The sequence below is a fragment of the Burkholderia mycopellens genome (genome assembly GCF_964265025.1).
Lineage (GTDB): Bacteria > Pseudomonadota > Gammaproteobacteria > Burkholderiales > Burkholderiaceae > Burkholderia.
This window is the reverse complement of sequence record NZ_OZ183804.1, coordinates 346,030-403,700: the sequence shown is the minus strand read 5'-3', so window position 1 is coordinate 403,700 and position 57,671 is coordinate 346,030. Positions and strand designations below refer to the sequence as shown.

Annotated in this window: 47 protein-coding genes and 4 pseudogenes; 18 read left to right on the top strand and 33 right to left on the bottom strand. The window is 63.8% G+C overall.

Annotated elements, in window-relative coordinates; translation table 11 throughout:
- Positions 1 to 386: 386 nt before the first annotated feature.
- Positions 387 to 524, top strand: a pseudogene (locus ACPTTC_RS35625) (IS30 family transposase); the annotation flags it as partial.
- On the opposite strand, the gene ACPTTC_RS35620 reads toward ACPTTC_RS35625, so the two are convergent.
- The gene (locus ACPTTC_RS35620) at positions 478 to 825 is read right to left on the bottom strand and encodes an MFS transporter (protein WP_423396567.1); all 348 of its coding nucleotides are present in this window, start codon (positions 823 to 825) and stop codon (positions 478 to 480) included. The pseudogene ACPTTC_RS35625 and the gene ACPTTC_RS35620 sit on opposite strands and share 47 nt — an antisense overlap.
- Before the next feature lie 781 nt (positions 826 to 1,606).
- Here ACPTTC_RS35620 and ACPTTC_RS35615 point away from each other — a divergent pair.
- The 4 genes from ACPTTC_RS35615 (at position 1,607) to ACPTTC_RS35600 (ending at position 7,433) form a co-directional block, all read left to right on the top strand.
- Entirely contained in the window at positions 1,607 to 4,504 is a 2,898-nt protein-coding gene (locus ACPTTC_RS35615; RefSeq protein ID WP_423396010.1) for a type VI secretion system Vgr family protein, read from the top strand.
- 42 nt (positions 4,505 to 4,546) lie between these two features.
- Positions 4,547 to 6,073, top strand: a complete 1,527-nt coding sequence (locus ACPTTC_RS35610) for an N-acetylmuramidase family protein (RefSeq protein ID WP_423396009.1) — start codon at positions 4,547 to 4,549, stop codon at positions 6,071 to 6,073.
- Positions 6,074 to 6,101: 28 nt separating this feature from the next.
- Entirely contained in the window at positions 6,102 to 6,785 is a 684-nt protein-coding gene (locus ACPTTC_RS35605) for a hypothetical protein (protein ID WP_423396008.1), read from the top strand.
- A 339-nt stretch (positions 6,786 to 7,124) separates the two neighbouring features.
- Positions 7,125 to 7,433: a hypothetical protein gene (locus ACPTTC_RS35600; protein ID WP_423396593.1), complete on the top strand. Its 309-nt coding sequence runs from the start codon at positions 7,125 to 7,127 to the stop codon at positions 7,431 to 7,433.
- Positions 7,434 to 7,498: 65 nt separating this feature from the next.
- Here ACPTTC_RS35600 and ACPTTC_RS35595 read toward each other — a convergent pair.
- Positions 7,499 to 7,868, bottom strand: a pseudogene (locus ACPTTC_RS35595) (transposase family protein); the annotation flags it as partial.
- A 656-nt stretch (positions 7,869 to 8,524) separates the two neighbouring features.
- Here ACPTTC_RS35595 and ACPTTC_RS35590 point away from each other — a divergent pair.
- Entirely contained in the window at positions 8,525 to 8,710 is a 186-nt protein-coding gene (locus tag ACPTTC_RS35590; protein ID WP_423396007.1) for a hypothetical protein, read from the top strand.
- Between the two features lie 70 nt (positions 8,711 to 8,780).
- Here ACPTTC_RS35590 and ACPTTC_RS35585 read toward each other — a convergent pair whose 3' ends face one another.
- On the bottom strand, positions 8,781 to 9,704 hold the full coding sequence (locus ACPTTC_RS35585) for a LysR family transcriptional regulator (RefSeq protein ID WP_423396006.1): 924 nt from the start codon (positions 9,702 to 9,704) through the stop codon (positions 8,781 to 8,783).
- Between the two features lie 106 nt (positions 9,705 to 9,810).
- Between ACPTTC_RS35585 and ACPTTC_RS35580 the strand changes: the two genes are divergently transcribed.
- The 3 genes from ACPTTC_RS35580 to ACPTTC_RS35570 are packed head-to-tail and all read left to right on the top strand — an operon-like array spanning position 9,811 to position 11,950.
- The gene (locus tag ACPTTC_RS35580; RefSeq protein ID WP_423396005.1) at positions 9,811 to 10,545 is read left to right on the top strand and encodes an SDR family NAD(P)-dependent oxidoreductase; all 735 of its coding nucleotides are present in this window, start codon (positions 9,811 to 9,813) and stop codon (positions 10,543 to 10,545) included.
- Between the two features lie 13 nt (positions 10,546 to 10,558).
- Positions 10,559 to 11,326: an SDR family NAD(P)-dependent oxidoreductase gene (locus tag ACPTTC_RS35575; RefSeq protein WP_423396004.1), complete on the top strand. Its 768-nt coding sequence runs from the start codon at positions 10,559 to 10,561 to the stop codon at positions 11,324 to 11,326.
- 27 nt (positions 11,327 to 11,353) lie between these two features.
- Complete coding sequence (locus ACPTTC_RS35570; protein ID WP_423396003.1) at positions 11,354 to 11,950, top strand: NADPH-dependent F420 reductase; 597 nt, start codon at positions 11,354 to 11,356, stop codon at positions 11,948 to 11,950.
- A gap of 396 nt (positions 11,951 to 12,346) precedes the next feature.
- On the opposite strand, the gene ACPTTC_RS35565 is transcribed toward ACPTTC_RS35570, so the two are convergent.
- The 12 genes from ACPTTC_RS35565 to ACPTTC_RS35510 form a co-directional block, all read right to left on the bottom strand.
- Entirely contained in the window at positions 12,347 to 12,757 is a 411-nt protein-coding gene (locus ACPTTC_RS35565) for a hypothetical protein (protein ID WP_423396002.1), read from the bottom strand.
- A 249-nt stretch (positions 12,758 to 13,006) separates the two neighbouring features.
- Complete coding sequence (locus ACPTTC_RS35560) at positions 13,007 to 13,444, bottom strand: hypothetical protein (protein ID WP_423396001.1); 438 nt, start codon at positions 13,442 to 13,444, stop codon at positions 13,007 to 13,009.
- A 151-nt stretch (positions 13,445 to 13,595) separates the two neighbouring features.
- Positions 13,596 to 15,002 carry an AAA family ATPase gene (locus tag ACPTTC_RS35555; RefSeq protein ID WP_423396000.1) on the bottom strand — a complete coding sequence of 469 codons (1,407 nt, stop codon included), beginning with the start codon at positions 15,000 to 15,002 and terminating at the stop codon, positions 13,596 to 13,598.
- 510 nt (positions 15,003 to 15,512) lie between these two features.
- A complete protein-coding gene (locus tag ACPTTC_RS35550) occupies positions 15,513 to 15,833 on the bottom strand; it encodes a high-potential iron-sulfur protein (protein WP_423395999.1) in 321 nt (106 codons plus the stop codon).
- Between the two features lie 116 nt (positions 15,834 to 15,949).
- Positions 15,950 to 16,291, bottom strand: a complete 342-nt coding sequence (locus ACPTTC_RS35545) for a cytochrome C oxidase subunit IV family protein (RefSeq protein ID WP_423395998.1) — start codon at positions 16,289 to 16,291, stop codon at positions 15,950 to 15,952.
- 8 nt (positions 16,292 to 16,299) lie between these two features.
- Positions 16,300 to 17,019 (bottom strand): heme-copper oxidase subunit III family protein, encoded by a 720-nt coding sequence (locus ACPTTC_RS35540; RefSeq protein ID WP_423395997.1) that lies wholly within the window; start codon positions 17,017 to 17,019, stop codon positions 16,300 to 16,302.
- Positions 17,016 to 17,627, bottom strand: coding sequence for a cytochrome c oxidase subunit 3 (locus ACPTTC_RS35535; protein ID WP_423395996.1), 612 nt, complete (start codon positions 17,625 to 17,627; stop codon positions 17,016 to 17,018). Before ACPTTC_RS35535 ends, ACPTTC_RS35540 begins: the two co-directional genes overlap by 4 nt.
- Positions 17,624 to 19,384 carry a cytochrome c oxidase subunit I gene (ctaD, locus tag ACPTTC_RS35530; RefSeq protein WP_423395995.1) on the bottom strand — a complete coding sequence of 587 codons (1,761 nt, stop codon included), beginning with the start codon at positions 19,382 to 19,384 and terminating at the stop codon, positions 17,624 to 17,626. Before ctaD ends, ACPTTC_RS35535 begins: the two co-directional genes overlap by 4 nt.
- Positions 19,385 to 19,415: 31 nt before the next feature.
- Positions 19,416 to 20,564 carry a c-type cytochrome gene (locus tag ACPTTC_RS35525; RefSeq protein ID WP_423395994.1) on the bottom strand — a complete coding sequence of 383 codons (1,149 nt, stop codon included), beginning with the start codon at positions 20,562 to 20,564 and terminating at the stop codon, positions 19,416 to 19,418.
- 104 nt (positions 20,565 to 20,668) lie between these two features.
- Positions 20,669 to 21,184 carry a hypothetical protein gene (locus ACPTTC_RS35520; RefSeq protein WP_175952375.1) on the bottom strand — a complete coding sequence of 172 codons (516 nt, stop codon included), beginning with the start codon at positions 21,182 to 21,184 and terminating at the stop codon, positions 20,669 to 20,671.
- A 288-nt stretch (positions 21,185 to 21,472) separates the two neighbouring features.
- The gene (locus ACPTTC_RS35515) at positions 21,473 to 21,982 is read right to left on the bottom strand and encodes a hypothetical protein (RefSeq protein WP_043184322.1); all 510 of its coding nucleotides are present in this window, start codon (positions 21,980 to 21,982) and stop codon (positions 21,473 to 21,475) included.
- A gap of 134 nt (positions 21,983 to 22,116) precedes the next feature.
- Entirely contained in the window at positions 22,117 to 22,332 is a 216-nt protein-coding gene (locus ACPTTC_RS35510) for a DUF3820 family protein (protein WP_085040099.1), read from the bottom strand.
- A 125-nt stretch (positions 22,333 to 22,457) separates the two neighbouring features.
- On the opposite strand from ACPTTC_RS35510, the gene ACPTTC_RS35505 reads away from it, so the two are divergent.
- A complete protein-coding gene (locus ACPTTC_RS35505; protein ID WP_175952373.1) occupies positions 22,458 to 22,646 on the top strand; it encodes a hypothetical protein in 189 nt (62 codons plus the stop codon).
- Between the two features lie 282 nt (positions 22,647 to 22,928).
- On the opposite strand, the gene ACPTTC_RS35500 is transcribed toward ACPTTC_RS35505, so the two are convergent.
- From ACPTTC_RS35500 to ACPTTC_RS35470, 7 genes and pseudogenes are all read right to left on the bottom strand, one after another.
- Positions 22,929 to 23,246: a hypothetical protein gene (locus ACPTTC_RS35500; RefSeq protein ID WP_423395993.1), complete on the bottom strand. Its 318-nt coding sequence runs from the start codon at positions 23,244 to 23,246 to the stop codon at positions 22,929 to 22,931.
- A 319-nt stretch (positions 23,247 to 23,565) separates the two neighbouring features.
- On the bottom strand, positions 23,566 to 24,075 hold the full coding sequence (locus ACPTTC_RS35495; RefSeq protein WP_423395992.1) for a flavin reductase family protein: 510 nt from the start codon (positions 24,073 to 24,075) through the stop codon (positions 23,566 to 23,568).
- Positions 24,076 to 24,537: 462 nt separating this feature from the next.
- A complete protein-coding gene (locus ACPTTC_RS35490; RefSeq protein WP_423395991.1) occupies positions 24,538 to 25,572 on the bottom strand; it encodes a methionine synthase in 1,035 nt (344 codons plus the stop codon).
- Positions 25,573 to 25,599: 27 nt separating this feature from the next.
- On the bottom strand, positions 25,600 to 26,583 hold the full coding sequence (locus ACPTTC_RS35485; protein ID WP_423395990.1) for a DUF1852 domain-containing protein: 984 nt from the start codon (positions 26,581 to 26,583) through the stop codon (positions 25,600 to 25,602).
- A 743-nt stretch (positions 26,584 to 27,326) separates the two neighbouring features.
- A pseudogene (locus tag ACPTTC_RS35480) lies at positions 27,327 to 27,662 on the bottom strand (epoxyqueuosine reductase QueH); the annotation flags it as partial.
- A gap of 77 nt (positions 27,663 to 27,739) precedes the next feature.
- The gene (locus ACPTTC_RS35475) at positions 27,740 to 28,135 is read right to left on the bottom strand and encodes an outer membrane protein assembly factor BamE (protein WP_423395989.1); all 396 of its coding nucleotides are present in this window, start codon (positions 28,133 to 28,135) and stop codon (positions 27,740 to 27,742) included.
- Between the two features lie 44 nt (positions 28,136 to 28,179).
- Positions 28,180 to 32,901 carry a YadA-like family protein gene (locus ACPTTC_RS35470; protein WP_423395988.1) on the bottom strand — a complete coding sequence of 1,574 codons (4,722 nt, stop codon included), beginning with the start codon at positions 32,899 to 32,901 and terminating at the stop codon, positions 28,180 to 28,182.
- Between the two features lie 1,437 nt (positions 32,902 to 34,338).
- Between ACPTTC_RS35470 and ACPTTC_RS35465 the strand changes: the two genes are divergently transcribed.
- On the top strand, positions 34,339 to 35,175 hold the full coding sequence (locus ACPTTC_RS35465) for a response regulator transcription factor (protein ID WP_226198341.1): 837 nt from the start codon (positions 34,339 to 34,341) through the stop codon (positions 35,173 to 35,175).
- A complete protein-coding gene (locus ACPTTC_RS35460) occupies positions 35,168 to 37,510 on the top strand; it encodes a sensor histidine kinase (protein WP_423395987.1) in 2,343 nt (780 codons plus the stop codon). The genes ACPTTC_RS35465 and ACPTTC_RS35460 overlap by 8 nt, the downstream gene beginning before the upstream one ends.
- Positions 37,511 to 37,647: 137 nt before the next feature.
- On the opposite strand, the gene yjfF is transcribed toward ACPTTC_RS35460, so the two are convergent.
- The 7 genes from yjfF to ACPTTC_RS35425 all read right to left on the bottom strand — a co-directional run bounded on the left by yjfF (position 37,648) and on the right by ACPTTC_RS35425 (position 44,700).
- Positions 37,648 to 38,736 carry a galactofuranose ABC transporter, permease protein YjfF gene (yjfF, locus tag ACPTTC_RS35455; RefSeq protein WP_423395986.1) on the bottom strand — a complete coding sequence of 363 codons (1,089 nt, stop codon included), beginning with the start codon at positions 38,734 to 38,736 and terminating at the stop codon, positions 37,648 to 37,650.
- The gene (locus ACPTTC_RS35450; RefSeq protein WP_226198344.1) at positions 38,733 to 39,773 is read right to left on the bottom strand and encodes an ABC transporter permease; all 1,041 of its coding nucleotides are present in this window, start codon (positions 39,771 to 39,773) and stop codon (positions 38,733 to 38,735) included. The genes yjfF and ACPTTC_RS35450 overlap by 4 nt, the downstream gene beginning before the upstream one ends.
- The gene (locus ACPTTC_RS35445; RefSeq protein WP_423395985.1) at positions 39,770 to 41,209 is read right to left on the bottom strand and encodes a sugar ABC transporter ATP-binding protein; all 1,440 of its coding nucleotides are present in this window, start codon (positions 41,207 to 41,209) and stop codon (positions 39,770 to 39,772) included. Before ACPTTC_RS35445 ends, ACPTTC_RS35450 begins: the two co-directional genes overlap by 4 nt.
- A 74-nt stretch (positions 41,210 to 41,283) precedes the next feature.
- Positions 41,284 to 42,246 carry an ABC transporter substrate-binding protein gene (locus ACPTTC_RS35440; RefSeq protein ID WP_423395984.1) on the bottom strand — a complete coding sequence of 321 codons (963 nt, stop codon included), beginning with the start codon at positions 42,244 to 42,246 and terminating at the stop codon, positions 41,284 to 41,286.
- Between the two features lie 366 nt (positions 42,247 to 42,612).
- Positions 42,613 to 43,458 (bottom strand): pirin family protein, encoded by an 846-nt coding sequence (locus tag ACPTTC_RS35435; RefSeq protein WP_423395983.1) that lies wholly within the window; start codon positions 43,456 to 43,458, stop codon positions 42,613 to 42,615.
- A 36-nt stretch (positions 43,459 to 43,494) separates the two neighbouring features.
- Positions 43,495 to 44,100 (bottom strand): FMN-dependent NADH-azoreductase, encoded by a 606-nt coding sequence (locus tag ACPTTC_RS35430; RefSeq protein WP_423395982.1) that lies wholly within the window; start codon positions 44,098 to 44,100, stop codon positions 43,495 to 43,497.
- A gap of 21 nt (positions 44,101 to 44,121) precedes the next feature.
- Positions 44,122 to 44,700, bottom strand: a complete 579-nt coding sequence (locus ACPTTC_RS35425; protein WP_423395981.1) for a YceI family protein — start codon at positions 44,698 to 44,700, stop codon at positions 44,122 to 44,124.
- A gap of 118 nt (positions 44,701 to 44,818) precedes the next feature.
- On the opposite strand from ACPTTC_RS35425, the gene ACPTTC_RS35420 reads away from it, so the two are divergent.
- Complete coding sequence (locus ACPTTC_RS35420) at positions 44,819 to 45,742, top strand: LysR family transcriptional regulator (RefSeq protein WP_226198350.1); 924 nt, start codon at positions 44,819 to 44,821, stop codon at positions 45,740 to 45,742.
- A 222-nt stretch (positions 45,743 to 45,964) separates the two neighbouring features.
- Positions 45,965 to 46,117 (top strand): annotated as a pseudogene (locus tag ACPTTC_RS35415) (aromatic acid/H+ symport family MFS transporter); the annotation flags it as partial.
- Positions 46,118 to 46,320: 203 nt separating this feature from the next.
- Here the strand turns inward: ACPTTC_RS35415 and ACPTTC_RS35410 are convergent.
- Entirely contained in the window at positions 46,321 to 46,605 is a 285-nt protein-coding gene (locus tag ACPTTC_RS35410) for a DUF4148 domain-containing protein (protein ID WP_423395980.1), read from the bottom strand.
- A gap of 269 nt (positions 46,606 to 46,874) precedes the next feature.
- Here ACPTTC_RS35410 and ACPTTC_RS35405 point away from each other — a divergent pair, with 269 nt between their 5' ends.
- From ACPTTC_RS35405 to ACPTTC_RS35395, 3 genes are read left to right on the top strand one after another with little or no spacing between them, the layout of a single operon-like run.
- On the top strand, positions 46,875 to 50,102 hold the full coding sequence (locus ACPTTC_RS35405) for an efflux RND transporter permease subunit (RefSeq protein ID WP_423395979.1): 3,228 nt from the start codon (positions 46,875 to 46,877) through the stop codon (positions 50,100 to 50,102).
- A gap of 49 nt (positions 50,103 to 50,151) precedes the next feature.
- The gene (locus ACPTTC_RS35400; RefSeq protein WP_423395978.1) at positions 50,152 to 51,546 is read left to right on the top strand and encodes an efflux RND transporter periplasmic adaptor subunit; all 1,395 of its coding nucleotides are present in this window, start codon (positions 50,152 to 50,154) and stop codon (positions 51,544 to 51,546) included.
- Positions 51,547 to 51,576: 30 nt separating this feature from the next.
- A complete protein-coding gene (locus ACPTTC_RS35395) occupies positions 51,577 to 53,082 on the top strand; it encodes an efflux transporter outer membrane subunit (protein WP_423395977.1) in 1,506 nt (501 codons plus the stop codon).
- On the opposite strand, the gene ACPTTC_RS35390 is transcribed toward ACPTTC_RS35395, so the two are convergent.
- Positions 53,063 to 54,535, bottom strand: coding sequence for a heavy metal sensor histidine kinase (locus ACPTTC_RS35390; RefSeq protein WP_423395976.1), 1,473 nt, complete (start codon positions 54,533 to 54,535; stop codon positions 53,063 to 53,065). The two genes, ACPTTC_RS35395 and ACPTTC_RS35390, sit on opposite strands and share 20 nt — an antisense overlap.
- The gene (locus ACPTTC_RS35385) at positions 54,532 to 55,209 is read right to left on the bottom strand and encodes a heavy metal response regulator transcription factor (protein WP_021160488.1); all 678 of its coding nucleotides are present in this window, start codon (positions 55,207 to 55,209) and stop codon (positions 54,532 to 54,534) included. The genes ACPTTC_RS35390 and ACPTTC_RS35385 overlap by 4 nt, the downstream gene beginning before the upstream one ends.
- A 200-nt stretch (positions 55,210 to 55,409) precedes the next feature.
- On the opposite strand from ACPTTC_RS35385, the gene ACPTTC_RS35380 reads away from it, so the two are divergent.
- Positions 55,410 to 55,667, top strand: a complete 258-nt coding sequence (locus tag ACPTTC_RS35380) for a DUF4148 domain-containing protein (RefSeq protein ID WP_423395975.1) — start codon at positions 55,410 to 55,412, stop codon at positions 55,665 to 55,667.
- Between the two features lie 447 nt (positions 55,668 to 56,114).
- On the opposite strand, the gene ACPTTC_RS35375 is transcribed toward ACPTTC_RS35380, so the two are convergent.
- Positions 56,115 to 57,107 carry a LysR substrate-binding domain-containing protein gene (locus tag ACPTTC_RS35375; RefSeq protein WP_423395974.1) on the bottom strand — a complete coding sequence of 331 codons (993 nt, stop codon included), beginning with the start codon at positions 57,105 to 57,107 and terminating at the stop codon, positions 56,115 to 56,117.
- Positions 57,108 to 57,671: the final 564 nt, after the last annotated feature.

Below are 57,671 nucleotides of genomic sequence, written 5' to 3'. Positions count from 1 at the left end.
AGCTTGACGGATAGCAATGATAGACCGCCGCTGGAATGAATCGCGGCACTCCGCGAGTGCTGTTGACGAGAGCACTTCTCGTGATTGGGTGCGGGATCAATTAGTCAACGTGGAAAGCTAGACCGCGCGCCCCGCGCTTGCAGCCGATAGGTTCCGATCGCAATCGTGGATAACTAGCCGAACGGCGAACTTCGCGCGGTCGCGTTCGAGCGACTCGTAAACTCGCGCTGCCCAAGCAACTTTTCCCGGCCACATGAGCATGCAACCCACCGCAGCACCTGCAACCGTCACTCCAATGAGACGGCAGTACCTGCGCCTTATCTGACAAGGCTCCGCGCACAAACCTACGCCAAGACCTACGTTCCCCCTTTTGAGGATCGTCCGCCAAGCTAAACGGAGGTATGCAGAATGATCGGGCGCACAATGTTGACGAACTTGCTTGGGAAAGAACCCGTCGCCCCCAAGTCTGCAAGCTCGTCAGAAACCGAGAACTCGCCCAGGTCGTGGCAAGCAAGCTCCAGTGGCCGTCGAGTTGAACATGGCCGCGCCCAGGCCGGCGAGCAGCCGGCTTGCCAGCACGATCCCGATGCGCGACGCCATCGCAGTAATGACATCGGCAAGCATGAAGATCACGATGCCGGTAAGCAGCAGCCGCTTGCTCGGCCAGTACGCGGCTGTGGCGGCGATGACGGGCGAGCGCACCGCAAAACTCAACGCGTAAAGCGTAACCATTTTCCCGGCCAGTGCGACGGGCACGCCGAACGAGGCAGACACCCGGGGCAGTACACCGACAACAACGTAACTGTCGGTGCCGATAGAGAACATGCCGCTGGCAAGAACGAGAAGGCGTTTGTCCATGGGGAACTCTGGCGCGATCCGAACCACAGGTGTGGCATGGATCGCGTTTATATTACTTTCGTGGAGAAACTTTCTTTGGATGGACTCTCGAACTTCACGCGCCGAAGCGAAATGGCGGCTTGGTTCAAGTAGGCTCCGCCCTCTTGATCACAGGTATTGCAGAAAGCGCCGCCAATGCAATGCCGTGATTTTGTTCTCTCGGGCCACGCGTAGTACTTGACCGCCTCCCACCGAAGTCGCATTTCGTACGGCATGAATGGACGTTTAGCCTAACGACTCGTAATAGTTGACTCCCCATTGCTGCAACCGACAGTTGTGGCTCTTGCTGACGCGGACGCCAAACACAGACCACACGGTTTTGGGCAAGCAGCACAAGCCGCTCGGCCTCGATGCGATCGGAATGCATGCTGACAATCGAAGACACTTAATGAGCGGGCTCCTTGCCCATACCGAGAAATGGCTACGACGACGGAAATCCGGCAAGACTGTTACACACTTTTGAGCCCCCAACGGCACGTCGACCACATCAACCCGGAAACCTTTCTGCTTCATTACATTTAATGTAAAGAATTCTCAACAATTCCTCCTTCCGGCTCTAGATCAAACATCAATCATCGTTAGAAACCGGGTCTCGGCTACCCCTCCATTCAATTTTCGATAGAATCGCGCGAGCGACTCTTCGTCGCATTGGCTGACCGCCGCCGGCGTTGCATCTTTGGCGGTCGAACCTGAGAGACAAGGAACAAAAATGGTTCTTCCACCCGTCGATCCCGCCGGATCGCAGGCAACCACGCTCTACGAGTCGATACATCGGGGCTTGATGCAGCACGAGCGACTGCTCATGTTCCGCTCCCAATTGGGCGCGCAGACCCTTATCCCCGTGCGAGCGAAGGGGTGGTCTAGAGTCGGGCGGGGCTATCGCTGGGTGGTCGACGTCGTATCGCTGCGCGACGATATCGACAATCTTGAGCTCGAGCACCAGCCAGTCACGCTGTTTGTCCAGCAGACCTCAACGCCCCTTGTCGAATCCACTTATCGGCCAATTCATGGCTTCGTCCATAAATTCCATACGCTCGGGCAAGATGGAAATCTGACCGTTTACCAAATTGAGTTCGAGTCGGCGCTGTTCTTTCTTGGCAAGGCGAGCAAGAACGACCAGTGGTTCAACAAAAGCGCGCAGGACATTCTCTCTGAATTACTGACCGCTTACCCGCAACTTGCCGGGCGCGTTCGCTTTGCCCTGGCGGATGAACCACGCGTGCGAACTTACACACGCCAGAGTGAATCGGACCTGAACTTCTTCCATCGAATTCTCGAGGACGAAGGCTGGTACTTTTATTTTGAACATGCACCCGTCCAGTATGAAGACGATCCGCGTGTGTCGACACTCGTTATTGTCGACCGGCTTTCTGCCCTACCAGAAGCGAAACCGATCGAATTTTGCAACGCCTCAATTGGCATCGAGGTAGACGGCTTTACGCAATGGGCAGTGACGCAGACCGCCCAAAGCCTCGCCTACGCGACGACCTCCTTCAATTACAAGAATCCGCAACAGAATTACTCTGTGCGCAGCGACCTTGGCGACAGCGCAATCACGTATGTGACCGAAGAGCGACGTCAGCAAGTGAAGCGCGAAGTCCCGTATGCGCCGATGATCGTTCGCGAAGCACTGTCGTATGCCTATCCGACCTCGGACGACGGGCGACGACGCGCTTCCAATCGCACTCAGGCCTGGACTTCTGCCGCTCGCCGATACATCGGGCTCGGGGGCGTGCGGTGGCTCGATGCTGGTTCGCGTTTCACCCTCGAACATCATACGCGGCACATAACCGTCGATCCGAACCTTCGGGAGTTCATGGCCGTCGAGGTTGAGTGGTTCATTGAAAACAATGTGCCGCTATCCAATCACGCCGCCACGTATCCGCTGAGTTTGCAGAGCACATTGTCGGACTTGCGCCGGGAGCACGGCAGTCAGTTCGGCTCGCGGGCCAATCCCCTCGACGGCCTGGCCGGCGTCTACCTGGTGAAAGTGGAATCGCAGCGCACCAACGTCGAGTATCGCAGTCCGCACGAGCACAAGAAGCCGCTGATGCATGCCGAGCATGCACTCGTAAGCGGTCCCGATAACGAAGAAGCATGGGCAGACGAGCGCAATCGCATCTTCGTGGTCTATCCGTGGGACCAGCGCAGCGGAACTGACCTCACGCAAACATCGCCGCCGCTGCTGGTGATGCAGGCCGACACCGGATACGGATACGGTGGTGTGCATGTGCCGCGAAAAAGCGAGTGGGTGCTGGTCGACTATTTCCAAGGTGATTGCGATCGGCCGTATGTACTAGGACGTCTGCCCTCCCAGACAACGCCACCCCAGTGGCATACCAACGTGCTGCTGTCCGGCCTCATGTCGAATGGCTTCGGCAAGAGCGGCGCATACAATGCGTTTGTCCACGACGATTCGACGCATCAAGGTGCTACGCGACTGACCACTTACACGGGTAAGGTCGGAAACAGCTACAGCCTGTATCACCAAGGATTCCTGATCGACCATGCGGGCAATAACAATGCTCGAGGCCGATACCTCGGTAAAGGCACCTTGCTGCATACCGATGATTATCTCGGTATGCGGGCGAATCGCGGCGCCTATATCGGAACGTATTCGAAGGCCCACAACGATGATCAGCTCGACGTCAAGGAAGCGCAGGGCCAATTGATCGGCGCGGAGAGCATTGTTGAGACGCTTTCGAACGTCGGAATCCAGCACCACGCAGACAGCCTGAAAGAGAGCCACGATTCACTCAAGCTGTTCACCGATGCCACTCAGCAGTCTGAGACACCGGAAGCTGGCGGCGGCCGCACGGCCGGGGGCGGGACAGGTAGCGCGAATGCGTTCAAGAAGGCAATTTTGCTGCTCGCTAGCCCGTTCGGCATCGGGACGTCTACGCAAGACTCGCTGCACATGACGGCAGATCGCCATATCAATCTGGTCAGCGGCCTGAACACGCATATCGGATCCGCAGGAGCATTCCTCGTCAATGCCGCCAAGGCGATTGGCATGTTCTCGCAGACGGCGATCAGACTGTTCACCAAGGGACCCGTGCAGATCCAGTCCCATGACGCAAATGTTGAGGTGATCGCTAAAGCCGTACTCAAACTGTTGGCGCAGGGCGACATCGAGATCGCAGCGGGGGGAAAGCTGGTGCTCACAGCGGGTGGCGCTTCGATCACACTTGAAGGTGGCAATATCCGCGGGCACGCCCCCGGATCCATCGAGTTCAAAGGTGCGCAGCATTCGTTCAGTGGGCCGGCGAGCATGCGCTACGCGATGCCAGCCCTACCCGTCAGTACGCTGGTGCAAAACCCCGCGCATGAGTACACGCAGATCTTTGACGTTTCCTCCGTGATCGCCAATCTCGGGCTGGGCCAAAGTCTAGAAGCACAGACGTACCGCATCTATATGCCGGACGGCACGACGATCCAGCAGCAGGGCGGACTACTCGAGGGGGCCACAGCGACCGTTCGCACGCCTGGACCTACGAAAGTTAAGTGCGAAGTAGGTGGGGGGGACTGGAGCACTCTGGAGGCCGCTTTCGATTATGAAGCGCCGAGTGGCGCTGACGAATTGTCCGGCCTGCCGCATGTCAGTTAATGGCGTCAGGACGGCCAGATTCGAATCTCATCAGGAGCACATGTGGCAACCGATCACACTCAGGATGTCGCGCCGAAAGCAGGCGTGACAGTAATGTTTTTGTTTCAGGACGTGATGCACACGCCCATCGAGGGCCTGTCAGTTCAATTCAAAGCCGGCACTGGTACACCGCCGGCACCGCCCTGGGTGACTGGACCTGATCCGACGAAGGTACAAGAGCCGCCCCCAGCTGCCGCGCCGAGCGCGGCGGCCGCAGCACCTGGCGGGTCGTCCGCCTCAGCTTCCTCTCCAGCGGCGGCGTCTGCCCCGTCGGCCGCATCGACCACGGCGACTGCCGGGCAGGCGGCATCAGGCGGTAAAGCGGCAGCACCGCCCCCCGCCTCAAAACCCGCGGCGCCGCCCCCTCCTCCTCCGCCCATTTCGGATAACACTCTTGAGGCGACGAGCGACAAGGACGGTTATGCAGTGACGATCACCAATGCGATTCGCAATCAACCAATCGACGTGTTTGTTAAAAATCGACGTGGGGAGTACGCGTGGAAAGCGAAGATTGTACCGAAGAAGGATATCAACGCCTTCACCATTATTAGCCCTGAGTTTCACCTTGAGGCGACGACGAAGCCGACTCCAAAAGACGATTTCGAACAAGAATTGAATCTCCCTGTTGTCAAACAAGGCGAGGTTATGACTTTTGATCGCTTACTGAATGAATTTGGCCCATACATTACATTTTCTCAGAAAGTAACCGAGCAAGGCCTGCTGAAGAAGGATTTTCCGACGAAGAATAAGGAAGTGACCGTCGACGCCAAAACACACAAGAAAAAGACGAAAACCACCATCGAGCACCATTATAAGGTAGTGGTGAACGGGAAGCCGCGAACAGTTGTGCTCAACGTACTTGGCTCGAGACTGAACTATCCCCAAACCTTGGATATTAGTGACGAGAAGTACAAGCAGGTAGCCAAAGACCTGTCGTGTGAGGTAGCAGCAATTAAAGCAGTTGCGATGACCGAGAGTCACGGCGCTGGATTTTGCGCGAACGGTCTGCCGAAAATTCGTTATGAACGGCACATGTTTATGAGGGCTAGCCTACCGAAGGAAAAGCGATTTGAGGTCCCATCTCTTTTGAGGAAGGAGAAAAATCCATTTCCGAAATACCCAAATCTCTGCTTCCCAGACCAAGGCGACTACCAGAACGGTGAAAAAGACGATAGTGGGTGGGCGTCTTTGGAAGATGAGCAGATCATGTATCAATACGAGCGACTCTTTCGCGCGTGTGCGCTCAATCGGGATTATGCGATCATGGCGTGTTCGTGGGGCGCTTTCCAGATCATGGGGATATTTTGGGAAGAGATGGGATATGCGAGCCCAGTAGAACTGGCCAACCTTGCTATGCAAGGAATTGATGGCCAGCTCGATATTTTTGTTGCGTACTGCAAGATGAATAAAAATGCGATAACTGCACTCAAGGATAAAAATTGGACCAATTTTGCAAAGGCATACAACGGCAATAGCGCCCCTCCCTCTTACGCTGTATCAATGGGTAATTTTTACAATGAATTTAAGTAAATCATTTAGACTATTGATAACCCTAGGGGTGCTGACACTGGCGCCCGATGCTTCTTTTTCCGGAACCCTTACCATCTATAACGATCTTAATTTTGTGACCTATAAGTCGGGAGCGGATATTTATGGATACTACAACGCGCATGAGGATCAATTTTCATGCAGCTTCATGTTTTTTGCGAATTCGAACGTTGTAAGAAATCACGACTATGAAGGCGTTACCGCCCTTAAGAGCAAGACTTTTTATATTTCGGCGTACAAGCGGCCAGGTGACGGCTCGTTTTCGTATAAAAACAGAGATCCCGATGCGAGTATTGATGGCGTATTGTATATAGGTGAAGGGGCAGTCGGGCTAACGACAGACTCTCCACAGGGGGGATGTCTAAGCGTTGCAGGTATATTTACCGCTAAGCCCGGTACGCGTGGGGCGGAGCAGTTTGAACCTACCACCGAACTTGAAGCGATTGGGATTGCGGTCGTTTCCCATAAGACATTTTTCCATAAAATACCGGGACAGGGGAAAGAAGCAAAATATCTCGTCCCTGGAGATTGGGTCGCGGTGCTAGCCAAGAGGGGAGCGTATTCAAATGTTCGGTATGTTAACCCAAACATGATGATTGAGAGTACGGATTCCAAGAAAGTCACAACCGGCTGGGTCCGGAATATCGATATTTCAAATCCTTTCCCTAGTTCACTGAAAAATGAGCTGCAGTAGTGAAGAGGGCGCCAGCCTCCGGCTGGTGCTAGCGTCGCAAACCGTGTTGTATATCGAGGTCTGAACAGGTATCCCATGCGCTCACGCCGTATTGTGCTACTGATCCTACTTGCGTCACTTGCATGTCTTTCCGGGTGCGCGGCATTGCATATTTGCGGACCGTTCGACAGTTACGAGGAAGGAATTGGAAGGTACGTTGACTGGCAGGCCGATACTTTGGCGGCCTACCATCTGGGGGTATCGCAGGCAAAGGATCAGTGCAGGGATGAACTGCAAGAGCGATGCGTAGCGAGCTATGTTGAAATCTGCCAGGAACGCACGGACGAGCGTTTCAGGAACATGAGCAAAGCAGATGCTGATCACGTCTGCGCCCGCGTCGATCCGTTTGTCCAAGAGCCTGGCATGACCTGCGAAAAGTTCCGTCAACGCGCCATCGCGGCCGGAACATGGAAGCCGTCCGAATTGCCTTGGGTAGATGCGTGCCTGAGCTGCAGCTACATACCCAATGAGAAGCATCGCAATCCATTCATCCCGCTTTCTGACGACCGGATGTTCGATGCGTGCATGGTCAACAAGGGCTTCAAGCTAGTCACCAAAACAAGCCGCGGAACATGCGAGTCCCATGGAATTTTGAACGGCGTCTTGTAACATGGATCCGGCACTCCGACATCGTGAAGGCCCACAAAAGACGATCTGCGGTATCGTGCCAGGCGGCCGTAGTCGTAACAGGCCGATTCCAGCAGCTTCTCGCAGGCCTTGGCGAATCGCTCAGTCACGCGCTGGTAGCGGCCCGGCCACGCCAGCTTCTCCAGCCGCGGGCCGCCGCAGTTTTCGCACCAGACTCGGCGACGCGGAACGTGCAACATCACCCGGTATTCGAACAGCGGCAGGTCACGCACTCGGCGAACCGTCGTCTCGTGGATCTGCTGGCAGCGCGCCCCGCATTGTTCGCAGTACGTCACCTTGCTGACCGGCTTCAGATACAGCGAGAGCGTGTGGCTTTCTCCTTCCGGCCATTCCCCCCCGCTCTAACCGATAGCCTGTCCAGCAACCCAGCGCTTGAAGTACCTTTCGATCGAGCAATTCCTCCTCCTGACCTCCTAAAGTCAGGCGTCAGGATACGCAATCGCCCTCAAACCCTCCACGGTTTCCTGCGAAGAACCCCAAAAGGTGGGAGGCAGTTGGCGGGGTGCCGTAACGATGCGCTGTCGCCCAATTGACGTATTTATTCTCCAGCTACCAGGCGCGCGTGATACTTCGCGATCTCCGCGCGGCGGCGCTTTTCCTCGGCGGTCACGTCCACGATTTTCCCTGTCTTCATCCTTTCTGCACTGCGCAAGCTGCTTTTGCACGAGAAAGAAGATCACTCTCCGCCGTAACCGCGTGCTCCCATTGCAGCGAAGATAGAACGGAGCCCCTCGTGCCCGACCAAGAAATCGGTCAACGCGACTCTGGCGACTTTCCCACTACCCGGTTCCTCGTGAATCGCACGTGTAGTGCAAACGCACGGTGCCGCAGACTCTGAGGAAAACGTCGATTCTGGTAAATTTCTCGCAGTACGTCGCCTATCTCGTCGTCAACATCAAGACCTTGTTCCAACCAACCGATCGCAAGGTCACACCAATATGGCGTTGGCCATCGTAGTCCAGCCAAGACAACTTCGCGAGCAGAATCGATGCTCGACGAGAATGCATCCAAGGGGTGTTCAAGCGGTTTGACTGTCGAGGGCGATTTCATTTGTGTCGATCCTCGTCGGCGGCGAATGGATCAAGACCTTTAGCTGGAACAGGGGCCGCGCAAGTTTCAATGCGCCTAGGAATCTATCCGCAGTCGATCCAACGATGGCGGCGGCCATGCACCTGGCGGTGGCGCTTTCCGCCGTCGTCCGGGGCGATGAAGGCGAGCTCTACCCTCTTGCCGGCTGAACGGGTGCTGTCCATCAACACCGTGACCGCCCCATCAGCGACAACTGCAATTCCTGAAATCGCCCGCACATTACGTCGACTTCACTCTCCCCACCCTCTGCGAAGGGCACTTGCCAAGAAGCTCGACCAGCCGTGTCTCGCATCCGGAGAACGCGTACCCGCGCCGCTGCGAGATCATGAACGTCAGGGGGTGCATGTGCCATCCGCGCCGTTTGAGCTCGACGAGCGTTCCCTTCGCGAGGTCCGCCTCGACCATATGGCGCGGCATGTGTCCCCAGCACAAGCTCCCCCTGAGCAGGTCGTGCTTCGCGCCGAGGTCGTTCACCCACCACTGGCGTTCACTGGCGACCCCTTGCTGGGTCTTTTCCGCATCGGGCTGGTTGTCGGTGACGACGAGCTGGATGTGCCGGCCGAATTCTTCCCGCGGGATCGGCTGCGCCATGGCGGCCAGCGGATGCGACGGCCCGCATACGGTCACCATCTGTGCATCCCATAAATGATGTCGTTCGATGGTGCCCGGGCTCAGCTCGGGCACGTCCGTGATCGTCACCGCCAATCCGCACGTGCCCTGCAGAACCAGGTGCTCGCCGCCCTGCATGGTCGTCATGCGCAGATTGATCGCAATCGTTGGAAACTCCGCCTGCAGCGTGCGCAGGCATTCGATCAGGTGCGCACGCGAAAAATAGGTGTCCACGGCGATCGAGACCTGCGGGACGCCGGTTTCAGCAATCGCGACCGCACGCATCTTCATTTCCTCGGTGCGTGAGATCACCCCGCGCGCATCGGGCAGGAGGCTGCGGCCTGCGGCCGTCAGCGTCGCCTTGCGCGTGTTGCGCTCGAACAGCACGACGTCGAAGGCGCTTTCGAGCGCGCCGATCGCGTGACTGATCGCCGACTGCGCTCGCCTCAGTTCCCTTGCCGCTCCGGAAAAGCTTCCCTGGTCGCACACGGCGACGAACGCCCGAAGTTGGTTGATGGTGACGTTGTCCAGCATATCTATCTAGAAAGTAGATGGTACTTATAGATATTCAGTCAATTGGCTTCATGAATCAAGCGCGCCAGAATCAGGTTCGTCACTTTTGTCTCGAAGGATGCACGACATGAACAGACTGAACGGAAAGACCGCCGTGATCACCGGTGGCGCAACCGGCATCGGCCGCGCCGCGGCAAAGCGCTTCATCGAGGAAGGCGCGTTCGTCTTCCTCTTCGGCCGTCGGCAGGAAGCGCTCGATGCCGCGGTGGCCGACCTTGGGCCCCATGCCCGCGCGGTGAAGGGATCTGTCTCCGATTCGACCGATCTCGACCGGCTCTACGCGGCAGTGAAGGCGGAGCGCGGGACCCTCGACATCGTCTTCGCCAATGCGGGGACGGGAAGCCCGCTTCCGCTCGGCGAGATCACCGCCGAGCACATCGACGACATCTTCGACACCAATGTGAAAGGGACGATCTTCACGGTCCAGCAGGCGCTGCCGCTGATGGGCGCGGGCGGTTCGATCATCCTGACCGGGTCGAGCGCCGGGACCACGGGAGCGCCCGGATTCACGGCTTACAGCGCAAGCAAGGCCGCCGTGCGCAACCTCGCCCGGACGTGGGCGGAGGACCTGAAGGGCACCGGCATCCGGGTCAACGTGCTGTCGCCCGGGGCGACAGCAACCGAACTGGCCAAGGAGGCGCTGGGCGAAGAAGGCCAGCGGGCCTACGGCGCGCTGACGCCGCTCCAGCGTATGGCCGATCCGGCGGAGATCGCGGCGGCGGCCGCCTTTCTTGCGTCGTTGGACAGCAGCTTCATGACCGCCAGCGAGGTCGCCGTCGACGGCGGCCTGGCACAACTCTAAGGAGAAGGACAACATGACCCAATCGCTAAAGGGCAAGACCGCGCTCGTGACCGGCGCATCACGGGGCATCGGCCGCGCGATCGCCGAACGTCTGGCCAGGGACGGCGCGACAGTCGCACTGACCTACAACGCCAGCCGATCGGGCGCGGACGAGACGGTCGCGGCCATCGAGAAAGCGGGAGGCGCCGCGTTTGCGATCCATGCGGATCTCGTCGCCCCGGCGAGCGTCCCGGCCTTGTTCGAAAGACTCGACGACGAATTCACCCGACGGCACGGCAGCAAAAACCTCGACATTCTCGTTAACAACGCCGGCAATTCCGGCTGGCTTGGCTTCAAGGACGCGACGCCGGAGAGCTGGGACACCCTGATGGCGGTCTACGCCCGCGCGCCCTTCTTCATCATTCAAGCCGCGCTCGATCGCCTCGCCGACGGCGGACGCATCGTCAACATCTCTTCCGCTGCCGCCACGAAGCCCGTTACGGCGGCGCCCGTCTACTCGATGGCGAAAGCGGCGATCAACACGCTGACCCATGTGCTCGCCATCGAGCTGGGGCCGCGCGGCATCACCGCGAACGCCGTCGCGCCGGGCTTCACGCGAACGGATGCGAACGCCGCCCTTCGGGAGAACCCCGAACTCGTTAAGGCGCTCGAGGCGCAAATCGCGCTGGGCCGCGTTGGCGAGCCTTCGGAAATCGCCGATGTCGTGGCGTTTCTGGCTTCCGATGAAGGCCATTGGGTGACCGGCCAGACGATCGAGGCGAGCGGCGGCTACAAGCTCTGAGCCCACCGCGAAACGAAGGAGAAACACATGCGTTACGCAATCATCGGCTTCGGCAAGATCGGCCGCGCGCTTGCCAGGGCGTTCGCCCGCCAGGGCATCGAAGTGGCCGTTGCAACCACACGCGATCCGGCAAGCTTTGCGGCCGATGCCGCCGCGATCGGGCCAACGATCGTCCCCACCACCCTTGCGGAAGCGGTCAAGGCGGACATCCTCTTTCTGGCGGTTCGTTTCGAGTCGCACCCGGCGGTCGCCAAAGCACTGGCCGACTGGACCGGGAAGACGGTCATCGACGCGATGAACACGCAGGCCCCGCTTGACGAACTGGACGGCCTCCCGTCCTCGGCCTTCGTCGCGAAAGCGTTCGCCGGCGCGAGGCTGGTGAAAGGCTTCAACCATCTGGTCGCTGCCGTCCTCGACCAGGACCCGGCCGTCCACGGCGGCCGGCGCGTCGTGTTCCTGGCGAGCGACGATGACGGCGCCGCAGCGGAGGTCGGTGCGCTCGCGGAAAAACTCGGTTTCGCGCCGATCCAGCTTGGCGGGCTTTCGAAAGGCGGATGGCTGGTGCACGCGCGCGGAAAAAGCTGGGGACACCTGATCTTCAAGGACCTGATCAGGTTCGACTGATCGACCGCTACGATCCACCCGAAGGCCATCGGCCGATCGCTTGCGCGAACGACTTCAGATACTGCATGCCCGTGTCGCACATGATCGTCACGATCGTGGCGTCCGGGCCAAGCCGTTCGGCAAGTCGCAATGCGCCGGTTATGTTGGCGCCGGTCGGGCGCCCTGCACCACCGTCCGCTTCGCGCCGGCGGACGGCCGTCAGGACCGTCGAGGGACAATGACCGATGATCGTGGGCTACTGCCTGATGCGGTCGACCGTAGTCGCCCCCGAGCCGACGTTCACACATCTCGGAAGCGGACGCTCATGGGCGTATTTTCACTGCCCTCGAAGCGCATTACGCCTGATGATATCGCTAACGCCTGCGCCTACCGTGCAGCATCCGTTGGATGGGAGAATTAGCCCCCAGTCTTCCCGATGATCTGATCCCGGTATTCACGCCATTTCGCCAGCCCAGCGGCAGGGAACTCCGACTGGTCGAGGAAGCTTCCGTCGGTCAGGTCTATAGCTTGACAACTTATGCGTTCGCAAAGATTGAGAATTCCGACGACGACGGCATCGCTGGCTCGCACATGTAAGCCTAAGCTTTGTACTGGATCGTCTTTGCCCACATTGAACTCGATCGAGCCGAATTCATTGTCATAAATACCCCAGACAGGATCGCTCCAATCCGTTCCCGGAAAAACTTCTGACACTGCCGCTTGCACTTCGGAAAGCGAACCAAGAGAAAGTGGCTGTTCGTCGTGCGCAATCTCCTCTATGGTTTTGTATCGCCGAGTGAATTTGTAAAGCGAAACGTCCCAGCTCATATCAGGAGATCCTCTAACATTCGGGATTGTTGACCGATCTAGCGATGGAACTTGCAGCAAGTAGCAGTTCCGCGAGTGGCGTAGATTGTCGGCGATCTACGTCTTGATGTCGAACGGCTGCTCCTGGCCGGATGCCGCCCAATGCCGCCCCGCGCCGCTCGACGACACCTTCGTGCCCCCTTGCGGCCACCCGGTTTTCTCCTAAGCGGTCATTCCTGTTAGCGTACCAAACCGAATTTCGGGCCGTGATCATCCTTCGAGAAAAAACCGGTAGTGATAGTCGTCGATCAAAACGTCCGACTCCGGCTCTTCTCTTTCTCTTAAGTAGAACTCCCACTCCCGCTTTCTCGCCTTTCGTCGCTCTGGAGAATTAAGCCCATACATGCGTATGGTTTCGATTGCTCTGGCCTGCTCTTCCGCTGGGGCGCTAGGTAGCGCCTCAATGTCGCCAGTCCTGTAGTTCGCAACGAAGTAGCGTCCGAATGAATAACCATCTTCATCCGGCTTGAGCAGCCGTTCGTCAAAGCTTTCACGCTTTTCTGATTGGCACATGTCACAGCAAGGAAACAAGTTAGTCCAGGTGAACGCGAACTGAGCAAATGCCGACTTAGGTCGGAAGTGTTCAACTGTCGCTCGACTTTCAACTTTGAGTGGCCCGTCGCAGAATGCGCAATGGTCTGCGGTCATCCGAAGCAACGCGTCCCGGATGTGGCGATAACAATGTGGGCTACGCCAACTAAATCTGGCGTTAGGATCATCGCGACGCCGGGCAGCAAAGTCTTCATTCCAAGCGTGAGCGTTGGCCAGCAAACACGCAGGCTCATCATGCCTTTCAATCCTACGCAAGCCTTACCTCCACCCCGCTACGGCGAGAAATTTGACGTAACTCCGTCTCGACGATCGTTCGCGCTTCCTCACTACGCTCGGCAAGCCGCGTCGCGGCACCCAGAAGCTGATCCGAACTAGCGCGTTGTCGCAGGAATTGATCTCGCTCGGCATAGAACTCATCGAACATTCGCTCAGTTTCGACGTCAAACTCCTGCTCGATGCCAAATATCTCATCAAGAATCAAGCGATAACTCTTACCGGCTCCGGAAGGTAGCGGCTTTATTACCCTCTCGCGCTGCTTGCCACGCTCCGGCAACCGATATATCCACGCCTCGTCAACAGACCCCACGACGAAGGGAGAATGCGTTGACACGAATATTTGCGCGTTCGGAAGAAGTCGTTGAACGGCAGGTAAGATGCGGCGCTGCCAACGAGGATGTAAATGAACATCTACCTCGTCGAGGAACAGGAAAATGCGTTGGGAAAAGATATCGATGCTCCTATCCTCCCAGGGAATCGCCTCCAGCCTGATCGTCAGGTCGGCAATCCATGAAACGACAGATTTAAGTCCATCCGGCAAAGCATCAAAAGGGGTCTGCACACCGCCAACAACTACCGCGACTGCCAGCGGTGATCGAGTCACCTTGAATCGAACATCGAGATCGCAAATATCGCGAACCGCATCAGTAATGCGCGTTAGCGACAAATCATAGGCAGCAGCAGCAGCATCCTCACCGTCCGCTTTTGCCATTGCTGCCATTGCGCGATTGTTCGCTATCCACTGCACCATAATCTGAGGTCGTGCGGTGAAATCAAACGACAAGGCATTCTCTAGCGGAGCCACACTAACGTCTGCGATAGCACCGATAGATACTTGCGTTAGCGTTCTTTGACCTGAGTAGGCGAAGGCTGCAAATGGGAAAGTAGTAGCGGATAGGCCCGTCGCGTGGTTATACCCCGCGTGCAGTTGCTTATAGCTAGGAATATTTGTTATCTCATTATTCGTTGGGAAATCAGCTCGATCAATAGCGCCATATACCCCTTGCGAAACGTCGTTGTACCATAAGCTTACAGGGCCAAACTCAGACGAAAACGTATTTTGCTCGTCTGCCTTATCGCCCGCGTTCGGTCGCTGAGCGCCGTATTGTCCGTAGGACCTGCTGGACTTATAGGAAACGGTACTCGCCGTCGATAAATAGCGCCGCCGTACCAGCCCGGCACCGTTCATTCCATCAAAGATTCCGGCCAACGCATATAAAAGGGTGCTCTTCCCGCACCCATTTGGTCCGGTAAAAAGATGAACTTCAGCCTTACCGCTTCCATCCGGCTTGCTTGAGAAATCAATTCTAGTGTCGTCGAATACACCGACGCCTTTCAACACCAGTGACTCGATCCGTAAATCATTCACTTGGTTCATATGTTTGTTCCTGACTGAACGTTTGCCGTCACGATTGTATCGCCTGGTTACCACAACGGGATTGATTAGCTGGGACCATGATCGCACAATCAACGAAGAGCAAGTGACGTGCGTTGCAACAAAAATAGCCTTAAGTATTTGATTTTAATATAAAGACACGCCCTCGCGGGCCTGATGCCACGCCTTGAAACGGCGATAAATGTCGGGGACGTCCGAGCTGCTTCGATCGGCCATCGGGCAGGTTACGAAGCGAAGCGGCCAATGAAATGACGGCAGTCTGTGTTGCCCGAACGTCAACTATTGGCCGAACCGAGCCGGACGCCCCAACGTCCACCTCCCCCCCTGCATCAGGTTCGGCCCAGCCCCCGTGATCGATGGCTTCGGTTGCAACGCGTACGCCTGGTGACTGTCGGCCACCTGTCAGCGCAGCGCCGAGTTCCGAGTTCCGAATCGAATGGCGAAAATTCAGCGTGACGTGAATCTCGACATCGCCAGTTGCTCGCTCCCTGGCTACGCCTTTTTCGTATAAGTGCTGCACCACCCTTTCGCATTGACCAGCTTGCCGCCGAAAATCGCGCACGGCCCCGTCGTGGCGCCGGCCTTGCCCTGGAAGAACTGGCAATTCGCACAGGCCTCGCCCGCCCGGAATTTCGGGTACTTCGCATGGTCGACCCGGCTGGCGTCCGTCTTGTAGCCAAGCGCCTGGGCATTTGCATCGGTTTCCTGCACGACACCGGCACCGGCATCTGCCGCCACCGCGCGACGTCCAACGGCGAGCGCGGAGGCGAGAACGCTGGTGACTGCAATAAAACGTCGGCGTGAAAATTTCATGGGGGCCTCCTTTCAGGTTTGCGTGAACGGATGTCCGGGACGCGTCGTTCCCCAAAGACGCAATGCCGCCCGCTCCGACACGGCGCCCGTCGCCGGTGGATCACCCGGCGAACGCATCAGCGAAAGAACAGCGCCCGCATCCCGAACGTGTGATGCGCTTCCGCCGCCATCAGCACCATGAGTACCAGCAGGCACAGCGGCGGTATGAGGATCGCGTACACCAGCGCCAGACGCTCCCACATCATGTGCATGAAGATCGACACGATCAGCCCGGCCTTCGCGATCATCAGCACGACGATCAGCACCCAGCGCATCAGGCCCTGCACATTGAAGTAATCGACCAGGTACGAGAACGTGCTCAGCACGAACAGCAGGCCCCAGATCTTCAGGTAGAGGCCGATCGGATGCTGCTGGCCGCGCGCGGCGTCGGGTCGATCGGCGGGATCGGTATGCTCCATGGCCTGCCTCACCACAAATAGAACAGCGCGAAGATGAACACCCACACCAGGTCGACGAAGTGCCAGTACAGGCCGGCGATCTCGACGATCTGGAAGTTGCCGTGTTCGGTGAACCCCGGCTGCAGAATCTTGCGTGCGATCAGCAGCAGGTAGATCACGCCGCAGGTCACGTGGAAGCCGTGGAACCCGGTGATCGTGAAGAAGCACGCGCCAAACTGCGCCGCGCCCAGCGGGTTGCCCCACGGGCGGATCCCTTCACGGAAAATCAGGTTGCTCCATTCGAACGCCTGCAGCGACAGGAAGGTCGCGCCCAGCAGCGCGGTCGCCAGCAACAGCGCGGCGGCGGGCCTCGCGTTGCGCCGGTAGCCGAAGTTGACGGCCATCGCCATGGTGCCGCTGCTGCTGATCAGCGTGAACGTCATGATGGCAATCAGCAGCAAGGGCACTTCCACGCCGCCGACGCTGAGCCCGAACACTTTCGCGGTATCGGGCCACGGCGCCGTGGTCGACATGCGCACCGTCATGTAGCCGATCAGGAAGCTGCTGAAGACGAAGGTGTCCGACAGCAGGAAGATCCACATCATCGCCTTGCCCCACGGCACCCTGAAGGCTTCGCGGTCGGACGACCAGTCCGTGACGATGCCGCGCCAGCCGTCGGGCCGGGCATCGGCGGGCGGGGCCGCAGACGATTCGGCCGCGGATTCGGTGTGGACCGTGGGCGCGGTCATGGCGCGGCTCCATACACCGGCCCGCAGATGGCGACGACGATCCCGGGGGTCAGCCACCACATCGCCGCCAGCAGCACGAGCCAGACCGCGAGCAGGAAATGCCAGTAGAGCGCGCACAGCGCGATGGCGCGTTGAGCGCGGAACGGGTCGGCGCGCCGGAGCCGCGCGATCGTCACGCCCCACGCTGCCAGGCCGCCCAGTACATGCAGCCCGTGCAGGCCGGTGAGCAGGTAGAGGAAGCTGTTGGACGGATTGACGGCAACGGTCTGCCCGGCCGCCGACAGCACGCGCCACGCGGCCAGTTGCCCGATCACGAACACGGCCGCCAGCACGCCGCCGCCCACCAGCCACGCCGTGCGGTGCAGGGTCGGTTGCCGGGCACGCTGCATCGCGATGCTGGCCAGCGCGAGCGCGCCGGTGTTCCACCACAGCAGCGCCGGATGCGGGATCGGCTGCCAGTCGGATTCACGCATGCGCATCGCATAGGCGAGCAGCAGCAGCGCAAACAACATCGTCGCAACCGCCATGAACACGGCCAGGCCGGTGCGGCCCGCATTCGGCGAGCCGGGTGGCGCATCGGGCACGAAGGGGCGCGGCAGCGTGGTCATTTGTGCGCCTCGCCGGGGTGCAGTGCCGGATGGGTCGGTGCAGGTTCAGGCGCGGTCTCGGGCGGCTGGTTCTGCGGCACGAAGTCTTCCTGTTGCCCCGGCGGGCTGTATTCGTACGCCCAGCGATAGACGACGGGAAGCGTCGCGCCCCAGTTGCCGTGCGCGGGCGGCGTTTGCGGCGTCTGCCATTCGAGCGTGGTGGCCCGCCACGGATTGCCGCCGGCCCGCCGGCCGCGCACGAGGCTCCACGCGAGGTTGAACAGGAACAGCAACTGCGCCGCCGCGACGATCAGCGCGACGATCGTGATGAACGTGTTGAGCGTCTGCGCGGAATGCGGAATGAAGCTGTAGCCCTGATACGCGTAATACCGCCGCGGCATGCCGAGGATGCCGAGATAGTGCATCGGGAAGTAGATCGCATAGGTGCCGACGAAGGTGATCCAGAAGTGCGCGCGACCGAGCGTGTCGTCGAGCATGCGGCCCGTCACCTTCGGGTACCAGTGGTAGAGGCCGCCGAACACCACCAGGATCGGCGATACGGCCATCACCATATGGAAGTGCGCGACCACGAAGTACGTGTTCGACAGCGGGATGTCCACGCTCACGTTGCCGAGGTAGAGCCCGGTCAGCCCGCCGAGCACGAAGGTGCTGATGAAGCCGATGGCGAACAGCATCGGCACGGTCAGGTGGATATCGCCGCGCCACAGCGTCAGCACCCAGTTGTAGACCTTGAGGGCGGTCGGGACGGCGATGATGAGCGTGGTGGTGGCAAAGAAAAAGCCGAAGTACGGATTCATGCCGGCGATGAACATGTGGTGCGCCCAGACCACGAAGCTCAGCGCGCCGATGACGACGATGGCCCACACCATCATCCGGTAGCCGAAGATGCTCTTGCGCGCGTGCGTGCTGATGAGATCCGACGCGATGCCGAAGGCCGGCAGCGCGACGATGTAGACCTCCGGATGCCCGAAGAACCAGAACAGGTGCTGGAACAGCAGCGGGCTGCCGCCAGCGTGCTTGAGCGTCTGCCCCATCGACACCACGGCCGGAATGAAGAAGCTGGTGCCGAGCGTCCGGTCGAACAGCATCATCACCGCCGACACGAACAGCGCCGGAAACGCCAGCAGCGCCATGATGGTCGCGATGAAGATGCCCCACACCGTGAGCGGCATGCGCATCAGCGTCATGCCGCGCGTGCGTGCCTGCAGCGTGGTGGTCACGTAGTTCAGGCCACCCATCGTGGCCGCGACGATGAAGATCGCCAGCGACACGAGCATCAGCACGATGCCCCATTCCACGCCCGGCGTGCCCGGCAGGATGGCCTGCGGCGGATAGAGCGTCCAGCCGGCGCCGGTCGGCCCGCCCGGCACGAAGAAGCTCGACACCAGCACCAGCACGGCCAGCAGGTAGACCCAGTAGCTCAGCATGTTGAGAAACGGGAACACCATGTCGCGCGCACCGAGCATCAGCGGGATCAGGTAGTTGCCGAAGCCGCCGAGGAACAGCGCCGTCAGCAGGTAGATCACCATGATCATGCCGTGCATGGTGACGAACTGGTAGTAGTGGTTCGCGTCGATGAACGCGAACTTGCCCGGGAAGCCGAGCTGCAGCCGCATCAGGTCCGACAATACGAGGCCGACCAGGCCGATCGCGATGGCCGTCAGCGCGTACTGCACGGCGATGACCTTGTGGTCCTGGCTCCACACGTAGCGGGTCCAGAAGCTCTGCGAGACGTGGTCGGTGTGCGCATAGGTCATGGCGTCTGCTCCGTCTGCTCCGTCTGTTCCGCTACGGCTGGGCCGCAGTGCGGGCCGGTGTCCCGCCCTGTGCCTCGATATAGGCCACCAGCGCGGTCAGTTCCTGCTCGCTCAGGTCGAAGTGCGGCATGATCGGCGAGAAGCCCTTCACGACGCGGGCCGTCGGATTGCGGATGAACGCGCGCAGATAGGCTTCGTCCACCTTCGCGGTGCTGCCGTCGGCCATCGTTTCGGTCTTGCCGTACAGGCCTTTCCAGGTCGGGCCCACGAGCGGGCTGCCGTCCACGGTATGGCAGGCGACGCAGCCCTTGGCCGCCGCGAGCGTCTTGCCCAGGTTGGCGAGCGCCTGCGCGCTGCCGCCCGCCGCGGCCGGTGCGGCCTGCACGTGAGCCAGCTGCTGCTGCGCGAACGTGGTCTGCCGCGCCAGCCAGCGCGAGAACGCGGCTTCGTCTTCCACCACCACCACGCCGCGCATGCCGGAGTGTCCGATCCCGCAGAGCTGCGCGCACAGGATGTCGTAACGGCCTGCCCTGGTCGGCGTGAACCAGAAGGTGGTCACCATGCCGGGCACCATGTTCATCCGCGCGCGGAACTGCGGAACGTAGAAGTCGTGCAGCACGTCGCGCGACCGTGTCAGGACCTGGATCGGCCGGTTGAGCGGAAGGTGCACCTCGGGGCTCTCGATCAGGTAGTTGTCGCGACCGTTCGGGTCGGCGGGATTCAGGCCGAACGGATTGTCATCGCTGATGTAGCGCACGTCGGTCGTGCCCAGCTTGCCGCCGGGGCCGGCGAACCGGAATCGCCATTGCCATTGCTGGCCGAGCACTTCCATCTGCAGCACGTTGCGCGGCGGCCGGATGTAGTCCGCGTAGACGAACAGCCCCGGCGCCAGCAACGCCGCCACACCGACGACGGTCAGGCCGATCAGCCACCATTCCAGCTTCCGGTTATGCGGTTCGTAGGCGGCGCGATGCCCGCCGCGGTGGCGATAGCGCACCAGTGCGACCACGATGAACAGGTTGATGGCGACGAAGAATGCACCGGTGATGACGAGCGTGATCGTCAGCATGTCGTCCATGCGCACCCAGTTCGACGCGATCGGCGTGATCCACCACGGACTGGCAAAGTGAAACCCCACCGCCAACAGGATGATCAGGACCAGGGCAATCGCAAGGGCCATAGGCCGCCTCGCCGTGTATCACTCGCCAGAGCCGCCGACACCAGGTTCCGTGTCTCCCGCGGGCGCCGCGCGTTCAAGCTCGGCGCGGCGGGAAGCGCGATGGGTCAGTCGCCCGCGTTCTGCTTGCGCAATCGTTCCAGCCTGCCATAGGTGATGGCCGCAACCACGCCGAACAACAGGTTGGCCAGCAAGGGCCCGGAACCGCGCTCGGAGACGAACCACGGGAACACGGCCGTCATGACGTAGAAGTTCCACCCATACGCGACGATCCCGAACGCCAGCCCGATCACGGCTTCCATGCCCACGCTCGAATCGAAGCGGAAAGGCGCCATGATCGCGGCGAGCATCATCCCCATGATCGCGCCGAGCACGTAGTGCAGCAGCAGCGCCATCGCCACGATTTCAAGGTTGAATTGCGTCAGTTGGCCGAGCGCGCTGCGGCCCATCACCATCGCCGCGATCTTGTGAGTCGGTTGCCACGGGCTTGTGCCGAGCACGAGGGTCGACCAGACGAATTCCAGCGCGATCACCAGCGCACCGCCCGCGAGCCCGGCCACGGCAGCGGCGACCCAGTCGGGCGTGCGACGCTCCCAATGATGCGATTGAATGTGCAGTTCCATACGACCTCCTTGCCGACGGTTCGACGTCGGCGCTTCCGTTCCGAAGGCGTCACCGCGTCGGCCCTGCGTCCCTGGCCCGATCCGGCATGGCGGACAGGGTCGCCTGCACAATCGGCGAACGATCCGCTCGTCGCATGGCACGGCGGCGGCGTTCCGTTCGCTGTTCCGGATCGGCGCATCGGCGGGCCGTCGGCGCGTGGCGACGCGCGGCCGCGGCCATGCAACGGCGCACTCGGCGAAACGCATCGATGAACCAGGCTGTCGGGCAGGCCGGCTTGCTGTTGCGCGTCAGGGGAAGATCGGTGTAGTAGGCTCAGCGCCCTCCAGGTCCGCCTTCGGAAAATGCTGGGCGACCATCTCTTCGATTTCCTGCTCTCGCAATGCCGGCACGTCGGCCATGATCAGGATCTGGCCTTCCTGTATGGCCTCGCGAAACCGCTGGAGTCGCGCGTTCGGCTCGGCGATGCCGATCATCGCGGCGGTCCACGCCCCGAAACCCGCTCCCGCCAACGTCAGCCCGACGACGGCGCCGCCCGCGATCACAAGTTCCGCCGGGGGAAATACCAGCGCGACGAGTCCGATCAGCGCACCGGCCGCGCCGCCGAGCGCGACACCGCGTTCGAGCGCATGCACGACGTCGCTGCTTTGCAGCAACGATGCTTCGGGTAACTGATCGAGTGTGACACTGTGGTCGGCGAGAACGTGGATATGGCGCCAGATGATACGTGCGCGCAGTAGATCGTCGACGATGGCCTTCGCCATCTGCGTATCGGGTACGAGGAAATAAAGGCGTCTCATATGGCACCCCTTTCTTGCCATCAACTCGTCCTCAAGGGACTGTTTTCTATTCTATGTCAGCAGCGGCAGCGCGGTGATTCCGCAGACGAGGCGGGGCTGCCGCAGCGCGCTGCGTCGATGGCATCCGACCGGCGCTATCCGCGTTTGCGCAACGGCTCCAGCAAGCCTCGCAGGCCGTTGTGATCGATCTCGTGCATCAGCGCAAGCTGACGGCCGATTTCGCCGCGCGGGAACCCTTCGCGGGCCAGCCAATTGAGGTAAGGCCCGGGGAGGTCGGCAATGAGCCGGCCCTTGTATTTTCCAAAGGGCATGGTGACGGTGACGAGGTGTTCGAGGTCAGGGTTTTGCATGCCGGTATTGTGCACGGCTTTTCGCGCCTGTCGCAGGCCTCGCGGAAAGGACGCTGCAAACCGCCTGCACCCCTTTTCCGGCCTGCTAGACTGGAATTCCCCCCCTGCAAACGATGGAGGGAATCATGTTGTCCGTCTACGTCGTGAAGACCGGCGAGCAGTTCCTCTGCACCGCCGAGGATGGCGATATCGGCATGGCACCGGCGGTTGAAGATGCCACGTCGTTTGGTTCGTATGAGGAAGCGGAAAAGGCCGCGCACGTGCATGCCGACCCCGGATACGAAATCGTGGCCGTCTGCGTGCTCAGACACTGACAGGGCGCCCGCTGCCGGGCGCCCGGCGACGAGATGCCGCTCGCAGTTTCGCTGGCGCCATGCGACGCGGGTGCCGTGACCGGCTGCGTCTGAAATCACCTGCGGACGGATTGCGTGCCGGGCGGCTCACGATGGGGGCGCCATGCGCGCCGGCAGTCGTGCCGCATCCGGTGCGACGCAGCGCACGCGCTACGCGGAACGTGCCATTCCTGAAACGCGTGGCATACGGCGCGTATGCCCCGCATGCGGCGCTGCAGGAATCGGAGCGTCGTTGCGCCGCGTCTATCGTCTCGGCCCTTTCATGCCCTCCGACTCCATGGCCGCATGCCACTCCTCGTTCGCCTCGATGGGGTCCATCGCTTCGTCAACCGAAGCCGTCGCGCGCTCGGCGGCTGCCCGGGTTTCGTCTGCCGCCGAAGCCGGATCACCTTCGCCGTCACCCGGGGGATGCAGCATGTCCTTGAGCATTGCGCTCAACTCCGGCGTGTCCCATGGCAGCCCGCGCCGAGTTCGATCCTTGATGTAGTGCCTCACTTCCGCGTCCTGCTCCACGGTTAGCGGCAGCCCTCGGAAGGTTCTTTGGGGGCCAGCGTCGATCATCGCATTCTCCTGTTTCCAAGGCATTTTCAGTGTACTCGCCATTGCGGGCACGGGAGACGCAATCGCTGCGCGCTTGCGTCGAATCAAACGTGAGAACTCGACAGTCAAGCAGCGGCCGGCAACTGACGCTCTCCTTCCTGATTCCCTCGAATCCAAGACAGGTCATCAACGCCGCCAGATGACCCAGCGTGATCGCCACCCGGCCCATAAGTTGACGGATTGGTGCAGTGCCGCGTTTGCGCCGGTGCCAGGCAAATTCACGGAAACGGTCACGCCTTCAATCGATGGACGCGTCAAAGCGGGCAACGGAAGTCAACGCTCAGACCTCGCCATGCGCGGCGATGTTGCGATATTGCCCTTTGAAATACAGCAATGGCTGCGCAGCAGCCGCTTCCCGCCGGTTCAACGCCTTCACTTCACCAATCACGATCAGGTGATCGCCCGCGACGTGTTCGGCGTGGATTTCGCAATCAAGCCAGTGGAGGCTGCCGGCAATGATCGGGTTGCCCAGCGGCGATTCCTGCCATTCGACTCCATGCCACTTGTCCGTGCCTCGCCGGGCAAATTGATTAGAAATACTGACTTGCTCCTCTGACAGGATATTGACGACGAATCGACCTGCCTGGCGAATCCTGGGATAGCTGGCCGAACCGGACATGACGCTGAATGACACCAGCGGCGGGCTCATCGACACGCTATGGAACGACTGGCAAGTGAAGCCGATCGGCTCACCATCAACGTGTGATGCAATGACCGTGACGCCGGATGCGTAGTGCCCGAGCGCTTCGCGAAAGCTCAATGGCTCGATGGCCGTGCTGGAAAGTGACATGGTAGATACTGAATGCTGGGGGCGGCTCGAAAATGTCAAGGAAGGCCTGAAGCAGGCAGGAAACTCTGACTCACTTCAGCCGTTGCCAACTGGCGAGCCGGCGCAGGATCGTGGTCTCGTACAGCGCCTCTCCGTCGCGGGCTCGCTCTCGCCGAATCAATGCTGCATCAGATGCACGCACAACATCGCCATCAACGGATATCCCGCCCTCTTGCCTTTCCGCAACGGCGGCTTGAACGGGGCGAGCCCCTCTTCCACGGCGTCACCTGACCCGTTTCGATCGGACACAACCTTCGGGCCCGCTCGCGCTTGCCGGCTTGATCGAAGTCGACAACGATGCTTGCTTCATCTGGATACTCGGGCAACCCGGGCGGCGTATTTCAGCAGATTCAGGGCGTCCTTCTAATCAACTCCCTGAAACCCATCGCCTTCGATCCTGCCGAGCATCGCATCGACGTTCGCTCAGAACGCGTTCGAGCGTTCTCTTCGGACGATTTCCGCGCCTGCACTTAAAGCATTCAGCTTGCCTCTCGCTACGTCACGGGACAAGGGAGCCATGCCGCAGTTGGTGCAAGGATAGAGCTTGTCGGCATCGACGAACTGAAGCGCTTTTCGCAAGGTGCTGGCGACCTCCTCGGGCGTTTCGATGGTATCGGTTGCCACATCGATGGCCCCCACCATGACCTTTTTACCTCGAATGAGTTCGATCAGATCCATGGGAACACGTGAGTTGTGGCATTCCAGCGAAACCATGTCGATACTGGATTTTTGCAGCTTGGGAAAGGCTTCCTCGTACTGGCGCCACTCCGACCCCAGCGTCTTTTTCCAATCCGTATTGGCCTTGATGCCGTAGCCATAGCAAATATGCACGGCGGTCTCGCACTTGAGACCTTCAATCGCCCGCTCCAGGGTCGCCACGCCCCAATCATTCACTTCATCGAAGAAAACATTGAATGCGGGCTCGTCGAATTGAATGATGTCGACGCCGGCGGCCTCCAGTTCCCGGGCTTCCTGGTTCAGGATCTTTGCGAACTCCCAGGCCAGTTTTTCGCGACTCTTGTAATGATCGTCGTAAAGCGTATCGATCATGGTCATGGGGCCTGGCAGCGCCCATTTGATGGGTTGCGTGGTCTGCTGGCGCAAAAACTTCGCATCTTCGACAAAAACCGGCTTTTGTCGAGCAACGGCATCGACGACTGTCGGCACGCTGGCATCATAGCGATCACGGATTCGAACGGTCTTGCGGTTCGCGAAATCAACGCCGCTGAGGTGCTCGATGAACGTCGTCACAAAATGCTGGCGCGTTTGCTCGCCATCACTGACGATATCGATGCCCGCATGTTGCTGCTCTTGCAATGACAAGCGCAAAGCATCTCGTTTGCCTTCGATCAACCCCTCATCCTGCAACTTCCAGGGCGACCAGAGCGTCTCGGGTTGTGCAAGCCAGGAGGGTTTGGGCAAGCTGCCAGCAGTTGAAGTCGGGAACAATTTCTTCACAATAGATGACCGTGGTTTTTGGGTTAATCAAAGCGCGTAGTTAGCGGACCACTGCTCAAGGACAGCGTGGTACGGTTTGATGAAGTGCTCTTCGACAAACCTTCCCTGCTCGATAGCCAGCCGGCTGCGTTCTTCCCGATCGTAAACAATTCGGGTCAGTGAAAAATCCTGATGCTTCAGACTTGGCCGATAGGATTTTCCTGCTGCGGAATTCGCGTTGTAAATCTCGGGCCGATAGATCTTCTGGAACGTATCCATCGTGCTGATGGTGCCGATAAGCTCGAGATCGCTGTAGTCGCCCAGCAAATCTCCGGAGAAATAAAATGCCAAGGGCGCAACACTATTCGGAGGCATGAAATAGCGAACCTTCAACCCCATTTTTTTGAAATACTCGTCAGTCAGCGAGTATTCGTCCTGCTCGTATTCAATACCCAATACCGGATGCTGATTGGCGGTTCGATAATAGTTCCTGCTGCTCGACACGCTCAGGCAGATGACGGGTTGCTTGCTGAAATTGGCCTTGTATACGCTCGAATTCACGAAGCACTTGAACAGCTTCCCGTGCAGATCTCCAAAATTCTCCGGCGTGCTGAACTCGGACTGATTCCTGGTGTGCTCCAGCAACAGAACGCTGAAGTCATAATCCCGCACGTAAGAGGAGAAATTATTGCCTACGATGCCTTCGATGCGCTCATTGGTCTTTCGATCGACAATATTGGTTTTCAACATCTCAATCAAAGGGAGCGAACTGCCACTGCTTTCACCGTCAACGCTCATTTCGACGGAAATGATTTCAAGTTCGACGGCATAGCGATCACCTGCAGGATTGTCCCAATGCGCCAGGGCATTGAACCGGTTGTTAATCATCCTGAATGTATTGCGCAAGTTCTCTTGACGACTCGCGCCTCTAGCCAAGTTGGCGAAGTTGGTCGTGATACGCGTGCTGTCTGACGGCCGATAGTCCTCATCGAAGCAAATGCGCTTGATGGCAAATTTAAAATCCTGACTCATTTTGATCTGGCACCCTGATTTCCGAGATAAAGCCTGAATTCAGGCCGTGACTTTTCAATGCTTTCCGATTTTATTTTCTGATTTTTTCAGAAATATTGTTGACATCGGCATTCAAGTCGAAATTCTATGTCGGGCCATCCATGAAAAAAAGTGAATTTATCTCATCGACCCATTAGCCATGATCATGGTTCGGCGTACAAGTTGGTTTGCTCGCGCACTCGCCCTTCTCCATTCGCCCCTTCATGGCCTGATGAAGGCAGCTTCGCGGTCATACGACGCTTCATGTCCCGATGCTCTCGCGTCCAGGGACACCGGCCTCAAGGCCCTTCCTTGCTTGTGGGGGTTTGACCGCGCCGGCGATCGGCCAACGGCAAAGTCATGGAGCGCGCGTGGCGAACGCGTCGCGCGACAAGCGGATTCACTTGCTTCGGATCGAATCGCGCGGCGAACCGTGAAGTGAGGCGCGCGTGAAAGAGACGTCCCTCACCGCGAAGGCGAGGGGCGAGGGGCGACGAACGACGAATGGAGTAGCCGATAGCCGGTTCGATCTTGTGCTGAATCGCAGCAGACAAGGGGCGCAGGTCGGTACCGAGTCGCTTCCGCTGCGCCAGCGCCATGCCAAAGAGGCCTGCACCCTGGCGATCCGTGACATGCGGCGGACGGTACGCGGCGCGACCAGGGTTTTGTTCGAGCACGCTGCCTTCAAGCCGTTCCGCTTGTTGATCCGGGCACGAGTGGCAAGCTCAGGACTCGATCGCGGCGGCGTCGTCGCCGTAGAACTTCACGCCCAGCTGAATGCGTTCCCGGCCGCTTGCCAGGCGATGCCGATTGGTGTCCCGTAGCGAGTAGACGCAGCCGCAATATTCTTGCTGGTAGAAGTTTTCCCGCTTGCTGATCTCGATCATGCGCGCCGAGCCGCCGCCTTTGCGCCAGTTGTATTCCCAATACAGCATGTCGGGATAGTGCGAGGCCGCGCGCACACCGCACTCGTTGATCTGTTGCATGTTCTTCCATCGCGAGATGCCCAACGAACTGGTGATGACCGGGAAACCGTGTTCATGCGCATACAACGCCGTGCGCGGCAATGCAGTGGCGGGCGCCGATGAACCCGCGACATCGGCGCCCGCCAACCGGCCCGCGGGCCGGTCACGCAGCGTCAGCCTTCCTTGCCGCCCGCCCCCTTCCCGCCGAAGGCCTCGCACTCCGGCTTGTCCCACCGCGTCTTCACGACGCGGTTATCCGAATCGAACTGGATCTGGTACTGGCAGGTCGCGACCTTGCCGGCGTCGCGGAACTGGAACAGGTAGTTCCACGTCCGCACGTGGAAGATCCACTCGTGGAAATGCGGCGGGCCGAGCAGCTCGTACAGTTGGTTCTTCGTCACGCCCGGCTGGACCTGCGCCAGGTTGGCGAGATTCGGGTACGTACCCTCGGGCAGCGTGGCCGTATCGGCCGACGGGAACGGCGGATCGCCCTGCTGCGTGGCGCATCCGGTCAGGCCGACGGCGGCGAGCAGCGCCGCGGCCGCGAACTTTGCAAGATTTGCGTTCATGTTTGCCATTGTCTGAATGGAAGGGAAACGGCACGGGCCGCGGCTCACCACTGATACCCGGCACCGACCACCGCGCCATACGCGCCGCGCGTGTTGGTCGAGACGGCCGCCTTGTAGACCCAGTGGTTGTTCTCCGAGATCGTCGAAATGCCGAGCGCCTGCCCGGACTGGCCGCGATACACGCTGCCGGCCAGCGCGACCATGCTCTTGCCGGGCCCGGACGGTTGCGGCAGGCCGGCCACGGCCATCGCCGTCGCCGTGCCGCCGTCCGCGTCGCGGCGGTAGCTGTCGAGGCTGTTGCGCAGGCTGGCGACCTGGCCGTCCGTGTAGCTGTTCGCCTGCGACAGCGTATTGCCCACGCTCGCGTTCAGCTGGTTCACGTTGACCGCGTCGGTGCCCTGCGTGCCGGCCGCGACGTTGACGACCTGCCGCGCCGAATCCGCCGAGCCCACGGCGACGACGTTGGAGCGGCCGCCGTCGTTGCTGCCCGTGCCGATCGCGGCCGAATTGCTGCCCGTCGCGCTCGAGCCGACGCCGATGGCGGTCGACCCGTTGCCCGACGCCAGCGCCCCGTTGCCGACCGCCGTGCTGTTCGAGCCCGACGCGACCGCCCCCGAGCCGCCCGCCGACGAGTTCGCCCCCGTCGAGCCCGGCGGCAGGTTCGTGCCGGCCGGATTCGTCGTGTACGAGCCGCCGAGGTTGGACGTGCGCTGCGTGATCAGCGTCGTCAACTGGTTGGCGACCGAATCGAGCTGCGACACGTTCACCGCGTCGGTGCCGTTCTTGCCGGCCGCGAGGCCGGTGATCTGCCGGTTGCCGACGTTGACCTCGCCGGCCGACGACTGCGGGCTGCTCAGGCCGTACGCGATGTAGTTCGTCTGCGCGCCGACCGTCGTCAGCGACCCCGCGCCGAGCGCGACGCTGTTCGCATAGGTCGCCGACGCGCCGGCGCCGAGCGCGAGCGCATCGGTCGCCGTGCTGTGCGCGCCCGATCCGAGCGCGACGCTGCCCACGCTGGCCGCGACCGCGTTGGCGCCCTGCGCAACCGACTGCGCGCCGGTTGCCGTCGCGCCGCTGCCGAGCGCGAGCGCGTCGGCCTGCGCGGCGCTGGCCGCCTGTCCGATCGCCACGCCGCCCGGCGCGGTGGCGTCGACGATCGCGCCGTTGCCGATGCCCACGCCGTTATCGCCGTTGACGACCGTCGTCGGGCCGACCGCGACCGAATCCGCGCCCACCGCGAGCGAATCCACGGCCGTTGAGTTCGCGTGGAAATACTTCTGGCTCGTGACCGCGAACGACTGCAGCGCGCCGGCCAGTTGCCGCACGGTCACGGCGTCCTGCTGCCCGGTGCCGTCCGCGACGTTGGTGATCTGGCGATACGTCTTGCTGGCGGCGTCGCCGACCGACACCGCGCCCAGCAACGTCTGGTCGGTCGTGTTGAACGGAATCGATGCGCTGCCGTTGCGGATCACGCCGGAGGCCGGCACCGTCGCGCGATCGGACACCGAGCCGGCGCCGAGCGCGATGCTGCCGTCCACCTTCGCGACCGCGTTCGGGCCGATCGCGACGCTGTCGAGCCCGAGCGCCTGGCTGTCCGGTGCGGTCGAGTTCGCGTGGAAATACTTGATGCCGTTCGCGTTGATGTTGTCGATCGCCGAGCCGACGTTGTTGTTGATCGTCGTCGAACCGTCGCTGTTGTACGTCACGTACGACGGCGCGGAAATCTTCCCGGTCGTCGGATCGTAGGTGGCCCCGCCGCCGATCGCGCCCGCCGTGCTGTTGCCGAGGTTGGTGTTGTTGCTGGCGATCGAGCTGAGGCCGGTCGACAGCGAACCGATGCCCGTCGACGTCGCGGTGGACAGCGACGTCAGGTTGCTGTTCGTGCTCGACAGGCCGGTGGACAGCGAGCCGACGGTCGTCGAGGTCGAAGTCGACAGCGACGCGATCGAGCTGGTCGTCGAACTGAGCCCGGTCGACAGCGAACCGATGCTCGTCGATGTCGCGGTCGACAGCGACGTGACGTTGCTGTTGGTCGTGCTCAGGCCGGTGGACAGCGATACGACGCCAGTGGACAACGAACCGACGATCGTCGAGGTCGAGGTCGACAACGACGTGATCGAGCTGGTCGTCGAACTCAGGCCGGTGGACAGCGAGTTGATGCTGGTCGACGTCGACGTGGACAGCGACGTGACCGTGCTGTTGGTCGAACTCAGCCCCGTGGACAGCGAACCGACGATCGTCGACGTCGACGTCGACAGCGACGTCACCGCGCTGTTCGTCGAACTCAGCCCCGTGGACAGCGAACCGACGATCGTCGACGTCGACGTCGACAGCGACGTCACCGCGCTGTTCGTCGAACTCAGCCCCGTCGACAGCGAACCGACGATCGTCGATGTGGACGTCGACAGCGACGTCACCGCGCTGTTCGTCGAACTCAGCCCTGTCGACAGCGAGGTGATACCCGTCGACGTCGACGTGGACAGCGACGTGATCGAACTGTTGGCCGACGACAGGCCGGTTGATGCGGACGTCGACAATGACGTCACTGCGCTGTTGGTCGAGCTCAGGCCGGTGGACAGCGAGCCGATACCCGTCGACGTCGAGGTGGACAGCGACGTCACCGAACTGTTGGTCGAACTCAGGCCGGTCGACAGCGAGCTGATGCCGGTCGAGGTCGAAGTCGACAACGACGTGATCGCGCTATTGGCCGACGACAATCCGGTCGACGTGGAGGTCGACAATGACGTCACCGAGCTATTGGTCGAACTCAGGCCCGTCGACAACGAGCTGATGCCGGTCGAGGCCGAAGTCGACAACGACGTGATCGCGCTATTCGCCGACGACAATCCGGTCGACGTGGAGGTCGACAATGACGTCACCGAGCTATTGGTCGAACTCAACCCCGTCGACAGCGAGCTGATACCCGTCGAAGCCGACGTGGACAGCGACGTGATCGAGCTGTTGGCCGACGACAACCCGGTCGACAACGACGACACCCCCGTCGACAACGAACCGACGCTCGACGCCGTCGACGTCGACAGCGAATTCACCGCCTGGTTCGTCGCATCGAGCTGCGACCCGTTGATCGCATCCGTGCTCGCGGCGTTGATGCGCCCGGCCGCGACATTGGTGATCTGACGCTCGGTGCCTGCCGCGCCGACGCTGACGACGCTCGTCGGCTTCGTGCCGTTGAACGTGTACGTCACGCCGCCGATCGTCGCGCTTGCCGTCGGATTCGGCGCGGCCGTCGTCGAGCCCGAGCCGAGCGCGACATCGCCGGTATTGTTCGCCACCGCCGATGCACCGAACGCCACCGCACCGGCAGCCGCGGCCGTCGACGTGTTGCCGAGCGCGAGCGAGCCGGCGCCCTGCGCGTTGTTCGAATTGCCGATCGCCACCGCGCCGTCGCCGTTCGCCGTGTTGTTCGAACCGGCCGTGACCGCGCCGGTGCCGATCGCGGTACTGGGATCGCCGATCGCCACCGCACCGTTGCCGCTGACCGTCTGGCCCGCGCCGAGCGCGACGGCGCCGATACCGCCGAGCACCTTCGAGTTGTTGCCGGCGGCAATCGAGCCCGCACCCGCCGCGGCCGCGACCGAGTTGCTGTCGCCGATCGCCACGGTGGAAGCCGCCGCCGCGACGCTGTTGATGCCGATGGCCGTCGCATTCGTGGCGGACGCCGTTGCACCCGAGCCCAATGCAGTCGCCGATATGCCGGTCGCGAGCGCAAGATTGCCGAGCGCGACCGCAAACTGCTGCGTCGCCGTCGACTGAACGCCCATCGCTACCGAACTGACGCCCGACGCATTGGCGCTCAAGCCGTACGCCTGGGCATTGTCGGCGCCTGCCGTCGTTTTCGAGCCCAGCGCGATCGAACTGGCGCCGAGCGACTGCGTGCCCGAACCCGGTACGCCGGCTGTCCCGCCCCAGCCGATCGCGATCGACGTCGCGCCTTTCGCGCCGGCATTGACGCCCATCGCGACGCCGGAATTGCCGGACGCCAGCGCACCGCTCCCCACGGCAACCCCGGCCGCGCCCGAACTCGTCGACTGATTGCCGAGCGCGATCGCGCCTTGATTGATGGCTTGCGACGAATAGCCGAGCGCGATGCTGGCCATGCCGGACGAGACGGCCCCGAGGCCCAGCGCGGCGGCATACTGACCGGAAGCCGTCGCATTGTTGCCGAGCCCGATGGCCGACACACCGGTTGCGGACGCCCCGCTGCCCATCGCCACCGATCCGCTTTGCGTCGCATTCGACTGGTTGCCGATCGCGACCGAGTAGTTGCCCGAACCGATCGCCTGCACGCCCATCGATGCGCTGTTGATGCCGGTCGCCTGCGCGTTGATGCCGACGGCCGTCGAACCGTCGGCCATCGCATGCGCACCCGGGCCGAGCGCCGTGGCCGACAAGCCCTGCGCCGTCGACAGGTTGCCCAGCGCCGTGGAATTCTGCTGCGCGGCACTCGAACCGACGCCGATCGCGATCGACGTGACGCCGCCGGTCGCCGAGCCGCCATCCGGCTGGTACTGCGCGTGCGCGCCGGCATGGAACAGCGCGAGATACGCGGACGCCATCAGCATGGTGAGGCGCCTGAGCGACGGAGCCGAAGGCGTGCCCGCGCAGGCCGCGGCTCCTCCATCCATGGCACGCGCCGGCGTGCCACGCGACGACGCGACGCGCTTTCCGCGCGCGCGATCAAGCTCCGAAGCCGCAACCCAGGCTCCCAATGCTTCGTTCCAGATCGACTTGAACGACTTGTTCATCTTGTCTTCCCTCGGTTCTCATGTGCTGGATGACGCAACGTCGAACGCGGCGGCCGGCGAGAACGCCCTCTGCACATTCCCACCCGCCTCGCGACGCGCCGCTATTCACTTTGGATCACTAACTAAACAGCTGAGTAACACTGCACGACACTCGCGATTGATCTCGCGATCGCGCGACCGCACGCCGTCCGTGTCGGTCGACACGATGCAACGCGACGATCGCCGGTTATCGAATCATGGACGCCGACGTGGCAGGCCCGACGGCACGATGCGCGCCGCGCTTCCGCGCACGCGTGCGCCATCGCGCCGGATCAGCGACGATCTTGACTCTCATGGGAAAGCGTCACTCGGACGCAGGATGGCGGAAGCCGGCCCGCACCCGGGGGCGGCCCGCCCTGGTTCATTCAGGAGGAGGATGGCGCCATGCGATCCCCGGGACTGAAGCATGCGCCGCCGGTTCGTGCGAACCGGGGCGTTGGCCTGTCATGCCTGCTGTATTCATCGCTTTCGTGCCCGCCTGATTCGAAAGCGCACCGCGCGCGGCCGTCCCCCGACGGATCGAACCCTCGGACGGCCAACGCGCAGCCACTCACCCTTTCCGTCCGGCATTCAAACGCTTTTTCCGGATTTCCGGAATTGCATCGACGACTTGCCGGACGACCCCTGCACCGAATTAATCGATCGAATTTCCTTGACGATTTCGTCTCGACCGATATCACACACCCACCCGAATTCCAGAATTCGCCGATTGCTCTTATATGACTACGTATTCGGCGAATTATGAAATTTTCATTACCCTCGTGCCAGTTATTCGTTCACCGCCGCATTCCCAGATCATGGGAATCACATCGTGCAATGTCACATTGGTATCGCATGCCCAGGAATGGGACTTCGACATGCGATCCGCGCGATCTCGCCCGCCTCGAAAGAACCGATTCCAGCCGCGCCGGGGCTAGTGTGCGGGTATCCGTCCGAACGAATCTTTTCCCGAGCGGAAAAATACTTTTCCCGAGCGGACGGCATTTACATTCATACATTCCGGAGCAAATCGCGATTTCACGACTAGCATGGTTTCATTCCGTGAGTCGAAAAAAATTAATCAGTCAAACGACCTTCCCTTCATATTCTTTACATCGAACATATCAACATCCGGACGAACGTCAAACGGATTCTTCACTCGTACAAAGGCTAATTTTTCGAAATGGATCCGGCAATAAAGACCGATCATTAAAAATCAATTCGGCACGTTTTCCCGCCTCCGTTTCATTCGACCGAGCGCAGTGGCGACCGACACGCAACACCTTGCCGCGCAAGCCCCCACGGGTCGCACGGAATCCTCACAACATGCGCTGTTGTCGGCATATAATTTTTTGCAACAATCGCGCAGACAGCGATGCGCTCACCCTGACCGGCCACCCTTCCAACGCGTCCGCCACCATGTCATCCCGCTTGTCCAGTTCGGCGTCGCCTCGTCCCACGCCGGATCTCGCCGACGCCCATATTCTTGTCGTCGACGACCGCCCGAACGACCTGCGGCTCCTGACCGAAATCCTGCGTGCCGCGCGGTGCCGGATCAGCGTCGCGTTCGACGGGCTGCAGGCCTATCACCGTGCCCAGGCGATCGCGCCCGACCTGATCCTGATGGATGTCCGCATGCCGCGCATGGACGGCTTCGCCGCGTGCCGGCTGCTGGCGTCGACGCCTTCGACGCAATCGATCCCGGTCATCATCCTGACGGCCGCGGGCGATCTCGCGGATCGCATCGCCGGGCTCGAAACGGGCGCGATCGACTACATCATCAAGCCGTTCGAGCCGACCGAAGTGCTGGCCCGGATCCGCAATCACCTGAAACGGGCGCGGCGCAGCCAGCCGTTCGCCCATCTGCCCGAGCTGCCCGACAACCCCGATGCGGCCCTCGTGCGCGCGGCGTCCGAGGTCCTGCTGCGCGACCTGCGCCATCCGCCGGCGCTCGAGGAACTCGCCAGGCAGGTCGGTACGCACGAAAAGCGCCTGTCCCGCGTGTTCCGCGACCATCTCGGCCAGACCGTGTTCGAATATCTGCGCGACACGCGCCTGCGCGCCGCGATGCACTTCCTGGCGGAGACGTCGATGGGGATCGGCGACATCGCCGAGGAAATCGGCTTTTCCACGCCCGGCAACTTCGCGACCGCGTTCCGCGAACGCTTCGGCAGCACGCCGTCCGACTGGCGGCGCCAGCGCCATGCGGTCAATGCTCCTCCCGTCGCACCCGCGGAGCACCATCACGATGGCTAGGCGCCACGCGGCATGGGCGGCCGGATGTCGCGCGACGCTGCTGCTCCTGCTCGCGATGGCCGCCACCTGCGCGACGGCGCGCGCCGCGCCGACGCCGAACCCCGCGCAACTGGACGCCGTATCGGTATTCGAGGACGCGAGCACGACGATGTCCGCCGACCAGGTCGCCGCACGGCTCGCCGATCCGGTTCATGGCACGCCGGTGGCCAGCACGTCGTCGTTCAACGTCGAGTTCTCGCGATCGGCGTGGTGGATCCGCGCAACACTGACCAACCGTGACGACGCCGCCCACCCGCTGGTGCTCGCGATTCGCGACGCGCGCGTCGACCAGGCGGACTTCTATATCGGCCGGAACGGCCGGTGGACGCTCGACAGCCGCTTCCCGGCCGCCGGCGGTAGTGCCGCCGGGCCGCCCTCGCGCTACCCGACGCTCGACGTCACGTTGCGCGCCGGCGAAAGCCTCCCCGTCCTGATCCGCGTCACGTCGCGCAAGGAAATGCGGCTCGCGCCGGCCGCGTTCACGCATGCGGCGTGGGATGCGCTGGAACGGCGCGCGACGATGTGGGACTTCGGCTTCTTCGGCGGGCTGCTCGCGCTCGTGTGGTGCGCGCTGCTGATCGGGTTCTTTTCGCGCAGCGGCGTGTTCCACGTGCTGGCCGCGGTGGCGCTGGGCACGACGCTGTTCGAAGCGGCTTACCGCGGCTACCTGGCGACGGCGTTGCCGCCTGCGCTGCGTGAATGGTCGGCGCGCGGCGAAATCGTCTTCGCGTACCTGGCGATCTCCTGCTTCATCGCGTTCATCCTGATGGTCGCCCGGCGCGAGCAGGCGAAGCTGCCGATGCGCGCGATCTACACGGCCTTCCTCGCGCTCGAAGGCGTCGGCATGGTCGGCGCCGCGTGCGGCGACCTGCTGACGTTCACGTGGTTCTGCCTGCGGCTGAACGCGCTGGTCGGGATCGTCAACATCAGCGTCGCGCTGGTGCTCGCGATCCGCCGGACGCCGACCGGCCGCGTGATGCTGATTGCGGTCGCCTTCGCCACCTTCAACATGCTGATCCGCGTGCTCGACGGCATGAACACGCTGCCGCCCGCGCTCGCCTGGCTGAAATCCGACATCTTCCCGAACCCCGTCATCGCGATCGTCGGTCTCGCCACGCACCTGCTGGTGCTGGCCGCATGGATCCACCACGTCGGCCGCCAGCGCACCGAGGCGAGGAAGCGGCTCGAGCACTGGCAGCTCACCGAACAGGATCGCCTGCGCGACGAAGTCGCACGCCGCACACTCGCGCTCAACGACGCGCTGCAACAGGTGACGACCCACATGCAGCAGAAGATCGAGACGCTCGGCTACGTCAGCCACGACCTGCGCGCGCCGCTGTCCACGATCAACGGCTACGCGAAGCTGCTGCTGCAAGGCGCGACGCCCGGCCAAGCGCGGCTGATCCGGTCGATCGACCGCAGCATCCGCTACCAGCTCACGCTGATCGACGAACTGCTCGCGTTCACGAAGGCCGAACTGCAGCCGCTCGGCGTGTCGCCGGACGCGACCGACCTGCCCGGCCTGCTCGACGATATCGGCCACTACGCGGTCGCGCTGTGCGCGCAACAGGACAACCGGTTCGTCTACCGGCCGGCCACGCCGCTGCCGCGCACGGTGTCGATCGACGGCATGCGGCTGCAGCAGGTGTTGCTCAACCTGTTGTCCAATGCGTCGAAGTTCACGCGCGACGGCACGGTCACGCTGTCGATTCATGCCGCGCGCGAAGGCGACACCTGGCGCCTGCTGTTCGAAGTGGCCGATACCGGCATCGGGATCGACGTCAGCGGAAACCGCGACATCTTCCGCGCGTACCAGCAGGTGCAGGCCGTGAACGGCGGCACCGGGCTCGGCCTGTTCATCGCGCAGCGCATCGTCGGCGCGATGGGCGGCGAGCTGGCCGTGGCCAGCCAGCCGGGCGTCGGCACGGCATTCTCGTTCGCGATCGTCGCACCGGCCGTCGGGCACGCGCTCGTGCCGGTGCCGGAACTCGTCTGGCGGTTTCATCCGGACGGCGATGCCGAACCGGACCTCCCCGCGCCCGCGATGCCGTGCCCGCCCGACGATGCGCTCGATCAACTGATCCTGCTGGCCGACAACGGGCAGTTGACCGATATCGAGGAATGGCTCGGCCAGTATGCGGACGAGCCCGATTACGCGCCCTTCGTGCGAGACGTACACGAACACCTCGATGCACTGGACCTCGACGCGATCGGGAAACTGGCCGGCTCGCTGAAACATGCGCGCAGCGCCGCCGCGGCGTTCGACGCTGAAGCCGACACGGCCGGGCCGGCCTGACCGCGCGGTCCGCCGCATCGCTCACGCGCCGATCGGGCACCGGCCGGCCGCCGGACGCGACCGCCCGCGCGTCGGCGCACCGCCCGCCATCACGTCAGGACGCCTTGTGCCGCTCCCCCTGCCGGACGATGCGCGCGCTACAGCCGCCGCATCGTCGAAACCAGTTCGGCGCCCTCGTCGGGCGATGCCGGCCGCGCCCGCACCGGGTCGCGTGTCGGTCTCGGCGCGCCAAGCCCCGTGCCGCCCGTGCGCCGCCGCGTTGCGTGCCGTTCGATCACGCGTTGCAGCACGCAGAACACGCACAGCAGCGCGCCGATCACGATCCGCGTCCACCACGAACTCAACGTGCCGTCGAACGTGATCAGCACCTGGATCGTGCCGAGGATGCCGACGCCGAACACCGAGCCGACCACGTAGCCCACGCCGCCCGTGAGCAGCGTGCCGCCGATCACGGTCGCGGCGATCGCGTCGAGCTCCATCCCCTGCGCCTGCAACCCGTAACCCGACAGCACGTACAGCGTGAACACCACGCCGCCGAGCGCCGAACAGAAGCCGCTCAGCGCATAGACGCCGATCTTCGTGCGCGCGACCGGCAACCCCATCAACAGCGCCGAACGCTCGTTGCCGCCGATCGCGTAGACGTTGCGGCCGAAGCGCGTGAAATGCGCGACGTAGATCGCGCCGGCCAGCGTCGCGAGCGCGATCAGCGCGCCCGCGCTCAGCATGCCGCCGCCGACCGGCACGCTGAAGCCCGCGATCGCATGAAACACCGGCTCGTTGATCGTGATCGACTGCGTCGTGATCAGGAAGCACGCGCCGCGCGCGAGGAACATCCCGGCCAGCGTGACGATGAACGGTTGCAGCCGGAAACAATGGATCAACGCGCCCATCGCCGCGCCATACAGCGCGCCGAACGCGAGCACCAGCGGCACGATCGCCCACACGGGCCAGTGCAGCCGCTCGGCGCCGACCGCGCAGAAGATCGTCGTCAGCGCGACGACCGAACCGACCGACAGGTCGATCCCGCCCGACACGATCACGAATGTCATCCCGATCGCGACGATCAACAGGAATGCGTTGTCGACGAGCAGCCCGGTCAGCACCTGCATCGAGAAGAAGCCCGTGTAGGTCACGGACCCGAAGCCGAACAGCGCGACGAACAGCACGATCGTCACGACGATCGGCAGCGTGCGCGGGTCGGCGAGCCGGCCAAGGAATCGGTTCATCGCGGCGTCGCTCCGGAAGTGGCGCGCGAACGCGCGGAAGACAGCAACCGCGACGCGTGCCGGACGACCAGCGCGCGCGCCGCGTCCGACTGGATCAGCGTCACGACGATCACGACGACTGCCTTGACGACGAGCGTCGCCTCCGGCGGCACGCCGATCGAATAGGTCGTGTAGGTCAGCGTCTGGATGATCAGCGCGCCGAGCACCGAGCCGGCGAGGCTGAAACGGCCGCCGAGCAGCGACGTGCCGCCGAGCGTCACCGCGAGGATCGCATCGAGCTCGAGCAGCAGCCCCGCGTTGTTGCCGTCGGCGCTGCGCACGTTCGAGCTTGCCAGGATGCCCGCGAGCGCCGACATCACGCCGCAGCACAGATACACGCCGAACACGACCGCGCCCGAGCGCAGCCCGACGAGCCGTGTCGCGACCGGGTTCACGCCGATCGCACGGATGAACAGCCCGAGCGCCGTGCGGTTCACCAGCAGCGCGGTCGCGGCGATCGTCGCGACCGCGATCCACACCGCGCACGGCGCGGCCGCGAGATAGCCGCCGCCGAGCGCGAGGTAGCCGGGCGCGCCGATCGGGATGATCTGGCCGCCCGTCAGCAGTTGCGCGACGCCGCGGCCGGCCACCATCAGGATCAGCGTCGCGATGATCGGCTGCATCCCGACGAACGCCACCAGCAGCCCGTTCCATGCGCCGGCCAGCAGCCCGACGCCGAGCGCCGCGGCCAGCGCCAGGCCGACCCGCGACGGATCCGCGTCGAGCACGATCGCCGCGGCCGCCCCCGCGATCGCAACGATCGCGCCGACCGAGATGTCGATCCCGCGGGTCGCGATCACGAGCGTCATCCCGAGCGACACGATCACGAGCGGCGCCGCGCGGTTCAGGATGTCGACCGGCGCACCGAACAGGTGGCCGTCGAGCAGCGTGATCGACAGGAAGCCCGGGCGATGCGCGACGTCGAGCGCGAACAGCAGCACGAGCGTCAACGCCGGCCACGCGAGCGGATGTCGAAACAGCGTGCGCAGCAGCGTCATGACTGACCTCCCGCGATCAGCCGGTACACCTGCTCCTCGGACGCATCCGCGCCGGTGAGTTCGGCGACCTTGCGGCGATCGCGCAACACCGCGATCCGGTGGCTCACGCGCACGACTTCACTGATCTCCGACGAGATGAACAGGATCGCGAGCCCCTGCGCGCACAGCGCGAGCACGCGCTCCATGATGTCGAATTTGGCGGCGACGTCGATGCCGCGCGTCGGCTCGTCGAGGATCAGCAGCTTCGGTTCCGTCGCGAGCCAGCGCGCGAGCAGCACCTTCTGCTGGTTGCCGCCCGACAGCAGGCCGATCGGCTGCTCCGCGTCGCGCGCCTTGATGCCGAGCCGCGCGATGTACGTCTCGGCGAGCTCGCGCTGGCGCGCCCGCCCGATCAACCGCCACCAGCCGCGCCGCGCCTGCAGCGCGAGGACGATGTTCTCGCGGATCGACAGCGCGGCGACGATGCCCTCCTTCTTGCGGTCCTCCGGGCAGTAGGCGATGCCGTGCCGGACCGCGTCGTGCGGCGACGCGAGCCGCGTGCGCGCCCCGTCGATCTCGATCGCGCCGGTGTCGGCGCGTTCCGCGGCGAATGCCAGCTGCGCGGCTTCGGTGCGCCCCGAGCCGAGCAGCCCGGCCAGCCCGACGATCTCGCCGGGCCGCACGTCGAGGTCGAGCGGGTTCATCATCCCGCGCCGGCCGACCTGCTGCATCGACAGGAACGGTTCCGCGCCGCCGGCAGTGCGCTCGACGGCCGCGGCGCCCGCCTGCAGCGTGTCGGGCATCCGCTCACGGCCGGTCATTTTCGCGACGAGCGCATCGACCGGCAGGTCGCGCGCCAGGTACTCGCCTTCGCGCTCGCCGTTGCGCATCACGGTGATCCGGTCGGACACCGCATAGGTCTGCTCGAGAAAGTGCGTGACGAACAGGATCGCGATGCCCGATGCCTTCAGCCGGCGCAGCACGTCGAACAGCCGCGCGATCGCGACCATCTGCTGCACGGCGATCGGATACGCATCGAGCGAGCGCGTGACGTCGAGCGACAGGTCGAGTTCGGCCAGCGCCGCACGCGAGCGCGCATGAATCGCGTTCCAGTCGATCGCGCCGCGCCGCATCGGCTGCCGGCCCGCGAAGATGTTCTCCGCGACCGACAGGTTCGCGCAGAGGTTCACTTCCTGGTAGAGCGTCTGGATGCCGGCCGCCTCGGCTTCGCGCGGCGCGGCGAAGCGCACGGGTTGGCCGCCGACGCGAATCTCGCCCGCGTCGTGCGCATGCACGCCGGTGAGCACGTTGATCAGTGTCGACTTGCCCGCGCCGTTCTGGCCCATCAACGCGTGGATCTCGCCCGGAAACAGCCGGAAACTCACGCGCTGCAGCGCGCTGACGCCCGGAAACGACTTGTCGATGCCGATCATCTCGACCACCGGCGGATGCGTCATGAACCCTCCCTCGGAGCGGTTGCCGTCCGGGCGGCCGCCACGCCGCCGCCCGTGCCGGCTTGTCGGTACGTTGCTCAGTACTTGCGGGTCGGCAGCACCTGGGCCGCGACGTTCATCGGGAACACAGTCTCGTTCGTCACGATGCGCTTGGGCAGCGGCTTGCCGGCGACGACGTCCTTCACCGCGCTCATCAGTTGCGGGCCGAGCAGCGGGCTGCATTCGACGTCGACGTTGATCTTGCCGGCGACCATCGCCTGGAAGCCGCCCTTCGTCGCGTCGAACGACACGACGCTCACATCCTTGCCCGGCTTGATCCCCGCTTCCTCCATCGCCTGGATCGCGCCGAGCGCCATGTCGTCGTTGTGCGCGTAGACGACGTTGATCTGCTTGCCGTAGGTTTTCGCGAACGCTTCCATCACCTGCTTGCCGCCCGCAAGCGTGAAGTCGCCGCTCTGCGACGCGATCACCTTGAACTTCGGATTGTTCTTGATCACTTCGAGCAGGCCGGCCCGCCGGTCGTTGGCCGGCGCCGAGCCGACCGTGCCCTGCAGCTCGACGATATTGATCGGACCCGGGTCGTTCTTGTAATGCTCTTCCATCCAGTGGCCGGCGCGCCGCCCTTCCTCGAGGAAGTCCGAGCCGATCATCGTCACGTACAGCGACGGATCCTTCACGTCGACCGCGCGATCGGTCAGGATCACCGGGATATGCGCGGCCTTCGCTTCGGTCAGCACGGGCTCCCAGCCCGATTCGACGACCGGCGAGAACGCGATCACGTCGACCTTCTGCGCGATGAACGAGCGGATCGCACGAATCTGGTTCTCCTGCTTCTGCTGGGCGTCGGAGAATTTCAGGTTGATGCCGGCGTCCTTCGCCGCGCTCTTCACCGACACGGTGTTCGCGGTACGCCACGCGCTTTCCGCGCCGACCTGCGAAAACCCGAGCGTGATCGGTTTCTGCTGCGCGTGCGCGCCGCCAGCCAGCGCCGCCGCCGCGGCAACGATCGCGCCGGCCGCCAGCTTCCTGATGAATGTCATGGTTCGTCTCCGATGATGTCGTTCTCTGTCGCTGCGCTGTTCTGCTTCTTCGTGGCGCAGGCGCGGGTCGGGGCGGCGCCGGCCAGGGCTTCCCGCCGGCCCGGTCCGCACGCCCCGCATCAGTCTAGGAACAAGCCCGATAACCTTCCAATGAAATATTGGATTGAGGCGATATCGGAATCGGCATACGTATAAACACCTAAGCGCAAGGAGAAGATGGCTTCGGCGCGCCTGTCGAGTCGTTTGGAACGCGAAAAGGCCGGCGCATTCGGGGAGTGCGCCGGCCACTTCATCAAGAGAATCGTTCTGCGTCGGGCCGCAGAGGCTAACCACCCGTCGGGCAGCGTGCGATGCACGCCTGCTGGATCAGCGCAACGCGCCCTTCGCGCGCAGCTCGCGGCCGATGCGCACGATCTCGCGCTCGCCTTCCGCCAGCGCGGCGGCACTCGTGTGCACCGAGTAGCTGCCCAGGTGCAGATCGTGCGGATGCGGGACGGCCGTGCCGACCACGAAGCGCACATCGGTCACCGCCTCGAATTCGATCGCGGCGTCGGACGGGTCGAACACCACCAGTTCGCCCTGCCCGACCGGATCCGGTACGCGCAGGCTGCCGTCCATCACGGCGGTCCAGCCGACGCTGCAGCCCGGTTGCGGCCGGCAGGTCCAGCGCTCGCCGGCCTTGAGTTGCACGACGACGTAGTGGAGGCCCGGCGGCGCATCGATCGGGCTGACCGCGTCGCCGCTGCGGCCGAGCAGCACGCGGGCCGGGCCGTCCGACGGGATGTCGGCGATCGACAGATGCTGGCTGAAGGCTGGCGCCAGCTCGCGCTCCGGCGGCAACGCAACCCACAGCTGGAACACCTTGACCGGCGGCACGACGGTACCGGCATGCCAGACCCCGCGCCCGGCGTTCATCCATTCGATGTCGCCCGCCACGATCGTGCCTGCGTGGCCGGTGGATTCGGCGTAGCTGCCGCGACCGTCGATCACGAGCGTGAGCGTGGCGATCCCGGAATGCGGATGCCAGCCGAAGCCCGACCCGATCGACGCTTGCGTATCGACCAAGTCGAGAAAGACGAACGGCTTGATCATCTCGCCGACGTCGGACGGGCTCACCATCCGGACGATCGGCCCGTGCGCGCGGCCGCGCGTGCGCAAGATGACGCGACGGCCGGCAACGGTGACGTCGGCGGGCAGCGTGGCATGTGACATGGTGGCGCTCCTGTGGTCGGTCTCGGTCGTGCGGCGTCAGGCCGCGAGCGCAGCCGCCGCTTCCTTCGCCGATGCGATGGCGCCGTTGCGCGTGTCCTGCCCCATCGCCACGCCTTCCGCACGGACGAACGCGATGTCCGTGATGCCCAGGAAACCAAACGCCGCTTTCAGATAGGTTTCCTGATGATCGAACCCCGCAGCAGGCGAACCTTCGCTGTACACGCCGCCGCGCGACGACGCGACCACCACCTTCTTGCCGCCGCACAACCCGACCGGCCCGTTCTCGCCGTAACGGAACGTCGTGCCGGCCACCGAGATGCGATCGATCCACGCCTTCAGTTGCGACGCGATGCCGAAGTTGTACATCGGTGCGCCGATCACCACGATATCCGCGGCGAGAAATTCGTCGAGCGCGCGCCGGCCGATCTCGACGTCCGCCTTCAGTGCGTCAGAAATCGGGGCGCCTTGCGCGGCGGCCAGATGGTCCGCCGTCAGATGGCCGATCGGCGTGGCGGCGAGATCGAGGCGCGTGACGGTGAGGCCCGGATCGCGGGCACGGAACGTCGCGACGGCTTCCGCCGACAGTTCGCGGCTGACGGAGCCCTGGCCGAGGATGCTGGAATCGATATGGAGCAGTTTCATGCGTGTGTTCTCCGAACAGGATTACTGCTTGAGCGCTTCGGCCGTGATCAGCAGCTTCGTCTTCATCCTGAAGCCGTACTGCTTGCCGTAGTCGAGGCCGAAATCGCCGCGGTCGAATTGGCCAACGGCGTCGACACCGCACACTTCACGCTTGAGCATCGGGTGCGGCATGCACTTGAACGAATCGATCTTCAGCGTCACCGGCTTCGTGACGCCATGCAGCGTCAGGTTGCCGACCACCGACACCGGCTTGTCGCCGTCGAACTTGATCGCGCCCTTGTAGTTCGCCTGCGGGAACTTGGCCGCGTCGAAGAACTCGGCCGTTTGCAGATGCTCGTCGAGCTTCGTGCTGCCGGTGTGGATCGATGCGATGTCGGTCGTCACGTCGACCGTGCCCGTCTTAGCCGCGCGGTCGAGCGTCACGGTGCCGCTCGACTTGTCGAACTTGCCGCGCCAGACCGACAGGCCACCCATGTGGTCAGCCTCGAAGCTCGGGTACGTGTGGCTCGGGTCGAACTGGTACGTCACGCTTTCGGCGAAGGCCGGGAACGACAGCGACGCTGCCAGCGCGCCTGCGGCGATCATCAGTTGCATTTTCAAACGTTTTCTCCCTGGAACGTAAAGGTTCATCTGTAGCGTGAGAGGAGTATGGAGAGTGAAGCCGCTTTACACTAGATGGATAAACAGGATTTGATTAATCCATTTTTGGAGGAATCCAATGCTCGATCTGAATGACCTCGCACTGTTCGTCCAGGTCGTCCGCGCCGGCAGCTTCTCGGAGGCCGGGCGCCGCCTGCGCATGCCTGCCAATACGCTGAGCCGGCGCATCGACCAGCTCGAGGGGCAGCTCGGCACGCGCCTGCTGCATCGCTCGACCCGCAAGCTCGCGCCGAGCACCGAGGGGCAGGCGCTGTTCGAGCGCTATGCGCCGGCGCTCGACCGAATCTTCGAGATCGAGCGGCTGCATGCAGACGGGCAGGAACCGTCCGGCACCGTGCGCATGACGGCGATGGCCGGCCTGTTCGAAATTTTCCGGCTGGAATGGCTGGCGGAGTTCTATGCGCGCTACCCGCAGATCAGCATCGACTTCCTGCTCGACGACACGCCGTCGGACCTGATCGGCGAGCGCATCGACCTGGCCTTGCGCATGGGGATCGAGACCGGCGGCAGCTTCCGTGTGCGCCGGATTGCGCCGGGCACGATGATCCTCGCCGCCAGCCCCGCGTATCTGGAACGGCGCGGTGCGCCGCGCACGCCGCGCGAACTGGCCGACCACGACTGCCTGACGGTTTCCGGCCGCCAGGGCCGCAGCATGTGGCGCCTGCAAGGGCCGCGCGGCACCCAGGAAATCTCGATCGACAGCCGCTTCTCGGTCAACGACATGCGCGTGGTGGTACAGGCGTGCATCGCCGGGCTCGGGGTTGCGCTGCTGCCGCAGTTGCTCGCGGAACCGGGCATCGAGCAGGGAAAGCTGGTGCGCGTGCTGCCTTCCTACCGACGTTCGAGCAGCGACCTCGGGCTGCAGCTCGTCTATACGAGCCGGCCGCCCTTGGCGCCCGCGGTCACGGTGTTTGCCGATTTCCTGCTGGAAAAGCTCGGCGAAGCGTTGCCCGGGCAGTCGAAGCACCCTGCCGACCGATAACGTTTCGCTGTGGCCACAAACGGCATTTCTCGTTGAACGCCGAATTTCGGCGATCGAACACCGGGGCGCGTCGCGTCGGGTATCGGCTGGTGCCGTAGACGGGCGTGGAGCCCCATCACGAGAGGCAGCCGGGCCGGCAGACGAAGATCCATCAATGTCCGCGAATTCGTCGACGCGCGCGCGGTCAGCCCGTTTCAGTGGGCCGGATTCCTGACGTTCGTCGTGATCTCGCTGGACGGCTGCGATACCGTCATCATCGGCTTCGTCGTGCCCGAGCTCGTCCAGGAATGGGGCGGCACCAAGCACGTGCTCGCGGCGCTGCTCGGCGCCGCGCTGTTCGGCCTGGCGGCCGGCCCGCTGCTTGGCGGGCCGATTGCCGACCGGTTCGGGCGCAAGCGCGCGCGGGTCGCCAGCGTGTCGGTCACCCGCGTCGGGTTCAGCTCGTGCAACACGCTGGCGCGACCGCCATCGTCATCGGGCAATTGCGGCTGCCCGCGCGCAAAGGCCGGCGCGACCGCCGCCGCGAGCAGCGCGGCGATCGCCAGTCGGGAAAGGCGCTTCATGGCCCGCCTCCCGTTTCATTGCGTGCGGACGGCCGGCACCGCCGTCGACGCAGTCGCGGTCGCGTCGGCCGGCTCGCCATGCGCGATCGCATACAGCTCGCGATTGCGGGCGACCGTTTGCGCGCTCGGCGGATAGTCCCAGTTCGGCGCGGGCACGGTGCCGTCGCGCTGCGCCTGCACCAGGTCGGCGATCACGTCGGCGCGCGTCAGGCCGGACGGCGAGGTTTGCGCGAAAGCGGCAACCGGCGTGCCGATGACGACGGCGAGCAGCGCGGCGGCTGCGATCAGTCTGCGATTCATGATGAAACTCCCCAGATCAGTTCGATGAGGACGCATCGTCGATGCGCCGCCGGCGGGACCGCGAATGCGTTTCGCCGCCTGACGCATGCATTCTGGTGATCGCGACCGGCACGACGCTGACCGCCGGATGACGGTTTTGAAATCTGCGGCGCCGGGCGCAGATAACAGTTTCGTAATCCTCGAGTCAGGGCCGGGTCAACGCGCCGCCGGCAGACTGCACGCACGTCGCACCGGATGCGGCGCCCTTGCCCTGTTTCGAGGAAAACATCATGTGGATCGTCCGGCTGGCGTTGCGCAGGCCCTATACGTTCGTCGTGCTCGCGCTGCTGATCTTCATCGCGGGGGCGCTCGCGATCCTGCGCACGCCGACCGACATCTTCCCTAACATCGACATCCCGGTCGTCAGCATCGTCTGGTCGTACAACGGCTTCTCGGCCGAGGACATGGCCAGGCGCATCACGTCGAACTACGAGCGCGCGCTGACCTCCGACGTCGACGACATCGAGCACATCGAGTCGCAGTCGCTGAACGGCGTATCGGTCGTGAAGATCTTCTTCCACCCCGGCGCGGACATCAATCGCGCGATCGCGGAAGCCGCGAGCAACTCGGCGTCGATCCTGCGCATCCTGCCGCCCGGCACGCTGCCGCCGAACATCATCACGTACAACGCGTCGACGGTGCCGATCCTGCAGCTCGGGCTGTCGAGCGACACGCTTGCCGAGCAGCAGCTGTACGACCTCGGCAACAGCTTCATCCGCACGCAGCTCGCGACCGTCCAGGGCGCGGCCGTGCCGCTGCCGTTCGGCGGCAAGGTGCCGGAGATCGTCGTCGACCTGAACATGCGCGCGCTGCAGGCCAAGGGGCTCGCGCCGATCGACGTGGTCAACGCGATCAATGCGCAGAACCTGATCCTGCCCGGCGGCACCGCGAAGATCGGCGCACGCGAATACAACGTGCAGATGAACGGCAGCACGCAGACGGTCGCCGCGCTGAACGACCTGCCGGTCAAGACCGTCGCCGGCAACGTCGTCTACGTGCGCGACGTGGCCCACGTGCGCAACGGCTACGCACCGCAGACCAACATCGTGCGCAGCGACGGCAAGCGCGCGGCGCTGCTCACCGTCGAGAAGACCGGCCGCGCGTCGACGCTCACGATCATCGGCCAGGTGAAGGCGATGCTGCCGAAGATCGCGGCCGGCCTGCCGAAGGCACTGCATATCACGCCGCTCGGCGACCAGTCGGTATTCGTGAAGTCGGCGATCCAGGGCGTCGCGCGCGAAGCCGTGATCGCCGCGTGCCTGACCGCGCTGATGATCCTGCTGTTTCTCGGCAGCTGGCGCGCGACGCTGATCATCGCGGTAACGATCCCGCTGGCGGTGCTGACGTCGCTGTGCGCGTTGTCCGCGCTTGGCGAGACGATCAACATCATGACGCTCGGCGGGCTCGCGCTCGCGGTCGGGATTCTCGTCGACGACGCGACCGTCGCGATCGAGAACATCACGCATCACCTCGAACGCGGCGCACCGCTCGAGGAGGCGATCCTGACCGGCGCGGGCGAGATCGCGGTGCCGACCTTCGTGTCGACGCTGTCGATCTGCATCGTGTTCGCGCCGATGATCCTGCTGACGGGCGTCGCGCGCTACCTGTTCGTGCCGATGGCCGAAGCGGTGATCTTCGCGATGATCGCGTCGTATTTCTTCTCGCGTACGCTGATCCCGACGCTCGCGATGGTGCTGATGCGCGCGAACGGGCACGGCAAGCCGCCGCGCGGCATGTTCGCCCGCTTCGCACGCTTCCAGGCCGGCTTCGAGCACCGCTTCGAGGCGGTCCGCGCGCGCTACCGCGCGGTGCTGTCGGCTGCGATCGCGAACCGGCGCCGCTTCGCGGCCGCGTTCCTGCTCGCCTGCGTCGCTTCCACCAGCCTGTTCGCCATCGCCGGGCAGGATTTCTTCCCGTCGGTCGATACCGGCGAGATCCGGCTGCACCTGCGCGCGCCGACCGGCACGCGGATCGAGGAAACCGCACGCCTGACCGACGAGGTCGAAGCGCGGATTCGCGCCGTGATCCCGCCGAACGAGCTGGCCGGCGTGCTCGACAACATCGGCGTGCCGGTCAGCGGGATCAACCTGACCTACGACTCGTCCGACCCGATCGGCTCGGGCGACGCGGACATCATGATCACGCTGAAAGCCAACCACCGCCCGACCGCGCAGTACGTGACGAAGCTGCGCAACCTGCTGAACCAGGCGTTCCCGGGCGTGACCTTCGCGTTCCTGCCGGCCGACATCGTCAGCCAGATCCTCAACTTCGGGCTGCCCGCGCCGATCGACATCCAGATCGTCGGCAACAAGCTCGACCAGAACCGCGCGGTCGCGAACCGGCTGCTCGCGCAGCTACGCGGCGTGCGCGGCGTCGTGGACGCGCGGATCCAGCAGCCCGGCGACGAACCCGCGATCAACGTGGACGTCGATCGCACCAAGGCGATCCAGGCCGGGCTCCAGCAGCGCGACGTGTCGCAGAACCTGCTGATCGCGCTGTCCGGCAGTTCGCAGACCACGCCGAATTTCTGGCTGAACCCGGCCAACGGCGTCAGTTATCCGGTGCTGGTGCAGACGCCGCAATACGACGTGAATTCGCTGCAGTCGCTCGCGAACATCGCGATGCCGACCGCCACGCAGTCGCCGCAGACGCCCGCCGGCGGCCCGGCGGCCGGCGCGCCCGCGCAGAACCTGCTCGGCGCGCTCGGCACCTTCTCGCGCGCCGAGCAGCAGGCCGTCGTGTCGCACTACAACGTGCAGCCGGTGCTCGACGTCTTCGCGTCGGTGCAGGATCGCGACCTCGGCGGCGTCACGGCCAACGTGACGAAGCTGGTCGACGACGCGCGCGCGCAGTTGCCGCCCGGCTCGTCGATCGTGCTGCGCGGCCAGGTGCAGGCGATGCACCAGTCGTTCGCCGGGCTGCTGAGCGGCCTCGTGCTCGCGATCGCGCTGGTCTACCTGCTGATGGTCGTCAACTTCCAGTCGTGGCTCGATCCGCTCGTGATCGTCAGCGGCCTGCCCGCATCGCTCGCGGGCATCGCGTGGATGCTGTTCGTCACGAACACGACGCTGTCGGTGCCCGCGCTGACCGGCACGATCCTGTGCATCGGCATCGCGACCGCGAACAGCATTCTCGTCGTCAACGCGGCGCGCGAGCTGACCGCCAGCGGCACGCCGCCGTGGCAGGCCGCGCTCGATGCGGGGTTCAGCCGGTTCCGGCCGGTCGTGATGACCGCGCTCGCGATGCTGATCGGCATGCTGCCGATGGCGCTCGGCCTCGGCGACGGCGGCGAGCAGAACGCGCCGCTCGGCCGCGCGGTGATCGGCGGCCTCGCCTTCGGCACGGTGTCGACGCTGCTGTTCGTGCCCGTCGTGTTCGGTTTCGTCCACGCCTGGCTCGACCGGCGCCGCGATGCGTCCGCCGCGCGCCGCGCGCAGGACACGCCGGCGCTGCCCTGATTGCGGATGTCCGCCGATTTCCTCCGACTCGCCCGACTTCGAACCCACCATGAACGATTCGATCGAACCTCTCGCCCCGCCGCCGGCTATCGACGCGGAAGCACTGCCCCCTGCCGCGCGCCGCGCGGCGCCCGACACGCCGCCGCCCCGGCGCGGCCGCACGCTCGCCGGGCCGCTGGCGGTGATGGCCGTCGCCGCCGCGCTGCTGGCCGCCGGCATCGTGCCGCGCATCGACGCGCGCGCCGCGCAGCGCGTGCAGCTGGCCGCCCAGCAGGCGCTGCCGGTGTCCGTGATCCGGCCCGGCGCCGCGCCGGCCGACCAGACGCTCACGCTGCCCGGCGCGGTGATGCCGTATGCGGAAGCGTCGATCTACGCACGCACGAGCGGCTACATCGCGCACTGGAGTGCGGATATCGGCACGCACGTGACCGCCGGGCAGACGCTCGCGCAGATCGCGGCGCCGGATCTCGATGCGCAGCTGCGCCAGGCGCGCGCGGACGCCTCGACCGCGCAGGCGAACTACGACTACGCGAAATCGACCGCGCAGCGCTGGCAGGACATGCTGAAGACGCAGTCGGTGTCGCAGCAGGACACCGACACGAAGGTCGCCGACATGAACGCGAAGCGTGCGATGCTGGCTTCCGCGCAGGCGAATGCCGCGCACCTGAACCAACTCGTGTCGTACGAATCGGTGACGGCGCCGTTCGACGGCGTGATCACCGCACGCAACGTCGACGTCGGCACGCTCGTGACGGCGGGCGGTACACCGGGGAGCCCGGGGTTGTCGGGCGAGCTGTTTCATCTGGAGCAGACCGACACGCTGCGCGTGTTCGTCGACGTGCCGCAAGACAGCGCGGCCGGCGTTTCGGCCGGCACGCCCGTCTACCTGACCACGCAGCAGTACCCGGGGCGGCGCTTCGCCGCGCACGTCGCGCGCAGCGCGGGCGCGATCGATCCGGTCACGCGCACCTTGCGGGTCGAGATCGACGTCGACAACCGCGACGGCGCGTTGATGCCCGGCGCGTATGCGCAGGCACATCTGCTCATCGCGAGCGCCGCACCCGCGTTCGAGCTGCCGGTCAGCGCGCTGCTGTTCCGGCCGAATGGCGTGACGGTCGCGACCGTCGGCACGAACGGCCGCACCGCGTTGAAGACCGTGCAGATTGGCCGCGATTTCGGCACCCGCGTCGAAATCGTCGCGGGGCTGGCCGCGACCGACCAGGTGATCGACAACCCGGGCGATTCGCTCGCCGGCGGCGAGGCCGTGAAGATCGTGGCGGTCGAGCACGGTGCGGCGCCGGCTACTGCGCGGGCAGGCTCGGCAACCGGTGGGCCGGCAGCGCCGCACGCGGCTGCGGCTGCGGCTGCGGCTACGGCAACAGCGACGACCGTTGCGACGCCGGCTTCGACGCTAATCGCAACGTCAACGAGCACCCGCGGCTGACCGCCGATGAAACCCTGCGAGATATCCGCCATGCGCTTCTTTCGTCCGCTCCCGTTCGCGCGCCGGGCTGTCGTGCTCGGCGTCGCCGCCGCGTTGACCGCATGCTCGACGCTGCCCGCCTATTCGCCGCCCGCCGTCGCGGTGCCCGCGCACTATGCGGGCATACCGGCTTCGGGCGCGCCCGCCGCCCAGCCCGGCTGGAACGTCGCCGCGCCAGCCGATGCCGCATCGCGCGGCCCGTGGTGGACCGTCTTCGGCGATGCCGGCCTGAACGCGCTCGAAGCGCGTGTCGACGTGTCGAACCAGACCGTGAAGAAAGCCGTCGCCGAGCTCCAGCAGGCACGCGCGATGGTCGACTACCAGCACGCGGGGTTCCTGCCGACCGTCACGGCCGGCGTCGCACCGAGCCGTGCGCGCGTGTCGCAGAACAAGCTCGGCTCGTCGCTCGCCGGGAAGACGACGCCCGACTACCAGGCCGGCGTGGCCGCGAGCTGGGAGCCCGACGTGTTCGGCCGCGTGCGCGATGCGGTCACGGGCGCGCAGGCCGACGCCGACGCGAGCGCGGCCGATCTGCAGGCCGTGAAGCTGTCGGTCACGGCCGAGCTCGCGACCGACTATTTCGCGCTACGCTCGCTCGATACGCAGAAGCAGTTGCTCGACGACACGGTGCACGCGTATGCGGACGCGCTGAAGCTGCTGAAGCAGCAACTCGCGGCCGGCGCGATCGATGCGTCGGCCGTCGCACAGGCCGACACGCAACTCGAATCGACGCGCACCCAGGACACCGATATCGACGCATCGCGCGCGCAGCTTCAGCACGCGATCGCGACGCTGGTCGGCGAAAGCGCGTCGACGTTCGTGCTGCCGCCGCGCGTGCAGGCGTTCGACGTGCCGGCGATTCCGGCCGGCGTGCCGTCGCAGCTGCTCGAACGGCGGCCCGACATCGCGGCGGCCGAGCGTCGCGTCGCGGCCGCGAACGCGCAGATCGGCGAAGCGCGCGCCGCGTTCTTTCCGGATCTCGTGCTGTCGGCGAGCGCCGGGCTCGAAAGCGCGTTCTTCGCGCCGTGGCTCACCGCGCCGAGCCTGTTCTGGTCGCTCGGCCCGCAACTGGTCGGCACGCTGTTCGACGGCGGCCGCCGCAGCGCGACGCTGCGCGGTGCGCATGCGCAATACGACGGCGCGGTCGCCGACTACCGGCAGACGGTGCTCGTCGCGTTCCAGCAGGTCGAGGATCGGCTGTCGACGCTCGACGCGCTCGCGTCGGAAGCGCGCAGCCAGCAACGCGCGACCGACGCGGCCGACCTGTCGCTGCGGCTGACGACGAACCGCTTCAACGCGGGCGCGGTGAGCTACCTGGACGTCGTGACCGCGCAGACGATCGCGCTGACGAACCGGCGCGTGGCCGACCAGATCGCCGCGCGCAGGATGGAAGCCGCGGTCGGGTTGCTGACGGCGCTGGGCGGCGGCTGGAACACGCATGCGGATGTGGATGCAACCGTCGCCGGGCACCCGGCCGCTACGCCGTCGGCGTCCTGACGAACGTGAGGATGAACCGCGTACCGGCCGCGTCGCTTTCGACGTGTGCGGTGCCGCCGTGCAGCTCCATCACCGACCGCACGATCGCGAGGCCGAGGCCGGCCGTCCCACCCGGCGCGCCGCCGCTGCGTGCCGGGTCGCCACGCACGAAGCGATCGAAGATGCGCGGCAGCAGCGCGGGATCGATCGGCTCGCCCGGGTTGGCGACGACGACGCGCACCGCGTCCGCCGTTTCGTCGACGCTCAGCGCGATGACGCCGCCTGCCGGCGTGTAGCGCAGCGCATTGGCGAGCAGGTTGCTGACCGCGCGGCGGAACAGCTCGAGGTCGGCAATCAAGCGGCCCTGGCCGTGGACGCTCAGCGTCGACCCCGCTTCGTCGGCGAGCCCCTCGAAATAGCCGGCGATGCGCTCCAGCTCGTGATGCACGTCGAATGCGCGTTGCCGCGTGACGAAGCCGGGATGCTCGGCGCGCGCGAGAAACAGTACGTTCTCGATCATCCGCGCGAGACGGTCGTATTCCTCGAGATTCGATTCGAGCAGCGCCTGGTATTCGTCGGGCGAGCGCGGCCGCGCAAGCGCCACCTCGGTCGCGCCGCGCATGTTGTTCAGCGGCGTGCGCAGGTCATGCGCGAGATCCGCGCTGAATTGCGACAGGCGTCCGAACGCCTGCTGCAAGCGGCCGAGCATCGCGTTCTGCGCGTCGACGAGCGCCGTCAGTTCGCGCGGCGCGCGCGACGCATCGAGCCGCGTATCGAGCTTGTCGACGGTGATCCGGCCGGTATTCGCGACGATCTCGCGCAGCGGCGCGAGCGACTGGCGGATCAGCCCGTAGCTGAGCAGCATCGCGAACAGCGCGCCGAGGCCGCCGGCGAGCTTCAGCTTGTCGCGGTAGCCGTCGAGCATCTCGGCGCGATCGTGCATGTTGCGCGCGATCGCGATCCGGATCGTCGTGTGGTCGCGCAGCGCGGCCTCGGTAACGACGCCGCGCACGGGCGTGCCGCCGTCGGCGGTCCACGTCGCGATCCGGTCGGCGGTGATCCGTTCGTTCGCGGGCACGGGCGTCGCGCGCGGCGGGAACAGTTCGGCATCGGGCAGCGCGGGCGACGACGCGGACGGCGCGGCATCCGGCGGATCCTCGAGTTCGGTCCGCTCGACGTTGTGGCGCGCGAGCACGGTGCCCCGCCCGTCGACGACGGCCATCGACAGCGCCGCGTTGCCGAGCACCTGGCTCGTCAGCCGGTCCGCATGCGCGCGCACCGCGTCGAGCGAATCGAGTTCGCCGGCCAACCGGCGCGTGTGCCGTGCGGCGAGCACGATGTCCAGGTCGTCCTGCGTGCTCATCTGCCGCTCGAGACCGGTGTACACATACGTGCCGACGAGCGCGAAGACCGCGAGCGTGGTCGCGCCGAACGCGAGCGCGAGCGTCGCGCCGAGCGAGCGGCCGAGCATCATGCGGCATCCTTCGGTTCGAGCACGTAGCCGACCCCGCGCACCGTATGGATCAGCTTGACCGCGAAATCGTCGTCGATCTTCGCGCGCAGCCGCCGGATCGCGACTTCGACGACGTTGGTGTCGCTGTCGAAATTCATGTCCCACACGTACGACGCGATCTGCGTGCGACTCAGCACCTCGCCTTGCCTGCGCGCGAGCAGTTGCAGCAGCGAGAATTCGCGCGGCGTCAGGTCGATCCGCACGGTGCCACGCTTCACGCGGCGGCGCACGACGTCGATCTCCAGATCGCCCACCGCGATACGTTCCGTCTCGCGCGGCGGCCCGCGCCGCGCGAGCGTGCGGATACGCGCGAGCAGCTCGACGAACGCGAACGGCTTCACGAGGTAGTCGTCGGCGCCGAGTTCGAGGCCGTGCACGCGATCCTGCACGTCGTCGCGCGCGGTCAGGAACAGCACCGGCGTCGCATGCGTGTCGCGCAGCCGCTTGAGCACGCTCCAGCCGTCGAGCACGGGCAGCATCACGTCGAGCACGATCACGTCATAGCTTTCTTCCTGCGCGAGCGTCAGCCCCTCGCCGCCGTCCTTCGCGAGATCGACGCTGAAACCGGACTCCTCGAGCCCTTTCTTCAGGTACGCGCCGGTCTTCGGTTCGTCTTCGACAATCAGGATGCGCATGATCGGCTCCATCGCACTCGGTGATGACATGCGCCGATGTTACCGGGAAACGGTGCGGGCCAGCCTCCCCGCGCCCGCCCGACGCGGCCTGATTACGAAACTGTAATCGGCGGGTCAGGGTGGTGACTGCCGCCGCAACCAGAATTCGAAGCGTGGGCCCCGCCCCACTCGCCCGTTCGCTCAACCGCCAAGGAGTCGCCATGAAACTCGTCGCTGCTTTCGTCGTTGCCACGCTGAGCCTGCCGTTCGGCACGCAGGCCTTCGCCCAGTCCACGCAGGCGCCGCTCACCCGCGCCGAAGTCCGCCAGCAACTGATCGATGCCGAAGCCAACGGCCTGTTGCCGTTCAACCGGAACGACTATCCGCCGTCACCCGCGCAGATCGCGCGCAATCGCGAGCTTTACGCGCTCCAGCATCGCGACGCGGCGCCGGTCGCGACCGCTTCGACCGAGAATTGACCTCGGCGTATTGCCGACAGCCGGCTGACGGCCGGATGTCGCGCATGCCCGGCATCGGCCGGACGGTTCCGCGGCACGTGCAAGCGCGGCCGCGGAATCCATTTCAATCGAGGGTTGAGGCGCATCGCGCCGGCGGCGACACGGCCGCCCGGCAATCACGCGGCCCGCGCAAGAACCGCCTTCATCCGTCACGCCCCCGGCCCGGCCATCTTTCGACATCGAGCGTTACATTGGGACGGCCGCCGCCGGTGCGGGCGGCAGGACTGGGCCGCCCATCATCGCTGGTAAGCCGATCTGAAATGCGGCCGCGCGGCCCGCTGACGATCGGCCGCGCCCGCGCCGTTCGCGCGCTCACGGTTCCGGCGAATGCCGGCAGCGTGCCGGGCCGGAAGCACGGCGGCACGCTCGCATCGAGCCGCGGCGGCGCGACGACGCGATACGACCGAACTATCCGACGCGATACATCGGCACCACGTTGCTGCCAGCCGATTCCTGGTCCGACGCGAGCGGATCGCGCGCCTGTTCGAGCAGCCAATTGGTCAGCACCGCGATATCGAACTCGTTGCATGCATCCGGGTTCTGCACCAGCACGTAGCTACCCGATGCGACCGTACAGTGCGGGAACAGCTCGACGAGCCTGCCCTGCTTCAGCAGCCCGTCGACCAGCGGCCGCCGCCCGATCGCGATGCCGTGCCCGTCGACCGCGGCCTGCACCAGCTGGTCGTACTGGCTGAAATGCAGCGCGCCCGCGGGCCGCAGGCGCGGCACGCCCAGTTCCTTCAGCAGATGGCTCCATCCGTGCCACGGCCACTCGCCGCGCGGATCGTCGAGATGCAGCAGCACGTGCTTGTCGAGGTCGGCCGGCTTCATCGCCGCCGCGTCGCCCGCCGCCGGCATCAGGCTCGGGCTGCAGACCGCCACGACACGCTCGCGAAACAGCACGTCCGTCTCGTCCGTCGACGTATACGGCCCGGCATATCGCACGGCCAGGTGCAAACGTTTGCGTTTAAGATCTTCAATTTCGCTCGTTGCCGATACGCGTACGTCGATGTCGGGGTAGCTTGCTCGGAACGAGCCGAGGCGCGGAATCAGCCACAGCGCCGCGAACGAAACGGTGGTCGACAACGAGATCGAACGCTGGCCGACACTCGACGACAACTTGCCGATCACCGATTCCAGGTCGGACAACGCGAACGAGATCGCGTCGTACAGCTCCCGCCCCTTGTCGGTCAGTGTCAGCGAACGAATGTGCCGGTGAAAGAGCTCGATCCGGAGCTGCTCCTCGAGCGCCTTGACCTGCCGACTCACGGCGGATTGCGTGACGTTCAGTTCCTGCCCGGCACGCGTAAAGCTCAAATGACGCGCCGCGCATTCGAAGCCTCTCAGGAAATCCAGCGAAGGCATACTTCTCAATCGCTTTGCCAATCTCACATTAGCCATACCGCCGCCTCAAAGTTGCACCCACCGACAGGCAAATCGCCGCTCGTCTCCCTGAATCGTTTCTCCTATTTGGATTCGGGAACGATTTTATATTGAAGCTTGGATGCGGATCATTCTTATTTTCAATCGTGACATTCGTATTTATCTATCTTTTTTCATCGACCCGATATTCTTACATTAGCATTATGAGGTAGTGATTTTGTAAATAAGCGCACACCCAGAACGACGCGAAGAACGGTCGACAACGGCACGCAAGAACAGGATATTTCAGGCACAAACCCGCGCTCCACCAGCCACCTTGATGCCAGAGCAGAGCCGCACCCCGATTCCTACAATACAATTTCATTCACCAAACATTTTTATTCTCTTCCCGGATTACGAAAAGAATACGCATCTCAACATACATGCGGAATACTATTTAAATATTCAATTTCATGTTTATTAAAATATACTAAACGCATGAAATTGAATTGCACCATGCAATTCGCCGAAATTGATGAACCAATTATGTCCGGAAATGAATATTGCGCCGACCGGACACGGCAACCCGCGTACGTCGCGCCA

Bases quoted from the DNA above. Each gene is read 5' to 3' on its own strand.
- ACPTTC_RS35380 (WP_423395975.1), top strand. From the start codon at position 55,410: ATGAAACTCGTCGCTGCTTTCGTCGTTGCCACGCTGAGCCTGCCGTTC.
- ACPTTC_RS35535 (WP_423395996.1), bottom strand. From the start codon at position 17,627: ATGACCACGCTGCCGCGCCCCTTCGTGCCCGATGCGCCACCCGGCTCG.
- ACPTTC_RS35390 (WP_423395976.1), bottom strand. From the start codon at position 54,535: ATGATGCTCGGCCGCTCGCTCGGCGCGACGCTCGCGCTCGCGTTCGGC.
- ACPTTC_RS35570 (WP_423396003.1), top strand. From the start codon at position 11,354: ATGCGTTACGCAATCATCGGCTTCGGCAAGATCGGCCGCGCGCTTGCC.
- ctaD (WP_423395995.1), bottom strand. From the start codon at position 19,384: ATGACCTATGCGCACACCGACCACGTCTCGCAGAGCTTCTGGACCCGC.
- ACPTTC_RS35620 (WP_423396567.1), bottom strand. From the start codon at position 825: ATGTTCTCTATCGGCACCGACAGTTACGTTGTTGTCGGTGTACTGCCC.
- ACPTTC_RS35565 (WP_423396002.1), bottom strand. From the start codon at position 12,757: ATGAGCTGGGACGTTTCGCTTTACAAATTCACTCGGCGATACAAAACC.
- ACPTTC_RS35540 (WP_423395997.1), bottom strand. From the start codon at position 17,019: ATGACCGCGCCCACGGTCCACACCGAATCCGCGGCCGAATCGTCTGCG.
- ACPTTC_RS35375 (WP_423395974.1), bottom strand. From the start codon at position 57,107: ATGGCTAATGTGAGATTGGCAAAGCGATTGAGAAGTATGCCTTCGCTG.
- ACPTTC_RS35575 (WP_423396004.1), top strand. From the start codon at position 10,559: ATGACCCAATCGCTAAAGGGCAAGACCGCGCTCGTGACCGGCGCATCA.
- ACPTTC_RS35430 (WP_423395982.1), bottom strand. From the start codon at position 44,100: ATGAAACTGCTCCATATCGATTCCAGCATCCTCGGCCAGGGCTCCGTC.
- ACPTTC_RS35500 (WP_423395993.1), bottom strand. From the start codon at position 23,246: ATGATCGACGCTGGCCCCCAAAGAACCTTCCGAGGGCTGCCGCTAACC.
- ACPTTC_RS35585 (WP_423396006.1), bottom strand. From the start codon at position 9,704: ATGCTGGACAACGTCACCATCAACCAACTTCGGGCGTTCGTCGCCGTG.
- ACPTTC_RS35410 (WP_423395980.1), bottom strand. From the start codon at position 46,605: ATGAATCGCAGACTGATCGCAGCCGCCGCGCTGCTCGCCGTCGTCATC.
- ACPTTC_RS35545 (WP_423395998.1), bottom strand. From the start codon at position 16,291: ATGGAGCATACCGATCCCGCCGATCGACCCGACGCCGCGCGCGGCCAG.
- ACPTTC_RS35450 (WP_226198344.1), bottom strand. From the start codon at position 39,773: ATGACGCTGCTGCGCACGCTGTTTCGACATCCGCTCGCGTGGCCGGCG.
- ACPTTC_RS35615 (WP_423396010.1), top strand. From the start codon at position 1,607: ATGGTTCTTCCACCCGTCGATCCCGCCGGATCGCAGGCAACCACGCTC.
- ACPTTC_RS35600 (WP_423396593.1), top strand. From the start codon at position 7,125: ATGAGCAAAGCAGATGCTGATCACGTCTGCGCCCGCGTCGATCCGTTT.
- ACPTTC_RS35555 (WP_423396000.1), bottom strand. From the start codon at position 15,002: ATGAACCAAGTGAATGATTTACGGATCGAGTCACTGGTGTTGAAAGGC.
- ACPTTC_RS35515 (WP_043184322.1), bottom strand. From the start codon at position 21,982: ATGAGACGCCTTTATTTCCTCGTACCCGATACGCAGATGGCGAAGGCC.
- ACPTTC_RS35505 (WP_175952373.1), top strand. From the start codon at position 22,458: ATGTTGTCCGTCTACGTCGTGAAGACCGGCGAGCAGTTCCTCTGCACC.
- ACPTTC_RS35580 (WP_423396005.1), top strand. From the start codon at position 9,811: ATGAACAGACTGAACGGAAAGACCGCCGTGATCACCGGTGGCGCAACC.
- ACPTTC_RS35475 (WP_423395989.1), bottom strand. From the start codon at position 28,135: ATGAACGCAAATCTTGCAAAGTTCGCGGCCGCGGCGCTGCTCGCCGCC.
- ACPTTC_RS35445 (WP_423395985.1), bottom strand. From the start codon at position 41,209: ATGACGCATCCGCCGGTGGTCGAGATGATCGGCATCGACAAGTCGTTT.
- ACPTTC_RS35405 (WP_423395979.1), top strand. From the start codon at position 46,875: ATGTGGATCGTCCGGCTGGCGTTGCGCAGGCCCTATACGTTCGTCGTG.
- ACPTTC_RS35440 (WP_423395984.1), bottom strand. From the start codon at position 42,246: ATGACATTCATCAGGAAGCTGGCGGCCGGCGCGATCGTTGCCGCGGCG.
- ACPTTC_RS35510 (WP_085040099.1), bottom strand. From the start codon at position 22,332: ATGCAAAACCCTGACCTCGAACACCTCGTCACCGTCACCATGCCCTTT.
- ACPTTC_RS35400 (WP_423395978.1), top strand. From the start codon at position 50,152: ATGAACGATTCGATCGAACCTCTCGCCCCGCCGCCGGCTATCGACGCG.
- ACPTTC_RS35465 (WP_226198341.1), top strand. From the start codon at position 34,339: ATGTCATCCCGCTTGTCCAGTTCGGCGTCGCCTCGTCCCACGCCGGAT.
- ACPTTC_RS35485 (WP_423395990.1), bottom strand. From the start codon at position 26,583: ATGAGTCAGGATTTTAAATTTGCCATCAAGCGCATTTGCTTCGATGAG.
- ACPTTC_RS35550 (WP_423395999.1), bottom strand. From the start codon at position 15,833: ATGAAATTTTCACGCCGACGTTTTATTGCAGTCACCAGCGTTCTCGCC.
- yjfF (WP_423395986.1), bottom strand. From the start codon at position 38,736: ATGAACCGATTCCTTGGCCGGCTCGCCGACCCGCGCACGCTGCCGATC.
- ACPTTC_RS35420 (WP_226198350.1), top strand. From the start codon at position 44,819: ATGCTCGATCTGAATGACCTCGCACTGTTCGTCCAGGTCGTCCGCGCC.
- ACPTTC_RS35470 (WP_423395988.1), bottom strand. From the start codon at position 32,901: ATGAACAAGTCGTTCAAGTCGATCTGGAACGAAGCATTGGGAGCCTGG.
- ACPTTC_RS35560 (WP_423396001.1), bottom strand. From the start codon at position 13,444: ATGACCGCAGACCATTGCGCATTCTGCGACGGGCCACTCAAAGTTGAA.
- ACPTTC_RS35395 (WP_423395977.1), top strand. From the start codon at position 51,577: ATGCGCTTCTTTCGTCCGCTCCCGTTCGCGCGCCGGGCTGTCGTGCTC.
- ACPTTC_RS35460 (WP_423395987.1), top strand. From the start codon at position 35,168: ATGGCTAGGCGCCACGCGGCATGGGCGGCCGGATGTCGCGCGACGCTG.
- ACPTTC_RS35520 (WP_175952375.1), bottom strand. From the start codon at position 21,184: ATGGAACTGCACATTCAATCGCATCATTGGGAGCGTCGCACGCCCGAC.
- ACPTTC_RS35435 (WP_423395983.1), bottom strand. From the start codon at position 43,458: ATGTCACATGCCACGCTGCCCGCCGACGTCACCGTTGCCGGCCGTCGC.
- ACPTTC_RS35495 (WP_423395992.1), bottom strand. From the start codon at position 24,075: ATGTCACTTTCCAGCACGGCCATCGAGCCATTGAGCTTTCGCGAAGCG.
- ACPTTC_RS35525 (WP_423395994.1), bottom strand. From the start codon at position 20,564: ATGGCCCTTGCGATTGCCCTGGTCCTGATCATCCTGTTGGCGGTGGGG.
- ACPTTC_RS35385 (WP_021160488.1), bottom strand. From the start codon at position 55,209: ATGCGCATCCTGATTGTCGAAGACGAACCGAAGACCGGCGCGTACCTG.